This is a genomic window from Streptomyces sp. NPDC025651 (assembly GCF_055558735.1).
In genome coordinates, this window is record NZ_JBVHLZ010000001.1 from 241,840 (window position 1) to 291,195 (window position 49,356).

Genomic DNA, 49,356 nt, shown 5'->3' on the forward strand with positions numbered 1-49,356 from the left:
ACAACAAAAAAAACCGGCGTGGCGGCTGGGCCGGCCAACCCCCCCCCCCGCGACTGCGGTTCTTCGTTGGCTGAGCGCGCAGTTCCCCGCGCCCCTTACGGGGCGCTGCTTACGGTACGTGGACCCACTGCGCCTTGCTCGGCGTGCCCTGATCATCCGTCACGAACAGCATGTACCAGCCCGATTCGACCAGGCTGCGGTTCTTCGGGACCGTCACGCTCACCGAGTCCTTCGACTTCTTCAGGTCGAGGGCGATCGACGTCTGGTCGATGTCCGTCACATGCGTCGACGCACTCGGCTTGATCAGGCGGGCCGTCTTGATGGACGAGGCGTGCTTCGTCGGGAACGTCCCCGACTCGCCCCGCCGGATCGTCTTCGGTCCCTTGCCGAGGCTCGGCTGCGAGCCGTGGTACAGGTACGGCGGCGTGTAGATCTCGATGCGCTGCTCGAACTCGCCCGGCTTCGTGTTGGCCTTGTCGGCGTAGAGCGAGTCGGAGCCGAAGAACATCACGCGGCCGTCGGGCAGCAGGATCGAGCCGGAGTGGTAGTTGCGGCCCACCTCGGGGTCGGCCACCCGCCGCATCTCACCCGTCCTGGCGTCGTAGATCCGCGCCTGGTGGATGTTGGAGTCGCTGCGCCCGCGGTAGTCCTCGGAGCCGCCGGAGATCAGCACGGTGTCGTCGGGCAGCGTCGAGATCTGCGGGTAGCGCGTGCCCTTCTCCAGCTCGGGGCCGTCCACGAACTTCGGGGCGTCCGCCTTCAGGTCGACGATGCGGGTCTTCTTGCTGGACTCCTTGGACTCGCCGACACCGCCGCCGCCGACCACCATGTACTTCTGGTCCTGGGCGGGCGGCAGTTCGACCGTGCCGGAGGTCTCCATGAGCTTCTGGTCGCTCAGGCCCGGGATGCCCTGCCACTTGTTGGTCTTCAGGTCCCAGATACCGGGCTTGCGGCCGACGTCGTCGGGGCCGTACCCCGCGTTGGAACCGGAGTAGAAGAGCTTGCCGTCGGCCATCTGGAAGATCGCCGGGTAGGTCGGGAACTGCCGGATGCCCTTGGTGTACGTCCACTTCTTGGTCTTGGGGTCGTACACCTCGTTCTTGCCGGGGACCAGCTGGCCGATCTCGTCGAGGCCCGAGGTGGAGAGGATCTTGCCGTCGGTGAGCGTGGTCAGCGTGGGGTACCAGCGCGCCTCGTTCATCGGGTCGACCTTGATGTACCGCTCGGCGATCGGGTCGAACTCGAAGGTGTCCTTGATTCCCTGGAAGTCCTTCTTGTCCAGGGCGAGCTTCTGCGCCATGCCGTAGACGTTGCGGGTGTCGGAGCCCTTCAGGCCCTGGATGCGGTAGTTGTCCTGCGTGCCCGTCTCGTACTTGGCGCCGCTCCTGGCCGCCTCCACGTAGACCCGGCCGAGGCCGGGCTCGGTGCGCAGGAACTTGCCGGTCTGCTTGTCGAAGACCTTCTTCGCCTTCTCGACCAGGACGTTGTCCTGGGAGACGAACGTCTTGCCGTTCTTCTTGCCGGTGAACTTCGTCCCCGCCGGGATCGTCTTCGGCTCGTCCGGGTCCTCGTTGTGGACGATCATCAGGCCGCCGGCCTTGGTGATGTCGCCCTTCAGCTTCTCGTAGCGCTGCGTGCCGCCCGCGATCAGCAGGTTGCCGTTGCCCAGCTGGGTGTGGCCCGTGCAGAACAGGTCGGTGGGCGTCGGGATCTTCTTGATGGTGTTCTTGACCGGGTCCCACAGCCGGGTGTCGAACTTCTTCCTGTCGAAGTTCTTCTGGTTGTTGCCCGACCCCGCGACCAGCAGGACCTTGCCCGTGTGCAGGAGCGCCGCGTGGATGGTGTTCTGGCGGTACTCCTCGGGGAAGTCGATGACCTCCCAGTGGCCGTTGTCCGCCTTGTACTCCGGCTTGTTGATCTTGTAGTCGTGGTACTTCTCCGAGCCCACGCGCCAGAGCCACGGGCCGTTCATCCCTGCCAGCGCAAGGACGACCGCCGCGCCTATCGCGATGCGGCGGGCGCGGCGGCGGCTGGAACGGTCTTTCATTTCTTACGTCCCCCAAGGGAAATCTGCATGGTCTGGTCGGGCGCGGCCCAGCTGGGCTTCTGCTGCGGGGCGTGCGGGGCGTGCCCGCCCGGCGGGGCCGGCTGGGCCTGCGGCAGCGGTGCCGTGGCTTCGCGCTGCTGCGGGACCATCGTCTCCGCTCCCGGTGGCGGCGCGGAAGTACCGGATTGCGCCGCCGACTTGGCCTTCTTCCTGTCCTGGCGCATGCCCCAGCGCCACGCGAAGATCGGCGCCGCCGTGATCAGCAGGGCGAAGGTGGCCCAGGTGATCATCGCGGGGTGGGAGTGCCCGTACATGAAGGAGGCCGCCATCGAGGCGCCGAAGACCAGAATGAAGAACAGGTGGATCCGGAAGGTCCCGAACAGCGTGTCGGGGCTGGCCGAATCGCCCTTGGGGGTCACCACGAACTTGCTCTTGCGGCGCAGGGCGGCGTCCATCAGTGAGCGCGCGTAGACCGGCGCGGAGAGCGCCGACATCACCATGCCCGCCACACCGCCGGAGCCCTCGGGCTCGTGCGGGGAGACGTTGTGCCTGCGGTTCCAGATGTACAGGCCGATCTGCAGCGCCGAGGCGTTGCCGTACAGCATCAGCCAGATGGTCGGGTCGATGTTCACGCCGGACGCGCCAAGACCCAGGAACAGCGCGCAACTCAGCGCGGCCAGGATCCAGTTCATGGCGGACATCGGGTAGAAGATGACCATCATCGTGTAGTTGAAGAGCCGTCCTGGCGGCAGCGAGAAGGGCGCCTTCCAGAACTGCTTGAGGATCGTCTCGTACGTCCCCCGGGACCAGCGCAGCTGCTGCGTGAAGAAGTCCGTCCAGGCGTTGGGGCCTTCGCCCACCGCGAGTACGTCCGGCGTGTAGACCGACTTCCACTTCTTGCCGGTCTTCGGGTTGGTGGCGCGGTGGATCTCGAAGCCCGTCGCCATGTCCTCGGTGATCGAGTCGTACAGACCGCCGATCTGCTTCAGGGCCTTGATGCGTACGGCGTTGGAGGTGCCGACGAACATCGGGGCGCCGTAGGCGTTGCCGGCGCGCTGGATCAGGGCGTGGAAGAGGAACTGCTGCGACTCGGCGGCCTTGGTGACGAAGTTGTCGTAATTGCCGTAGACCTGCGGGCCGATGACGAAGCCGACGTTCTCGTCGCGGAAGAAGCCGAGCATCCGCTCCAGGTAGTTCGGCATCGGGACGTGGTCGGTGTCCACGGACGCGAAGTAGTCGTAATCGTCGCCGTGCGCGTCCAGCCAGGCGTTGTAGTTGCCGTGCTTGGTCTTGGCACGGTGCGGGCCCTTCGCCATGTTCCACTTGGCGACGCCCTTGCGGGAGAAGTGGTGCACGCCGAGCCGCCGGCAGACCTCCTTGACCTCCGGGTCGTCACCCTCGTCGAGGAGCCAGACGTGCATCAGACCGCGGTGACGGATCTTGACCGCGGCCTCCAGGGTCTTCGTCACCATCTCGATCGGCTCCTTGCCGGGCACGAACGAGGTGAGGAAGGCGACTCTGGTGCCGGTCTCGGGAACGACCGGTATCGGGTCGCGGGCGACGAGCGTCGCATGGGCGTTGGAGAGCACGTTCATGCAGCGGAAGAACTCGATCAGGCCGATCGAGACGAGCATGACGACGTCGAGCACCGGCAGCCATTCGTTGGCCACGTAGTCCCGCTCGGTCCAGTGCTCGGGCTGCAGGAGCCAGGCGAGCAGGACCAGGGAGAGCAGCGGGGCCGCGCCCAGCATCAGCGCGGCCCGGATGCGGTGCGGCTCCTGGGAGAGCAGCGAGCGGTACCGGACCTTGTACGGCTTGCTCGGGTCGGGCTGGGTCAGCGGCCCGGCGAGACGGCTGTAGTGCTCGTAGTCGTACCGAGGCAGCGTCTTCTTGATCCGCCGGAAACCACCCGTCCGGTGCGACGGCACCCGCAGCTGGGTCGTCTGTGACGGGTCGTTGTGCCGCGCGCCCGTCGGCGTCGACGTCATGAGTCATCCCCCCGCGCGCGGTCGGCCCGCGCGTTCGTTGGTCCTTCCGCCCGCTTGAGTCCCCCTGAAGACCGTCACGAGCGCATCAGTGGCAGGCCACCGTCCCCTTGGACATAGAACGACGACCTTCCGGTTGCATGATGCCCCCCTCGGCATCGCTTCATGAACGGGACCCCCATCCCTGCCCCGCCGCGGACCGGACGGGTCCCCAACTGCCCCGTATCGTCCGCCTCATGAGAGCCAATGGCTCCAGGACAGGGTTCTACGCCGCACAGCATGATCGCAAGAGCGATACAAGGTGTTTACCGGTCATACGAGCGATTTGAGGCAACCACTGAGGTGGGCGAGGTCAGACGCGTGCGGATGTTACCGAAGTGTTCCCTTATGGCCTGCTCCGCCCGGACCACGTCGCTCGACTTCACGGCGTCGAGGATCTCCCTGTGCTGGCGGCAGGTGATCTTCGGATCCCGTGGTACGTCCACCAGATCCGTGCGCACTCGGTGGAAGGCGTCCCAGAACGCCTCGAGAACCTCCCCCAGCAGCTGGTTGCCCAGGCAGCGGTAGAGCGTGGCGTGGAACGCCCGGTCGGTCTCGGCGCGCACCTCGCCGTCCGGGGCCGCCGCCTCCGCGTCCATCCGGTCGACCAGGGCGTCGAGTTCGGCGAGGTCGGCGGCCGGTATACGACCCGCGAGGCGCGCGATCAGGCCGGTCTCCACGGCCTCCCGCAGCTCCAGGAGCTGGAGCAGGCTGTCCTCGCCGCGGTAGTGCCCGGCGACGGTGCGGAAGGTGAGGCCCTCGATCATCGGCGCCATCGACATCGGGCCGACGTAGGTGCCGAAGCCGTGCCGGATCTCCACGATGCCCATGGCCTGGAGCGCCTTGAGGGCCTCGCGCACCGAGTTCCTGCTGACGCCGAGGCGCTCCATCAGCTCGGGCTCGGTCGGGAGGGTGGCCCCGGAGGGCAGCCGCTGGTCGATGATGAGCTTCTTGATCCGCTCCTGGATGTCGCGCGCCATGGCGCAACGGTAGCGGCAGGGTGGGTGCGGGCGGGCATGACGAAAGCCCCCCGCCGAAGCGGAGGGCTTTCGCTGTCTGTGCGCCGCCAGGGACTCGAACCCCGGACCCGCTGATTAAGAGTCAGCTGCTCTAACCAACTGAGCTAGCGGCGCCTGCTGACCTGGATAACTCTACCGGACGTCCGGGGGTGCTTCTGACCAGCCGGGGGTCGTGCGGTGGCCGGGGGTGCGTGACGGGGCGGCCCGGGGGCCCGGGAGCGGGCCCGCCCGACGGGGGCGATCCATCATTCGGACCGTCAACATGCGGTATCCCGGGACAGTTGAGAAACTGACGGACGTGCAGATGCGCGGACATTCTTTTCTGGGGTGTGAGGGGAATCGCATGGAGGACGCTCCGGTATTCGAGGAATTCGACCCCGAGAGCGACTGCGACTGCCCCGGCTGTATTCAACGGCGTCGCACGATGGCGCACGCGCTTCCGCTGCGGCTCGGGGGCCACCCGGCGGCGCACGGCGCGCGCCGCGCCCTGGTCCTCGCGGCGGCGGCCGGCACGGTGCTCGGCGGTCAGGCGCTGCCGGCCGTGGCATCCGTCGAGGTGGGGGGTCATCCGGCGGGGCCGGGTGCGGGTCCCGCCGGGGGTGAGCCGGGCACTCCGCAGGGTGGGGCGAGCCCGCTGCACGGCCCCTCAGGGAGCCCGGCGGCCGCGGCGTCCACGGCGGCGGCCCACCGGTCGACCACGCGGGCGGCGATCATCAACCGGGCCAAGAAGTGGGTCGCGGCGAAGGTGCCGTACAGCATGGAGAAGTACTGGTCCGACGGCTACCGGCAGGACTGTTCCGGCTTTGTCTCCATGGCGTGGAATCTGAGCGGCAACGAATGGACGGGGAGCCTCGACAAGTACGCGGTGCGTATTTCCCGGGATCAGTTGCAGCCCGGGGACATTCTTCTCTTCCACAATCCGGTGGATCCCACGGCGGGCTCGCACGTGACGATTTTCGGGGGATGGACGGACTACACGCGCACGCATTACATCGCGTACGAACAGGCCCGCCCGCACGCCAGGAAACAGGCCACGCCCTATGCGTACTGGTCCCATGGGGACCGCTATCTGGCCTATCGGTACAAGGGTGTGACGGGCGGCACTCCCGGGGGCTCCGCCTCGGGTCCGGGCTCCGCGACGACCAGGTATCCGGGGGCGGGCTCCTTCGGCGCCGGTGCGAACAACCGGTACGTGACGCAGCTCGGCAAGGCGCTGGTGGCGCGCGGCGGCAAGCGCTTCTACCGGTCGGGGCCCGGGCCGCGCTGGAGCGACGCGGACCGCGGGGCGACGCGGGCGTTCCAGCGGGCGCAGGGCTGGCGGGGCGAGGACGCGGACGGCCTGCCGGGGCCGACGACGTGGTCGTACCTGATGAAGGGGAAGGGACGGAACATCCCGGCGACGGGCGCGGGCGGCGGTCCGGCGGGCGGCCCTCCCGGCGGCAGCGCGGGCGCCCGCGCGTACCCGGGCCGCGGCGTCTTCCGCCCCGGCCAGTCGCACGCGGCGATCGAACAACTCGGCAGACAACTCCTGAAGAAGGGCTTCGGCAAGCACTACGCCCGGGGCCCGGGCCCGCGCTGGACCGAGAGCGACCGACGCAACGTGGAGGCGTTCCAGCGCGCCCAGGGCTGGCGAGGCGCGGCGGCCGACGGCTTTCCGGGGCCGGAGACGTGGCGGCGGTTGTTCCGGTGAGCGGGACGCGGGCGAGACCGGGGCACGGCTGCGGCTCGGTCACGAGTGAGACCGGGGCACGGTTGTGACCGGGGTACGAGTGGGGCTCGGGTACGGATGTGACTCGGGCGCGGTTGTGACCGGGGTACGAGTGGGGCTCGGGTACGGATGTGACTCGGGCGCGGTTGTGACCGGGGCACGAATGTGGCTCGGGTACGGATGCGGCACGGGCACGGTTGTGACCAGGGCACAGAAGCGGTCGGGGTGCGGAGGCGACTCGGGTGCGCAAGGGGCCCCCGCGCGGAGGGGCTCGGTCACGCGTGAGGTCCGGGCACGGAAACGACCGGGGCGCGTATGCGGTCCGGGCGCGGCGGCGGGGGGCCGGGTGCGAAGGCGGTTCGGGCGCGGCCGCGGTCCGGGGGCGGATGTGGCTCGGGGGTGGCCGGGGGGCGTGCGGTGGTGTGACTCAGGCAGGAATGAGATCGAGGCACTAATGACGCGGAGGCACGGATGAGCGCGACGGCAGCTTCACAGCCACAGTCACCGCGGTCCGACGGGGCGCCCGAGGCGGGGGGTGCGCGGACGGCGCGGGTGATCCAGAGCGAGGCCACCACCGAGATCCCCGTTCACCTTCTCTTCCGCGACGACCCGGACGACGCGACCGGGGTCCCGCTGGCGCCCGCCGTGGTGCGGCGCAGGCAGGGGACCGGGGAGCAGCCCCGGGCCGCCGCGGCCCGGCGGACCGAGGCGCAGCCCGCCGCAGGGGCCGCCGAGCCGGTGGCGCGGTCCGTGATCGAGGTCGACCCCTCCCTCGTGGAGCGCCGGGCGCGGGTGCTGCCCGGGCTCGCCGGGGTGCTCGGCGGGTGCGCGGGCGTCGCCGGGTGCGCGCTCTCGCTGTGGTGGGCGGGCGCGCTGCCCGAGTCCGCGGTGCGGGCGGCGGGACTGCCCGGGTACGGCGGCGTCGGGCTCGGCGCCGCGCAGTGGGCCTCGCTCGCCGGGTCGGGGACGCTCGGCCTCTTCGGGTTCGGCGGACTGGCCCGCGGCAGGGTCGGCCGCGCCTGGGTGCTCAGCCTCTTCGGCCGCTACCGGGGCACCGTCCGCCGCACCGGCCTGCTCTGGGTGAACCCGCTGCTGCTGCGCCGCCGCGTCGACGTACGGCTGCGGCACTGGCGGAGCGAGCCGATGCCCGCCGTGGACCGGTGCGGGGTCGCGCTGCGCGTCGTCGTCCTCGTCGTGTGGCGGGTGAGGGACACCGCGCGGGCGACGCTCGCGGTCGAGGACCACCAGGAGTACCTGCGCGAGTGCGTGGAGGCGACCACGGCCCGGGTGCTCTCGCGGCTGCCCGCCGACGCCTTCCACGACGACGCCCCCACCCTGCGCGACGCCGAGGCCGTCGGCACCGCGCTGACCCGGGCGCTCGCCGCCGACGCGGAGGCGGTCGGCGTCGAGGTCTTCTCGGCCCAGCCGACCCGCATCGAGTACGCCCCCGAGGTCGCCGCCGCGATGCAGCGCCGCCGGGTCGCGGCCCTCGACGCACGGCACCGCGACACCGTCCTGACCTCGGTGGTCGACTCCGTCGAGGACACGGTGACGCGGCTGACCACCCGGGGCCTCGTCGAGCTGGACGACTACGAGCGCAAGGCCTTGGTCAAGGACCTGACGGTGGCGTTCTATACGGGCCATGGAGAACACCGCTGAACCCGAACGCACGTCCGTTTTCCGGCTGGCCGCCGAGGCCTGGAAGCTGACGGCCCGCGCCCCGCGGGTCGTCCTCGGCATCGCGGGCCCGCCGGGCACCGGCAAGTCGACGCTGGCGCGGGCGCTCGTCGAGCGGATCGGCGAGGGGGCCGCGTATCTGCCGCTCGACGGATTCCACTTGTCCAACGCGCAGTTGACCCGCCTCGGACTCACCGACCGCAAGGGTTCGGAGCCGAGCTTCGACGTGGCCGGGTACGTCGCGCTGCTGCGCCGCGTCCTGGACGACCCGGCACGGGACATCTACGTACCCGATTACGACCGGACGCTGCACGAGCCGGTCGCGGCGCGGCATCTGGTCGCGCCCGCCGCCCGCCTGGTGGTGACCGAGGGGAACTACCTCGCCTGCGATCTGCCCGGCTGGCGCGCCGCGCACGCCCTGATGGCGGAGTGCTGGTACGTGGACTCACCAGGAGAGGTACGTCAACAGCGGCTGCTGGAACGGCAGTTGGCGGGCGGCAGGTCACCGCGGGAGGCCGCGGACTGGGTCGCGACGAACGACGGCCCCAACGGTGAACTCGTCGCGACGTCCCGTGGGCGATGCGGACGGATCCTCTCCACGATTGGTATGGACATGTTCAACTAACGGCAATAATCTGAACTTGGTCTAGACCGCAGTGCGCGCACGTCCCACGGAACTCCCCATGTTCAGCAGGAGCAGGAGCGGCACATGCGAAACAAGAAGATGTACGCGGCCCTGGTCGGCCTCGGCACGGCAGGCGCGTTCGCGCTCTCCGCGGGCGGCGCGAGCAGCCACGGCTACACCGATCTGCCGGCCAGCCGGCAGATCAACTGCGCCAAGGGCGTGGTGACCGGCTGCGGTTCCATCCAGTACGAACCGCAGAGCGTCGAGGGCCCCAAGGGCTTCCCCGCCGCGGGTCCGGCGGACGGCAAGATCTGTTCGGCGGGCATAGCCGGCTTCGACCAGCTCAACTCGCCGAAGACGCCAGGTGGCGGAGCCTGGCCGACGACGAAGGTGAGCGGCGGCCAGAACTACACGTTCCGCTGGCAGTTCACCGCGCGGCACCGCACCACGGACTTCAAGTACTACATCACCAAGCAGGGTTGGGACGAGAGCAAGCCGGTGACCAGGGCGGCCCTGGACACCACGCCGTTCCTCACCGTCCCCTACAACAGCCAGCAGCCGCCCGCCACGCTCTCGCACAGCGGCGCCATCCCCGGCGGTCGCAGCGGGCACCACGTGATCGTCGCGGTCTGGACGGTCGCGGACACGGCGAACGCGTTCTACGCCTGCTCGGACGTCCAGTTCTGACATCCGGTTCCGACATCCGGTTCCGACATCCGGCTTCGGTGTCCGGTTCTGACGTCCGGCCCTGATGTGCGGTTCTGAGACCCCGATCAGTTCTGAGCAATGCTTGAGGAACTTCCCCACACCCCACGGGTAGGTTCTGCGCACGCCGTGCACGACCTCACGGCGTGCGCAGAGCCGTGCCGCGGGTGGCCGGCGCCGAGCATCGGGGGATCCTCATGGAGTTCATGTTCTACGTCGTGCCCGGGTTCATCGCGGTCGTGGTGATCCTCATGGCGGTCAAGGTGATCAAGCGCTCCGCCGAGGTGAGCGGCGCATGGAGCAGCGGGCTCACGGCCGAGGCGCGCTGTCTGCGGACGTACACGACGACCGGCGGCCACGGCGACGGCCACGTGTCCACCACGCTGCACCACGTCTACGAGTTCACCACCCGAGAGGGCCGCTCCGTCCGCTTCGAGGAGGAGAACGGGCCCGCGACGACCGTCGAGGGCGACGTCGTCACCGTGCACTACACGGACCGGCGCCCCGAGGCGGCGACGGCCCACGCGCCGCGCCCCGTCGCGATGGCGGCGAGCACCGTCGGGCTGCTCTGCTTCTTCGGCGTGATGCTGGTCTTCTGCGTGTACTTCATGGTCTCGGCGAACGACTTCTTCGCGGACGACGTGTTCAGCGACATGCCGTGAGGCGAGCCCTTCGTGCTTCCACCGCCCCTCGTGCTTCCAGCACCCCTCGTGCCTCCACCACCCTCCACTTCTGACGAGTCGTCAATTATCGTGCGCGGCCATGAAGAGCACCGGGAGCACGGTCGCGGAACTCGTACAGGCGCGGTGGGGCGACCACCGCACCGGCCTGCGCTTCGCCGGAGGCGAGCTGAGCCACCACCAGGTGACGGCGGGCGCGGCGGCCAGGGCGGCGCTGCTCGCCGACCTGCTGCCCCGCGGCGGCGAGCCGCACATCGGCGTACTGCTCGACAACACCCCCGAGTATCCGCTGTGGTTGAGCGCGGCGGCCCTCGCGGGCGCGGCGGTCGCGGGCATCAATCCGACGCGGCGCGGCGCCGAACTCGCCCGCGACATCCTGCACACCGACTGCCGGGTCCTGGTGACCGAGCGGGCGCACCTGCCGCTGCTCGACGGCCTCGAACTCCCCTCCGTACGCGTCCTGGTGACCGACACGGCCGCGTACCGGGAGCTGCTCGCGCCCTACGCCGACGCGAAGCCGGAGATCGCGCGGCGGGCGGGGCCGGGGAGCCGGATGCTGCTCTACTTCACGTCCGGTTCGACGGGCGCGCCCAAGGCGGCGATCTGCAGCCAGGGCCGGCTGGCGGCGGCGGGCGCCTCGCTGGTCGGCCACTTCGGGGTCAAGGACTCGGACACCCACTACATCTGCATGCCGATGTTCCACGGCAACGCGGTGATCGCCGACTGGGCGCCGGCGCTGGCCGCGGGGGCGGGGGTGGCGCTGCGGGCCCGCTTCTCGGCGTCGTCGTTCCTTTCCGACGTACGGGAGTTCGGGGCCACGTACTTCACGTACGTCGGGCGGGCGGTGCAGTACGTCCTGGCGACGCCGGAGGGCGCCGACGACCGGGAGAACCCGCTGCGGGTCGGCTTCGGGACCGAGGCGGGGGCGGTGGACGCGGCGCGGTTCGAGGAGCGGTTCGGGGTGCGGCTCGTCGAGGGGTACGGGTCGTCCGAGGGCGGGGCGGCGATCCAGTGGACGCCGGGTACGCCCGCCGGGGCGATCGGGCGGGCCGCGCCCGGGGACGACCTCGCGGTGGTCGATCCCTCGACGCGGCGGGAGTGCGCGGCGGCGCGGTTCGCGGCGGACGGGCGACTGCTGAACGGGTCCGCGGCGATAGGGGAGTTGGTGAACCGGGGACCGAATCCCTTCGAGGGGTACTGGCGGAACGAGGAGGCGCAGGCGGAGCGGGTGCGGGACGGGTGGTACTGGACGGGGGATCTCTTCTACCGGGACAGCGACGGGTTCCTGTACTTCGCCGGGCGTACGGACGACCGGCTGCGGGTGGACAGCGAGAATCTGGCGGCCGCGGTGATCGAGGGGATTCTCGCGCGGTGGGAGGGGGCGGAGGCGGTTGCCGTGTACGCGGTGCCGGATCCGGTGGCGGGGGATCAGGTGATGGCGGCGGTCGCGCCGCCGCCGGGTTCCTCCTTCGACCCGGATTCCTTTGCCGGATTCCTGTTGGCACAGGGGGACTTGGGGACGAAGATGGCGCCTCGGTTCGTGCGGGTGGTGGAGCGGATGCCGGTGACGGCGACGAACAAGGTGGCGCGCGGCGAGCTGCGGCGGGCAGGGTTCCGCTGCGCGGAGCCGGTGTGGTGGCGGCCGCCGGGGGATACGGCGTACCGCCTCCTTACGCCGTCCGACGTGACGGAACTGGTGGCCCGGTACCGGGCGCAGGGGCGTGAGGCGTTGCTGGACGTCTGACGGCGGCAAGCCCCGGGGGACCGCGCCCGGCCGGGGCGTGAGGGATCCGTGCGGAGTGAACGCGAGTGCGCTACGGCGTCCGTGCGAACGATTACGATCCACGTTCATGAGCACGTCAGACCAGACCGAAGCCACGGGACTGCCGGACCCCGGCCCCACCCCCGCAGCCCGCGCCCGGCGTGCCCGCGTCGCCGCGGCCTCGTTGCTGATGGCCGCGGCGGCGGTGGTCCTCGCGCTGCGTCTGGCGAGCCGTTCCTCCGTCCTGGTCGTCGGGGTCTACGGGCTGCTGCTGATCCTCTGCGGCGGGGTGATCGAGCTGAGCCGCCGCGGCCGGACCAGGCTCGGCACCTGGCTCCTTGCCGCGGGACTCGCGGCGGCGCTGGTCATGGACGGGGTCGTCCTGTCCTAGGGGCGGCTGGGGCAGCCGCGGGTGCATCCGTCGGCGTGAACTCCCGTACCCCGTACCGCCGGTGGAGGCGCCGCATCGGCCCCGGCGCCCACCAGGCCCGGCGGCCGAGCAGCGCCATGGACGCCGGGACGAGGAACATCCGCACCGCGGTGGCGTCGATGAGGCCGGGCCGCGTTGCCGGTGACCTGGACCGGCTCGTCGCCGTGCAGGTCACGGATCCGCTCGACCAGGCCGGTCGCGGTCGGGCCGTCGACGGAGCCCTTCGGGGTGAGTTCGAGCAGGACCGTGCCGTCGGGGAGCCGCTCGCGCCCGGCGGCGGCGATGCCGGGCAGGGCGCGGATCCTGCGCTCGCAGCCGGCGGGGGCGCCGGGCCTGATGAGGACCTCGACCGGGACGGTGCCGGCCTTTGGCGGACAGTGCGCGCGCACGGTGTCGTAGAGCTGCCGTGCCTCGGTGTCGCGGGGCAGCTGCCGCGCGTCGCCGATGGCGATCCGCATCCCGAAGGCGGGCACGGCGAGCAGGACGAGCGCGGAGCCGACGAGGACGAGTACGGCGAGGGGGCGGGCGGCGGAGAACCGGGCGAGCCGGGCGAAGAACTCGCCCTCGCGCCCAGCAGGGACGGCAGGGACGGCAGGGACGGCAGGGGCAGCCCTGCGCGGCCGGGACCTGGCGGAGATCTTCCCGCCGAACCGGGCGAGCAGCGCGGGCAGCAGCGTCAGCGCCGCCGACATGTCGACGACCACCACGGCCCCGGCCGCGAGGCCCGCGCGGCGGACGGGACGGCGCCTCAGGACTCCAGGTACCGCAGCACCGCGAGCACCCGGCGGCTGTACCCGGTGGTGCGGGACAGGCCGAGCTTGTCGAAGATCGCGTTGAGGTTCTTCTCGACCGCGCTCAGGGAGATGTGCAGCTTCTGCCCGATGGCGGCGTTCGTGTGCCCCTCGGCCAGCGCCTCCAGGACGGTGCGCTCCCTGGGCGTGAGGCGCGTCAGCGGGTCGACGTGCGTGGTGCGGATCAGCAACTGCCGTACGACTTCGGGGTCGATGGCGGCGCCTCCGGCATGGACCCGCTCCAGCGCGTCGAGGAACTCCTCGACCTGCGCGACCCGGTCCTTGAGGAGGTAGCCGACCCGCTCGGCGCTCGACGTGAGCAGCTGCGCCGCGTAGTTGCGCTCGACGTACTGCGACAGGACGACCACCCCGATCTCGGGGCGTGCCTCGCGGATCCTCACCGCGGCGCGCAGGCCCTCGTCGGTGTGGTCCGGGGGCATCCGGATGTCGGTGACGACGACGTCCGGGGTGTGCGCCTCGACCTCGGCGAGCAGCGCGTCGGCGTCGCCCACGGCGGCGAGGACCTCGTGGCCCTCCTCGGCGAGCAGCCGGACAAGGCCCTCCCGCAGCAGGGTCGAGTCCTCGGCCAGGATTACGCGCACGGCAGCTCCGCGGTGATGGTGGTGGGTCCCCCGAGGGGGCTGTCGACCTGCAACGTGCCGTCGAGCGCGGCGACCCGGCTGCGCAGCCCGGTCAGCCCGCTGCCGGCGGGGTCGGCGCCGCCGACGCCGGTGTCGCGTACGAGGACGGAGAGCGAGCCCCCGTCCTTGCGCACCCGGACGAAGACCTCGTCGGCGGACGCGTGCTTGGCGGCGTTGTTCACGGCCTCGGAGACGACGAAGTAGGCGGCGGTCTCGACGGCGGAGGGCAGCGGGTCCGGCACGTCGTACTCCATGCGGACCGGCACCGCGCACCGCTCCGAGACCCCGCCGAGCGCCTCGCGCAGGCCCAGGCTGTCGAGGGCGGTGGGGTAGATGCGCCAGGCCACCTCGCGCAGTTCGGTCAGGACCTCCTGGGCCTCCTTGTGGGCCTGCTCCAGGAGGGCGTCGGCCCGCTCGGGGGTGCGGCCGCGGCGGGCCCTGCCCAGGAGCATGGCGAGCGCGACGAGGCGCTGCTGGACGCCGTCGTGCAGATCGCGCTCCACCCGGCGGCGCTCCACGTCCACGGCCTGGACCACCGCGGCGCGGCTGGTGGCCAGCTCGTCGATGCGCCGCTGCAGCAGCTCCCGCTCGGAGGGGCCGAAGCACTCGCGGGCGAGCCGGGCGTCCTGGTCGGTCAGGGCGCGAAGGCCCTGCACGGCGAGGAAGAGCAGGGTGCCGCCGAGGACGATCTGGCTGAGCAGGTCCACCCAGGTCATGGAGGTGTCGACGAGCGAGACGGCGAAGATCCCGGCGAGCACCGCGCCGAAGTCGACCAGGCCGACCACCACGGCGCACAGCAGTCCCGAGTACGTGCGGAGCGCGAGGTAGCGCAGGATCTGCTGGTCGGTCGCGCGGTGGTCGGGGAACGTGTCGTGGAAGAAGAGCGACCTGCGCCGCCGCTCCAGGGCGGTGAGCCTGCGCGCCCCCGAGGCGAGCAGCGCGTGGGCCCGGGAGCGGGTGCGCGGCCAGAGCAGGAAGGCGCCGAGCACCGCGCCGGCGACGACGAAGTAGATCAGCCCGAGCACGGCGGTGAGGCAGCCGACGAGCACACCGGCGACCCTGAGCACGAACGGGGCGGCCACGGGCTCCTTCACGTCGTCCGACATTAGCCGACCCCTAGTCGACGCGGCGGTGCCGGGCCCCGGCGCCGACCTCGGGCCGGTTGCGGGAGCGCACGCGGACCGCGACGTACGCCGCGATGCCCGCGAGGGCCAGGACCAGGACGACCTTGGAGAGCAGACCCACGTACGTCTCGACCGCGTCCCACTGGTCGCCGAGCCAGTAACCGGCCAGGACGAGCACGGAGTTCCAGACCAGGCTGCCCAGCGTGGTCAGGGCGAGGAAGACCGGCAGCCGCATGCGCTCCACGCCCGCGGGCACGGAGATCAGGCTGCGGAAGATCGGCACCATGCGGCCCAGGAGCACCGCCTTGGTGCCGTGCTCGGCGAACCACGCCTCGGTGCGCTCCAGGTCGGAGATCTTGACCAGCGGCAGCTTCGCCCACAGGGCGTGCATGCGCTCGCGCCCGAACAGGACGCCGATCCAGTAGAGGGCGGCCGCGCCGACCACCGAGCCGAGGGTGGTCCAGAAGAGCGCGGAGAACAGGCTGATCACGCCCTGGCCGGCGGCGAAGCCGGTGAGCGGCAGGATCACCTCGCTGGGCAGCGGCGGGAAGAGGTTCTCCAGGGCGATGGCGAGGCCCGCGCCGGGACCGCCCAGCGTGTCCACGAGGTCGGCGGCCCAGCCCGCGATGCCGTCGGCGGGCTCCTGGGGGAGGGCGAGAGTCATGAGGTCCATGGAAGCAACGCTAGAAAGCGCAGGTCAGGAGCGGTATGGGGGTTGCCGTCGAGCCGGGGTGCGGTTTTCCGCACCCCCGTGGGCGCGAGGACCGGGGGCAGGGCAAGACCCTGAAGTACCGCGAACTGGCGCCCTCCGACGTCGTCGTGGCGCATACCGGCCAGTCCGACTGATCGCTCTTCTTCGCGTACGAGATCTACGAGACTCTTTCTCCGTCACGAGTTGTACGTCACGAGGCTCCTTGAAAACTCCCGCCCCACGGTCAGGGGCGGGACACATCCGCTCGCAGCAGGGCCGGTCCAGAGACTCTCATCATCTGCGGAACAGCTGACCAACGGGGGCAGTAACCCATGCAGAGAATCCACTTCACCGCTGCCGACATAGCCAGAACCAGGCTGAGGACGACCGCGGGGCCGCTCGTCGAGACGGCCTTCGCCCACGGTCTGCTCGGACGGTGCGCGGGGCCGCCGTACGTGCGCTGGTACCGGCAGGTCGCCAAGCGTCTCGCCGTCCGGCCGCAGGGCAGATCAGGAGCGCTGGGCGCGGTGAGCGACCCCGCGGCGCTGCTGCGGCTGATCGAGCGCGACGAGGCCGCCGGGCTCTCGGAGGTCTGGCGCGAGGGCGTCGCCCCGTACTGGGACCGCATGGTGGCCTATCTGGAGGCCGAGAGCGAGGCGCGCTGCCGCGTGGTCATGGGCGGCGGCGTGGAGCTCCTGCTGTCCACCCTGCACCCGCGGATCACCTGGCGGTCGCACGTCCTCGAGATCCCCGGCGGCCCCGACGAGGACGTCCACCTCGACGGCCGCGGCCTCGCGCTCGTCCCCTCCGTCTTCCTCAACCACCGGCCCGCCCAGGTCATCGGGGCGAAGGGGCAGGGCGGCGAACTCGCCCTCGCCTTCGCCGCGCCGCCGGACGTCCAGCGGGCGGCGACCCTGTGGGACACGCCCGACGACACCGCGCAGTCGCTCGGGGCGCTGGTCGGCCAGACCAGGGCCGCCGCGCTGCGGGTGCTGCGGGCCACCTGCACGACCAGCGAACTGGCGGAGCGGCTCGGCATCTCGGCGGCCAGCGCGAGCCAGCACACCAAGGTGCTCCGCGAGACCGGGCTGATCACCACCCGGCGGATCCGCAACACCGTGCTGCACTCGGTGACCCCGCTGGGCATCGCCCTCCTCGACGGCCTGCCCGCGCAGCCCGCACCGGACCGGACGGGCGCCTTGGCCGCCGTTCCCCGGCAGGTCGTCCTGCGCGCCTCATGACCCTTCGTACGCAAGGGAGTCGACCGCCCTCGCAAGGGGACCGGCCTGGCAGGGGGACCGGCCTCGCAAGGGGACCGGCCTCCCCTCGCGGAACCTGAGGGACGCGTCCCCCGGCCAGGGCTGCCCACGGCCGGGGGGCGCTTTCGTGCGCGGGGCTCACCCGCGGATGCCCACCACCGCGCTCATCGGGCGCTGGGCTCCTTCGCCGGGGCCACCGCCCCGGGCCCGTCCGTGCGGGGCTTGCCGCGGTCGAGGAGCGTCAGGAGCGGTCCGGTCATGGCGGTGGTGGCGAGCGCCATCACGATCAGGGGCAGGACCATGGGCGCCGTGAGGATTCCGGAGCTGAGACCGGCCTGGAGGACGATCAGTTCGGTGAGTCCACGGGTGTTCATCAGGACGGCGATCGTGCGGGCCGTCTCGCGGGAGTGCCCGCCGCCGCGGGCCCCCAGATAGCTGCCGAGCCCCTTGCCCAGACACCCGAGCACGAGGGCCGAGCAGATCAGCAGCCACGAGGCGTCGGCGAACGACTTCGTGAGCACCGTGATGCCGGTGACCACGAAGAAGGCGGGGGCCAGGGCGCTGCCCGCCCGGGTGACGGTGTCCACCGCGCGCTCCCAGGGGGCGTCCTCGTCCTGCGGGATCGCGAGACCCACCAGGGCGGCGCCGAGGATCGCCGTCATCCCGAGGTGTTCCACGGCGAGGGCGACCGCGAGGGCCGTCGCGCCGAGGACCGTCGCCGCGGTCCTCGGCAGCCGCACGCAGGCGCCGCGTGCCGCACGGGTGCGCAGTGCGTACCGGACGGCAAGGGCGCACACCGCACCGAACGCGAGCGCCCGTACGGAGTGCAGCGAATCGGCGAGGCTCCCCTTGCCGAGGCTGATGGCGAGCGTGAGGAGCAGCCAGCCCACCGCGTCGATGAGGATCGCCACGGCCAGCGCCATCCGGCCCGCGGCCGACCGGGACATGCCCCGGTCCGCCAGGATCCGGGCCATCACGGGGACGGCGGTGATGGACATCGACACCGCGACCATCAGGACGAAGGCGGGCAGCGGGGCGTCGCCGCGCGCCGCGGTGTCGTCGGTGAGGAGCACGAGGGAGGCCAGGAGCACACCGGTCAGCAGCGGGGGCACCAGGGACCCCGCCGCCACCCACGCCATGGCGCGCCGCGGCGGCCTGCCCTGGTCGGTCCCCAGCTTGTGGGCCAGGCCGACCAGGAAGAGCACGAGACCGGCCTGGGAGACGAGCTTGAGCAGGTCGAACACGGAGTCGGGCAGGAGCGTCTCGAACGTGTCCCTGCCGACCAGGGCGATCACGGCGGGGCCGGACAGCAGCCCGAACACGATCTCTCCGATGACCTCGGGCTGACGCAGGGCGCGGGCGGCCTTCCGGCCCGCGAGGGCGAGCAGCAGGATGACGCCGAGTGCCACGGCGACATGGGCAAGGAGCGGCGCGAGATCCAGAACGTGGCTTCGCAGCGTGTCCATATTCGGTCCGCCGCCCGGTCAGCGGGTCCGGGCGAAGTGGGCGTACGCCCGGCTGAAGTCGGCTCTTCCGCCACCCACTATCTCGACTCTGTTCGGCACTGGTGACTCCTGTTCGGTAGCTCCACGAGTTCCGGCAAGTGGCTCCGGGCGCGTGGAGGGTCCCACGGTGGCGCCACCGACAAGTGAGCCTAGGTGCGGGGCCGATCACCGGAAAGATCATTAAGTTTTGGCCGAATGTCGCAGGTGGAGAGGGAAATTGACGGGGCGTCAGGTGTGTGGACCCTCGTCGGGCGGGCTCGGTGCCGGTGGCCGGTGGGCCCCATCCGGGCGGCGCGGGACCAGGATTGACGGTCCATTGCTCCATGTGTAATTTTTTACTTACACCCGTCGGGTGGGGGTGACTATCGCTAAGGAGCTGGGTTCAGTGAAGAGACAGCCACTTACCGTCAAGGTGGCGAGCTGGAGTGCGCTGCACCCGGGGCGGGCCATCGCCGGGTGGTTCGTGTTCGTCGCCCTGTGTCTCGCCCTCGGGGGCCTGGCCGGCACGGACAGCGCCGGCGACAGGGACTACTGGGTCGGTGAGGCCGGCCGCGCCGAGTCCATCGCCACGGACGGTGGCCTCCAGCACAAGTCCGCCGAGCGGATCATGGTCACCAGCACGTCCGACGCACCGCTCGGAGCGGAGGCCGAGAGCGCCGCCCGCGACGTCGCCGCCCGGATGAAGAAGCTCGACCCGGTCCTCCGCGTCGCCGACCCGGTGCGCTCGGAGGACGGCAGGATGCTGATGGTCGAGGTGACCCTGAAGGGCCCCCGTCTTGAGGCCCAGAAGCACATCGACCCGCTCCTGGAGACGACCGCCGAGGTCCAGAAGAAGTACGCGGACCTGCGCGTCGAGGAGACCGGTGACGCCTCGGTCGAGGTGGGCCTGGACGACCAGCGCGCCGAGGACCTCGCGACCACGGAGACCATCACCTTCCCGATCACCCTGATCACCCTGGCCCTCGTCTTCGGCTCAGTGGTCATGGTCGGCGTGCCGCTGCTGCTGGCGGTCTCCTCGATCGGTGCCTCCATCGGCCTGTCCCAGCTGGCCTCGCACCTGCTGCCGGACGCGGGCGTCGGCAACAACGTCATCCTGCTGATCGGCATGGCGGTCGGCGTCGATTACACGCTCTTCTACCTCAAGCGCGAGCGCGAGGAACGGGCCCGGGCGGGCGGCGGGATCGGCCCCGAAGCCCTGGTGGGGATCGCCGCGGCGACCTCGGGCCGCGCGATCGTGGTCTCCGGCCTCGCCGTGATCCTCTCCACCGCGACGCTCTTCCTCGCCACCGACGTCATCTTCTCCTCGCTGGCCGTCGGCACCATCGTGGTCGTCGCGGTCGCCGTCCTCAGCTCGGTCACCGTACTGCCCGCCCTGCTCGTCAAGATCGGCCGCCGCGCGGACCGCAGGGCCGCCCGCGCCGCCGGGCGCGGCAAGCGGGTCAAGCCCCGCAGGCCGGAGAGGAGCGGCCGGCTGTGGACCGCGCTCCTGAAGCCCGCCAGGAACCGCCCGGTCGCCACCCTCGTGGTGTCGGTGCTCGTCATGCTCGGCCTCGCGGCCCCGGTCCTCGGCATGGAACTGCGCGTCCTGAGCACGGCGACCCACTCCCGTTCCATCCCGGAGATGAAGGCCTACGACCGGCTCAACGAGGCCTTCCCCGACCTGCTCGCCGAGCACTGGGTCGCCGTGCGCGGCGACGCGGACGACAGGGAGCGGACGCGCGAGGCGCTGGCCGCCCTGGCCGACCGCGCCGGGGCCGACCCGCTGTTCTCCGAGAAGCGGCCCGAGGTGGAGAGCACCGACGACGGCCTGATCCACGTGATGACCCTGTCCGTGCCCCACAGGCTGAACTCACCGGAGGCGCGGGACTCGCTGAAGCACCTGCGTGACGACATGATCCCGGCGACGCTCGGGAAGGTGGCCGGCGCCGAGTTCGGGGTCGGCGGCCCCGTCGCCCAGGACGTCGACTACCTGCGCAACCAGAACGAGAAGATGCCCGTGGTCATCGGCTTCCTGCTGCTGCTGACCTTCCTCATGATGGTGCTCGTCTTCCGCTCCGTGGTCATCTCGGTCCTCGGCGTCCTGCTCAACCTGCTGTCCGTCGCCGCCTCGTTCGGCCTGGTGGTCGTCTTCTTCCAGTGGGGTCTCGGCTCGGCGCTGTTCGGCTTCGAGGAGAGTGCCACCAGCGGCATCGGATCGCGCGTACCGCTGTTCCTCTTCGTGATCCTCTTCGGCCTGTCGATGGACTACCAGGTCTTTGTCGTCAGCCGGATCCAGGAGGCGGCGATGAACGGGGTACCCACCCGCCAGGCGGTCATCGACGGGATCAGCAGGTCCGCCAAGGTGGTGACCAGCGCGGCGGTCGTGATGGTGACGGTCTTCGCGAGCTTCATGTTCCTGCACCTGGCCGAGATGAAGCAGATCGGCTTCAGCCTCGCGGTGGCGGTCCTGCTCGACGCCTTCGTCATCCGCGTGATGATCCTGCCGTCGGCCATGATCCTGCTCGGCGACGCCAGTTGGTGGCCGTCCCGCAGGGTGCGCAAGGCGCAGCAGGTCGCCGCCGCGCGGGCCGGCGGTGTGCCACCGCCCGCCGTCCCGTCATCCGCGACGACACTGCACCTGCACCGCTAGGCGGGCGTCCGGGCCGCACGGAGAAACCCCGGGGACGCGAGAAGCCCCTCGCTCGCGCGAGGGGCTTCTCACTGTCTGTGCGCCGCCAGGGACTCGAACCCCGGACCCGCTGATTAAGAGTCAGCTGCTCTAACCAACTGAGCTAGCGGCGCCTGCTGACGAGTAAATAGTACCTGGTCCGAGGGGGTGCATCTGACCACGCCCGGACACCTAGATCGCCAGGGACAGCAAAACCGGCGCCGCCCCGCGGTTCAACGTGTCCGCCGCCTCCCGCAGGCGATGCGCGTGCTCGACCGGCAGGGAAAGCGCGAGGCACCCGACCGCGGACCCCGCGGTGATGGGCACCGCGGCGCACACCGTGCCGACCGCGTACTCCTGGAGGTCGAGCACCGGCACCGTCGCGGGCTGCGCGGCGAGCCGGTTCAGGAGGACCCGTTCGTTCGTGATCGTCCGGGACGTGAGCCGCGCCATCTTGTGGCGGGAGAGGTGGTCCCGGCGGCCGTTCACGTCGAGCTGGGTCAGCAGGCTCTTGCCGACCGCGCTGGCGTGGGCCGAGGAGCGGAAGTCCACCCATTCGTTGACCGCGGGGGTGCGGGGGCCCGCCGCGACGTCGGTGATGCGGACCTCGCCGTCCAAGTAGCGGCTGATGTAGACCGCGGCGCCGATCGAGTCGCGCAGGCCGTCCAGGGTGCGCTGGAGCTTCTCGCGCAGGGCCTCGGCGTGCTGGTCGGCCGAGCCGAGACGGCTGAGGGACTCCCCGGTGACGTACGCGCCGGCGCCGTCGGCGAGCTGCTCCACGTACCCCTCGCGGCGCAGCATGCGCAGCAGGGGGGTCAGCTGGGTGGTGGGAAGCCGGGTCTCGCGGGCGAGCTCCGCCGCGGTCACTCCGGTGCCGTGCCGGGCGACGATCTCGAGCACCCGCAGGGCGCTCTGTACGGAGTGGTGCGGCGCGGTCGCCTCGTGCTTCAACGCCACGGCTTCCCCCTGCGTGGAACGGTTCCGGACAGTTGGGCTCTGTCCCACGATAACCGCCAAGTGGCGCGTTCGGAGCGGCTGTTGGGGAGATTGGCGGCGCGCTCCGGCCCGTCAGCAGGAACGCGCCACCCTGGCATATGCCCAGGTCATGCCCCGGACCGCGGACCTGCCCCGCGGCCCCGGGCGTGACGGCATCCGGTCACAGCACCGCGCTGAGGAACTCCCGCGTCCGCTCGTGCTCGGGCTCGGTGAAGATCTTCTCCGGCGTCCCGGACTCGATGACCCGGCCCGAGTCGAACATCAGCACCTGGTCCGAGATGTCGCGGGCGAAGTTCATCTCGTGGGTCACGCAGAGCATCGTGATGTCCGTGGTGTGCGCGATGTCGCGGAGCACGTCGAGGACGCCCGCGACCAGCTCCGGGTCGAGCGCGGACGTCACCTCGTCGAGGAGCAGGACCTGCGGCCGCATCGCGAGCGCCCGCGCGATGGCGACCCGCTGCTGCTGGCCGCCGGAGAGCTGCGTCGGGTAGGCGTCGCACTTGTCGCCGAGCCCGACCAGGTCGAGCAGTTCGCGCGCCCGCACCTCGGCCTCGTCCTTGGACAGGCCGAGGACGGTGACCGGCGCCTCCATGATGTTGCGCAGCACCTTCATGTTCGGGAAGAGGTTGAACTGCTGGAAGACCATCCCGATGTTCTTGCGGACCTCGCGGATGTGCTTCTCGCCCGCCGGCACGAGCCTGCCGTTCTTCTCCTCGTGGACGAGGTACTCGCCGCCCACCTTGATCGTGCCCTCGTCCGGCTTGAGCAGGGTCATCAGCAGGCGCAGGATCGTCGTCTTGCCGGAGCCCGAAGGGCCGATCAGCGTGACGTGCTTGCCCGACGCCACGGAGAAGTCGAGCTCGTCGAGGACCGTGTTGGACCCGAAGCGCTTGACGACCTTGTCGAAGCGGATCAGCTCGCTGCCGTCCACCGCCGGGTTCGGCTGGTCCTTGGAGAGGTTGGTGTCAGTGGACAAGACGGCGCTCCATGGCTCGGAGGAGGAGGGAGGACGGATAGGCGATGACGATGAAGGCGATGCCGACGACGGTCAGGGCCTCGGTGTACTGGAAGGTCTCGGCGGCCTGCAGACGGGCGCGCTGCAGCAGCTCCAGGACGCTGATGGCCGAGAGCAGCGGGGTGTCCTTCAGCATCGCGATGACGTAGTTGCCGAGGGCGGGCACCACGCGGCGGATCGCCTGCGGCAGGATCACCGCGGTCCAGGTGTGCCGGTAGGGCAGGCTCAGCGCGGTCGCCGCCTCCCACTGGCCGGCGGGCACGGCCTCGATGCCCGCGCGGTAGACCTGCGCGGTGTACGTCGAGTAGTGCAGGCCGATCGCGACGATGCCGGTGGTCAGCGCGGAGAACTGGATGCCCCAGTCCGGCAGCACGAAGAAGAGGAAGAACAGCTGGACCACGAGCGGGGTGTTGCGGATGAACTCGGTGACGATCCCCACCGGCCACCGGATGAAGCGGGTCGGCGCGCGGAACGCGAGCGCCCACACCAGGCCGAGCGAGAAGGAGATCAGCGATCCGAGCGCGAGGATCTGCAGGGTGGTGAGGACGCCCTCCCAGAAGTGCGGCATGAAGTCCGAGACGGCGCCCCAGTCCCACTTGTCGGTTTCGTTGTTCACGAGGAGACACCCCCGCCCAGCGGGCCGACCTTCTCGGTGCCGCGGCCGTTGCCGAGCCTGCGCATGATGCCGACGCCCTTCTCGGGCCGCTGCCCGATGCCCGCCTTGGCCTTGCGCTCGATGGCGCGCATGCCGCGGGTGAGTACGAACGCGATGACGAAGTAGATGACCAGGGTGATCGAGTAGATCTGCGCGCTCTCGGTGGTCGCGAGCCGCACCAGATAGGCGGCGAAGGACACGTCACCGATGCCGAGCAGCGAGACCAGGGCGGTCCCCTTGAGCAGCTCGATCAGCAGGTTCGAGAACGGCGGGATCATCTCGGGCACCGCCTGCGGCAGCAGGATCAGCCGCATCCGCTGCCACGGCGTGAAGCTCAGCGCGACCCCCGCCTCGCGCTGGGCGGGCGCCACCGCGTTCAGGGCGCCCCGCACGATCTCGGCGCCGTACGCGCCGTAGGAGAGTCCGAGTGCGAGCACGGCCGCCCACATCGGGACCAGCGCCCAGCCCACGAGCTGGGGCAGGACGAAGAAGATCCAGAACATCAGGACCAGCGACGAGGTGCCGCGGAAGACCTCGGTGTAGAACCCCGCGAGGAAGCGCACGAAGCGCGAGTGGTGGGTGCGGGCGATGCCGATGCCGAAGGCGACGGCGGTCGCGAGTGCCGCGCTGTAGAGCGTCAGCTGGATGGTGATCCAGATGCCGGGTATGACCCAGTGTTCCCACAGTCCCGCTGTCATTTGCACAGCTCCTCTGCGGTCAGCTTGGTCATCTCCGCCTTGGTGAAGCCGAACGGCTCGAGGATCCGGAAGAGCTCGCCGCTCTTCTTCATCTTGTGGATCTCCACGTTGAAGGCGTCCCGCATCTCGGTGTCGGTGGGCCGGAAGGTGAAGCCGCCGCCGTCGATCTGCTTCTCGCCGTCGATGACCGCGGCGAACGGCTTGGTGGCCTCCGCCTTCTTGCTCTTGCGGACCACGTCACGGCTGGTCAGCGCGGTGCCGGCGAAGACGTCGATGCGGCCGGACTCGACGGCGTTCATGCCCGCGACCGGGTCCTGGAGGATGGCGACCTCGCTGCGCTTGTAGCCCGCGGCGATGGCGTAGTCGATCTCCGCGTAGGCGGGCCCGGTGGCGATCCGCGCCTTCTGCCGGAAGGCGTCCTCGTAGTTGTGGATGTTCTTCGGGTTGCCCTTGGGGACGATGAACGAGTCCAGCATCTGGTACTCGGGGTCGGCGAAGATGACCGACTGGCACCGGTCCTTGTTGATGTACATCCCCGCCGAGACCACGTCGAACTGCTGCGTCGTCAGGCCGGGTATGAGCGAGCTGAAGTCGGTGGCGACGGGCTGCACCTTGTCGACGCCGAGACGCTTGAAGATCACCTTGGCGAGCTCCACCGCCTCGCCCGTGAACTTCCCGTTCTCGTCGATGTAGCCGTACGGCGCCTCGCCCGCGATGCCGAGCCGCACCGTGCCCTGCGACCTCAGGCGCGCCAGGGTGTCACCCGTGGGCACCTTGCTGCAGCCCGCGGCCCCCAGGGCGCCGACGGCACCGATCGCGGCGGCACCCGTCAGCAGGGATCGTCGACGTATCCCCGGGTGTCTGCCCGTGTGTCCTCTTCCGGACTTTCCCGTCCCGTTGCTCTCTGTGTCTTTCCTCAGTGGTGGAGCCATGGCCGCGCGGCTACCCGACTCGACACGAGATATGCCGGTGAATTCAAGCCCCTGATGCAATCGTTGTGCCCTTGACCCAGGGAGGAGCATGGGACACATGGCAGACCGATTCATCGAAGTCTCCCTCGCCAAGCGGGGAGTTCAGTGCACGGCAAAGCTGCTCGACGACCGGGCTCCGGTGACCTGTGCGGCGGTGTGGGAGGCGCTTCCGCTCGGCTCGGACGTCTATCACGCGAAGTATGCACGCAATGAGATCTACGCCCTCTTTCCGGCTTTCGCGGACCGCGAGCCGCCCCTGGAGAATCCGACAGTCACCCCCATCCCGGGAGATCTCTGTTATTTCTCCTTCTCCGGTACGGAATTGGGGACACAGGCGTACGGCTACGAACCCGCGGCCGACGTGAAGGCGGGCACCACCGTCGTCGACCTGGCCCTCTTCTACGAACGGAACAACCTGCTCCTCAACGGCGACGTGGGCTGGGTCCCCGGCATCGTCTGGGGCCAGATCGTCGAAGGCCTCGACCGCATGGCCGAGGCCTGCAACGACCTGTGGCGCGCGGGCGCACAGGGGGAGACGCTGAACTTCCGTCGCGCCTAGCGCGGTTCAGCCCACAGCGGGCGGCGCGACTCCCGCGCTGCCCGCCTCGTACAACGCGTGCGCGGCCCGCAGCACCACCGTGTCCGCGTGCCGCGCCCCCACGATCTGCACCCCCACCGGCAGCCCTTCCTCGTCCACCCCGCAGGGCACCGTCGCGGCGGGCTGCTGGGTCAGGTTGAAGGGGTACGTGAAGGGCGTCCACCCCGTCCACCGCCGGTGCCCCGCACCCTTCGGCACCTCGACGCCCGCCTCGAACGCGGTGATCGGCAGCGTCGGCGTGACCAGCAGGTCGTACGTCGAGTGGAAGCGCCCCATACGGCGCCCGAGGTCCATGCGTACGTCCACGGCCGCGAGGTAGTCGAGCGCGCTGTACCGCGCGCCCTGCCCGCAGATCTCCCGCAGTCCCGGGTCGAGCAACTCCCGCTGCGCGGGCGCGAAGTGCTGCACGACGCGCGCGGCCCCGCTGAACCACAGGGTGTGGAAGGCCTCCACCGGGTCGGAGAAGTCGGGGTCCGCCTCCTCGACGTACGCCCCCTGCGCGGCGAGGGACTCCACCGCCCGCCGCACGGCCGCCGCGACGCCGGGCCGCACCGCGACCTGCCCGCCCAGCGAGGGGGAGTAGGCCACGCGCAGCCCCCGCACGCCCCCGTCCAGGCCCGCCCGGAAACTCCCCGCCACGGCGCCCAGTTGGGACCAGTCACGGGGGTCGGGCCCCGTGATCACCTCCATCATCAGCGCCGCGTCCGCCGCGTCCCGCGTCATCGGCCCCACATGGGCGAGCGTGCCGAAGGGGCTCGACGGATACAGCGGCACCCGGCCGTACGTCGGCTTCAGGGCGAAGATCCCGCAGAACGCCGCGGGAATCCGCACCGAGCCGCCGCCGTCCGTGCCGAGCGACAGCGGGCCCGCGCCGACGGACACGGCCACCGCGCTGCCCCCGCTGGAGCCGCCCGAGGTGCGCGCGGTGTCGTACGGATTGCGGGTGACGCCGCTCTGCGGGCTGTCCGTGACGCCCTTCCAGCCGAACTCCGGGGTCGTCGTGCGGCCGACGAAGACCGCGCCGTGCTCCCGCAGCCGGGCGACCGAAGGGGCGTCCTCGTCCCAACTGCCCTGCGCGCGCACGGTCCTCGACCCCCGCAGCGTCGGCCCGCCGCGCAGCAGGAGCAGATCCTTCACGGACACCGGCACGCCGTCCACCAGGCCCTGCGGCTCACCGCGCCGCCACCGCTCCGCGCTCGCCGCGGCCTGCTCCAGGGCCGACTCCGCCTCGATCCGCACGAACGCGTTCACCGCGGCCCGGGTCTCCTCGGCCCGGCGGAGCACGGCACGGGTCGCGTCGACCGGACTGAATTCGCCCTTGCGGTAGCCGTCGACGAGTTGTACGGCGGTGAGATCCGTGAGCTCGGTCATGCACGCTCCTCAGGAGGCAGTCGGGGATGATCTCGGGGAGTGATCAATGCCCTGGGACATACCCACGTTTCTTGTCGACCACGTTCACCGGCTGCCGGCCGGACTCCCAGGCCTTGTACAACTCCAGGAACTGCGCGCCCAGTTCGTCCCGCCAGCCGACCGTGTCGCCGCTCATGTGCGGAGAAACGATCAGCCCCGGCGCCGTCCACAGCGGGCTCTCCCCGGGCAGCGGCTCGTGCTCGAAGACGTCGAGGGCCGCGCCCGCGATCCACCGCTTGGACAGGGCGGCCACCAGGTCGTCCTCGACGACGAGCGGGCCGCGCCCGATGTTGATGAAGTGCGCCGACGGCTGCATGACGCCGAAGCGCCGCGCGTCGAACATGCCGCGCGTCTCGTCCGTGAGCGGCGCCGCGCACACCACCCAGTCGGCGCGCGAGAGCAGCCGGTCGAGGTCCTCGGAGGCGTGCACCCCGGCGCGCGCGGTGCGGCCCACCAGCGCGGTGGTGATGCCGAGCGCCTTCAGCGTGCGGACGATCGCCCGCCCGATCGGCCCCGAGCCCACCACGCACGCGCGCGTGCCGGAGATCCGCCGTGTCTCGCGGTGGCGCCAGGAGCGCTCGCCCTGCAGCTCCAGGGTGCGCGGCAGATCCTTGGCCATGGCCAGGACGAGGGCGGCGACGTACTCCGCGATGGGCTGGTCGAAGACGCCGCGCGCATTGGTCACCAGCGTGTCGGACGCGGCGAGTTCGGGGCACATCAGATGGTCCACGCCCGCGCTCGCGGTGTGCACCCAGCGCGGCCTGCGGCCCTCACCCGGCCAGGCGCGGCGCACCGCGTCCGAGGTGAAGTCCCACACCAACAGCACGTCGGCGAGCGGCAGTTGCCCGGCGAGCGTGGTCTCGTCCGCGTGCAGGACGCGGGCGCGCCCGGTCAGGCTGCCGAGCCGGGGCGGTGGTGTGGGCGGCCCCGCGTCAAGGACGAGGACGGTCGTTTCGGGTGACGCTTCCGACTGCGCTTCGGACATCGTGGGGAAACCGTTTCGCAATGAGGTTCCGCTTCCCTGAAGAGGTACGGCTCGGCCGTCTGAGATGTGCGGATTGACCACGCTGGCACCCGAACCTACCTTCGTCAACAGAGGCTCTGCCGTTCCGGCATCCCGACAATCGCGTACTCTCCGTGCGACCGCTCGCACCCTCTGTGCGGCACGCCGCGCAGATCTCCCCGTCCCGACGTCCCGGCGCGTCGCCGGCATCGCTCGTCCCGGCCCCCGGCCGGTCCCTCACATCACCACGCACGAACTTGGGGCCTGCTCATGGACGTCTCCTTCCTCGGCGGACCGCACCCACAACGAGGTGTCGGTGTCGTCGCGCCCTTCGACTTCGCCCTCGACCGCGAACTGTGGCGGTGGATCCCGGACGAGGTCTCCCTGCACCTGACCCGTACTCCGTACGTGCCCGTCGAGGTGAGCCTGGACCTGGCCCGCCTGGTCAGCGAGCACGAGACGCTCGCCGAGGCGGTCCGCGCGCTGACCGCCGCCGAGCCCGAAGTCCTCGCGTACGCCTGTACGTCGGGCAGCTTCGTCGGCGGCACCGCCGGTGAGCGCGCGATGTGCGAGGCCATGACGCGCGAGGGCGCGGTCGCCTCGGTGACCACCTCGGGCGCGCTCCTGGAGGCGCTCGACGAACTGGGCGCCCGCCGCATCGCCCTCGTCACGCCCTACACCTGGTCGGTGACCCAGTCCCTGGAGGAGTACCTGGCCGAGTCCGGGGTCACCGTCGTGGGCCGCGCCTATCTGGGCCTGACCCGGCACATCTGGAAGGTCCCCTACCGGGACGTGGCGGACATGGCGCGCCGCGCCGTCCACGGCTCCGTCGACGCCCTGTTCATCAGCTGTACGAACCTGCCCACGTACGACGTCATCCCGCAGCTGGAGGCGGAGTTGCGCATGCCGGTGATCTCCGCGAACCAGGTGACGATGTGGTCCGCGCTGCGCCGGCTGGGTACCCGTGCGGTAGGGCCCTATCAGGCGCTGATCGATCCGGGGGCGCGGCCGGGCGCGAGCACGCTGGACCCGCCCGCGCCACCGCCCGCGCAGGGCCTGCCCGAAGGACCGCCCGCAGGGCCAACCGCAGAAGGAGGAGGCTGGACGTGACGGCACTCGGATTTCTCTACCCGGGGTACTCGGCCGAGGACGACTACCCCCGCATGGAGCAGATGCTCGGCAGCGACATCCGGCTGCAGGTCGTCCACACCGACATCGGCGAGGACGCGCACCGGGTCGACGCGCTCCTGGAGATGGGCTCGGCCGAGCGGCTGGCGGCAGGCGTCGAGGAGCTGCGGCTCTCCGGCGCGGAGGCCGTGGTGTGGGCGTGCACCAGCGCCAGCTTCGTCTTCGGCTGGGAGGGCGCCCACGAGCAGGTCCGGGGCCTGGCGCGGGCGGCGGGCCTGCCCGCGTCCTCGACCTCGTTCGCCTTCGCCCACGCCCTGCGCGAGGTGGGCGCGACCCGCGTCGCCGTCGCGGCGACGTACCCGCAGGACGTGGCGGGTCACTTCTCGGCCTTCCTGAAGGCGGCGGGCGCGGAGGTCGTGTCGGTCCGCGGGAGCGGCATCATCACGGCGGTGGAGGTCGGCACCTGGGGCCGCGACGAGGTCCACGCGCTGGCCCGCGAGGGCGACCACGCGGACGCCCAGGCGCTCCTCCTGCCGGACACGGCCCTGCACACGGCGGCGTACGTGCGGGAGCTGGAGGAGGCCGTCGGCAAGCCCGTCCTGACGGCGAACCAGGTCACGGTCTGGGAGGCCCTGCGCCTGGCCCAGCGCAGGGTCAACGCCCCGGCGCTGGGCTCCCTGTTCACGAAGGAACCGCTGGTCCAGGTCAAGGGCTGAGGATCAGTCTGACCACGGTTAACGTCTGGACCGACCCGGAGACGTAGTAGAGGACGATGGCGCCGTTGACCGTCGCCTCCCTGCGGTCCGGGTCGTCCCGGACGGGCGTCGACCCGTGGCCGTACGGATCGCGGCCCACGGTGCGCGCGAGGGCGGCCCGGAAGGTGTCGGCGTCGCCCATCTTGGCGAGGGTGTCGTCGGCGGGCGGCGCGTAGGTGACGCGGTGGGCCCTGCGGTGGCGAGGGCTCACGACGTGCCCCGCCTCTCGGCCTCGTCGGAGGCCAGGCGCGCGAGGCGGGCCTCCGCGTCCGGATCGGGCACGGCCTCCAGCATCCAGTGCCGCATCACGGCGTGGATCTCGTCGACCCCGGCTTCGTTGATGGCCCGGTCGAACTCCGCGCGCCGGTCCTCGGGCAGGGCGGCGCGGATGTCAGGGATGGTGTTGGGCACCTCGACCTCGACTCCGTCGACGAGGGTCTTCAGCGGATCAGCCATGGCAGGCACGGTAGTGGCACGCGTGGGCGGAGTGGTACGCGCGGGCGGCCCGACGTGCGGGGAATAAAACGGAGTGTGCCTCCTGTTGGCTCTCCCGTACCCAGGAGACGTACGTACGCAGCGCAGGAGGCACCCCCAGTGACAGTGGACACGACCGACGACGGCATCCGCGGCGAGCGGCACGGCACCGCGCCCGTCCCGCTGTCCGTGCTCGACCTGGTCACCGTCGGCGCGGGGCGCACCGCCACCGACGCCCTGCGCACCAGCGTCGAGATCGCCAAGCTCGCCGAGAGCCGCGGCTACCACCGCTACTGGGTGGCCGAGCACCACTCCATGCCGGGCGTCGCCTCGTCCTCGCCCGCCGTGATCCTGGCCCACCTCGCCGCCCACACGGACCGCATCCGGCTCGGCTCGGGCGGCGTCATGCTGCCCAACCACGCCCCGCTCGTCATCGCCGAACAGTTCGGCACTCTGGAGGCGATGGCCCCCGGCCGCGTCGACCTGGGCCTCGGCCGCGCGCCGGGCACCGACGGCGCCACCGCCGCGGCCCTGCGCCGCACGGACCGCCTCAACGAAGGGGCCGACGACTTCCCGCAGCAGCTCGCCGAGCTGACCCGTTTCCTGGACGACGACTTCCCCGACGGCCACCCCTACGGCCGCATCCACGCGGTCCCCGGGCCCGTCCAGGGGACCTCGCCCGGCGGCGTGCAGTCCACCCACCGCCCGCCGATCTGGCTGCTCGGCTCCTCCGGCTTCAGCGCCCGCCTCGCCGGCGTCCTCGGCCTGCCGTTCGCCTTCGCGCACCACTTCTCGGCGCAGAACACGATCCCGGCGCTCGACCTCTACCGCGAGTCCTTCAAGCCCTCCGCGGTCCTCGACGCCCCGTACGCCCTCATCGGCGTCTCGGCCCTCGCCACCGACGAGGAGGACGAGGCGCGCCGCCAGGTCAGGGCCGCGGCCCTGAACATGATCCGCCTGCGCACCGGCCGCCCCGGCCTCGTCCCCACCCCACAGGAGGCGGCGGCGCACCACTTCACGGAGGCGGAAAGGGACTTCGTCACCAGCTGGAACTCCAACGTCATCCACGGCACCGCCGACCAGGTCCGCACGGGCCTGGACGACCTGGCCAAGCGCACGGGCGCCGACGAGCTGATGATCACGGGCAACGCGCACAGCGGCGAAGTGCGCCTGCGCTCGTACGAGTTGATGGCGGACGCGTACGGTCTGCCGAAGCCGTAGAAGGCCCTGGCTGGAGAGGCCCCTGGCCGTAGAAGGCCGCCGCGAACCGGCGGTTCAGGCCCCACCCCCACGCAACAGCACGGAGATACGATCCGGCGGGACGGGGCGGGAGTACAGCCACCCCTGCCCCGTGTCGCACCCGATCTTCCGCAGCCGCGCGGCCTGGGACGCGGTCTCGACGCACTCCGCGGTCACCGTCAGCCCGAGCCGGTGCGCAAGCTGCACCATGGCCTCGACGATGATCTCGTCGGCGGGATTGACGTGCGCCTCGCCCTCCTCGTACTGGAAACCCCGTACGAAGGACCCGTCCAGCTTCAGCACGGACACCGGAAGCCGGCTCAGGTACGCCAGGTTCGAGTACCCCGTGCCGAAGTCGTCGATGGCGATCCGCACCCCCATGTCGCTGAGCGCCTGCAGGGCCTGCAGCGGCCGCCCCGCCGACCCCATGACGGCGGACTCGGTGAGCTCCAACTGGAGCAGCTCGGAGGGGAGTTCGGTCTCGGCGAGGATCTCCGCGACATCCGCGACGAGGTCGGAGTCCCACACCTGCCGCACCGCCACGTTGACGCTCACGAACACCGGCTCCCGCTCCGGGTGCGCCAGTTGCCAGCGCCGGGCCTGGCGGCAGGCGCTGCGCAGCACCCAGCGGCCGAGCTGCACGATCGACCCGTCCTCCTCGGCCAATCCGATGAACCGATTCGGCGTCAATAGTCCGAACTGCGGATGCCGCCACCGCACCAGCGCCTCCACGCCCCGTACGCCCCCGTCGTCGAGGCCCACCAGCGGCTGGTAGTCCAGGACGAACTCCTCGCGCTCGACGGCGGGCCGCAGCGAGCTGGAGAGCGCCTGGCGGGTCATGCGGTGGGCGTTGCGCTCGGGGTCGAAGAGGGTCCAGCGCGCCTTGCCGTCGGTCTTCGCCCAGTACAGCGTGGTGTCGGCGGCCTGCATGAGCCCCGTCGTGGTGGTGCCGGCGGCGCGCCGCTCGACGACGCCGATGGACGCCGACACGGAGAGCCGCTGCCCGGAGAGGTCGAACGGTTCCTGCAGGGCCTTCAGGGCCGTCTCGGCGAGATCCGCCAGCTGGTCCGTGCCGGTGGAGTCCTCGACGAGCAGCGCGAACTCGTCGCCGCCCAGGCGTGCGACCAGCGGCGCCGCCGCCCTGCCGTACCCGGCCTGGTCGGCGCAGCGCGTGAGCCGCTCCGCGACGGCGGCGAGCAGCCGGTCGCCGATGCGGTGGCCGAGGGTGTCGTTGACCGCCTTGAATCCGTCGAGGTCGAGATAGCAGAGCCCGATCCTGCCGGTGCTCGTGTCGTCGTACGCACCCGCCTCCAGCGCGGCGGCCAGGCGCTCGAAGAAGAGGTTGCGGTTGGGCAGCCGGGTCACCGGGTCGTGCATCTGTACGTGGCGCAGCCGGGCCTGCAGCTCGCGGCGCGCGCTGATGTCGGCGACGGCGAGCAGCACGGTCCTGCCGGAGCCCCGGACCGCGGGCTCCGGCGTCGGCATCGGCGAGACGGTGACCTGGACCCACAGGGAGTGCCCGTCGGGGTGCTTCAGGCGCCGGGTGCAGCGCAGCTTGGCCTGCCGGCCGCGGAGCACCTCGCGGTACGCGTGCCAGGTGCGGGCGTCGGAGGCCAGGTCGACCAGGTCCGCGGCGATGCGTCCGGTGAGCGCGTCGGGGGGCGCGCCGAGGAGGGCGGTCAGGGCGTCGTTGGCGTCGACGACGAACCCTTCGCCGTCGACGACGGCCAGGGGGAGAGGGGCGGCTCTGAAGGCGCCGCGGTAGTCGGCCCGCTCGGGGGTGGGCCGCTCCGGGGTGCGGCGGCCCGAGAAGGTGGGGCGGGCTCGGCCGGGCGATGTGACTGCCGTGGGGTGGGTGGGCCCTTCGGACGTTCCGTTCACCGCTTGCTCCTGCAGTGCAGTTTGTGCTCGGACAGGTCTCGTCGGGCGGCGGGCAGGTGGCTGGCGGTGGCATGGGGGCCGGGCCCGCGCAGGAAAGTGGACCGATCATAGAGGCAGGCCAGAGACGCGTTCCAGCCGCGCCACCGGGCCGGGTGGGGGCCACCGCCGACGGCAGATCGTTTCTGCTCGGCATTGAACTGGTTCCGTTGTGACCCGATCGCTTGTGACGATCGATGAGCGGTCGGGGTGTCGCCCCCTCGCCCGTCGGTCACTCGGAAGGGCCAGACAAACAGGGCGAAGTTCAACAAAACATCACAGGGTGGGTGGGGTGTCCCGCATTCCGCACCCGGAGGTCGACGTGCCGCGTCAGCTCCCCCCTTGGGGACTCACTCGTGGAGGGGAGAACTCCCGTCTGCGCACCACCGCGGCGCTCCTCACCTCACTGACCGCCCTGGCCGCCACTTCCCTGGTCGCGGGCCCCGCGATCGCCGAGTCCGCGGCGGGACCGTGCGCCCTGCGCCGCACCGCCGCGCACCACTCGGAGGGCCTCGACACCTGGAACACCGCCTACCCGCGGCCGACCAGGACCCTGAACGCGGTGATGGTCTTCCTCTCCTTTCCCGACTCCCCGCCGCTGACGACCCCCGAGGAGCTGACCGCCGACTACTTCCCGGCCACCAGCCAGTTCTTCGAGCGCGCCTCGTACGGCAGGTTCAAGCTGGCCCCGCACCCCCAGCGCACATGGGTGGAGATGCCGGAGGACTCCCTCTCGTACGCCATACAGCGCGACTGGAACGCGCAGCGGCGCAGCGCCTATCTGCGGGACGCGGTGGCCGCCGCCGATCCGCACGTGGACTTCTCGCGGTACGACATCGTCTACTTCGTCGCCGACCCGGACGCGCCGGGCGTCGACTCGGACGCCACGAAGGTCGTGAACTTCGACCGGCCGATGCGGGCCGACGGCACGGACATCCGGCGCATCGTCACGGTCTTCGAGCGCCACCCGCCGGACCGCAACGTCCTGGCCCACGAGACGGGCCACGTCTTCGACCTGCCCGACCTCTACCACCGGCCGACCGACGGCAAGGGCGACTGGGACACCTACGTCGGGGACTGGGACGTCATGGGCAGCCAGTTCGGCCTCGCCCCCGACCTCTTCGGCTGGCACAAGTGGAAGCTGGGCTGGCTGGAGCCGCGGCAGGTGCGGTGCGTGGGCGCGGGCACGGAGCGGCTGACCCTGGAGCCGCTGTCGGCGTCGCCCGCGCCCGGGGCGCTCGGCGGCACGAAGCTGGCGGTGGTCCGCACGGGCCGGGACTCGGCGATCGCCCTGGAGGCGCGGGGGTCCGCGGGCAACGACCACGCGACGTGCACGGAGGGCGTGCTCGTCTACGAGGTGCGGAACGAGACGGCGTCGGGCGGGGGCCCGATCGAGGTCGTCGACGCCCACCCGGAGTCCGAGTCCTGCTGGGGCGACTCGGTCTATCCGCAGCTGGCGGACGCTCCGGTGCGGGCGGGGGAGAGCTTCACGGTGCCCGGTACCGACGTACGCGTCGAGGTGGAGGGGCGGACGTCCTCGGGGGCGTGGACGGTGAAGGTCACGGCGGGCTGAGGCCGCTGCCGGGCATCAGCCGTCGGACATGCGAGAAGCCCCTCGCTTACGCGAGGGGCTTCTCACTGTCTGTGCGCCGCCAGGGACTCGAACCCCGGACCCGCTGATTAAGAGTCAGCTGCTCTAACCAACTGAGCTAGCGGCGCCTGCTGACGTCGTAGACCTTAGCACCCTGATCGCCGCCAGGAAAAATCGATATGCGCACCGCGGATCCCGCGGCGGCCCTGGCCGCCCGTACGCAGGCCCAGAGCATGACCTCGGGGCCCGGCAGCCAGGGGTGGCGGGTGTCGGGGGCGACGAGCCAGCGGGAGTCGAGCCGGTCGGCCGTGGTGGTGACGCCCGCGGCGCCCGCGGTGGGCGGCGGCACGGTGACGGCGTCGCCGGTGCCGTGGCAGAGCGCGGAGGGGACCGCGCGGCCCCACTCCTCCCACTCCAGGAGCGAGGGCAGGCGCTGGGCGGTGCCGGGGGCGGCGAAGAGCAGCATGCGGCCGCGGTGGACGGCGACGGGGCCCGAGCCGGGGCCCTCCTCCCATAAGCGGTCGAGCATCCGCCGGCCGAAGACGGCGGGCACGCTCACCACGTCGAAGGCGGAGCCGCAGGGCAGGACGGCGGGGGCCGTGGGGTGGGTGCGCCAGTGGGCCAGGGCGCTGCGCGGATACGTTTCCGCGGAGGCGAGCCAGGCGGCTCCTTCGGCGGTGACGTCGCAGGCGCCGCGGGCGGGCCCGGTGGGGGACGGGGCCGTGGAGGGCGCGGCAGGGGCGTGGAGGGGGGTGCTGCTGCTCATGGCGGTTACATCTACCGGTAGTGAGCGTTCCATTTCTGAGAGTTGCTAGAAATCGGGACAACAAGGGGTGGGGTGGGGTACCTTGCCCTCCTGGCATATGCCAGATGATCTTTCTGACCCCCCGTGCCGGTCCCTCGGTCCCCTCAGCCCTGCTTCTCCACGCTTCCGCGCAGCAGGTCACGCCCGAACTCGACCATCTTCTTGGCGTAGTCCTCGGTCCAGTCCGCGCGCTCCGCGATCAGCGCGGGCGTCAGGCGGTCGAAGCGGCGGGGGTCGGCGAGCTGGGCGGCCGCGATGGCCTGGAACTCGATGGACCGGTCCGTCGCGGCACGGAAGGCGTGCGTCAGCTCGGTCGCCCGTTCGAGGAGCTCCCGGGGGTCCTCGATCGACTCCAGATCGAAGAAGTGCTCGGGGTCGCCGGCGGCCTCCGCCGGTTCGAAGAGCAGGGGAGCGGGTCGCATGCGCCGCTCGGTCCGGGGCCGCGGCTCGGGCTCCGCCATGGTGTGTCCTCCTCGTACGGTGCGGGCCGTCCGTCCGGGGCCCGGCCGTCTCTCATTGTCCCTCGCCCTGCAAGTGGGCCTCGGGCCCCGTCAGGGGCGCGGGGAACTGCGCGAGCAACCACGAAGAAGCCGCAGACGCGTCTGCCGAGATCCCCGCAGACGCGTCTGCGGCTTTTCGAGGGCCGAGCGCGCAGTTCCCCGCGCCCCTGACGGGGCCATGCCGCCCGGTGTTCCGAGAGGCGCGCGAGAACCGCGTGGTTCGCCTCCCACCCATCCGGGCTGTTTCCATCGGCCGCCTCCGGCGGCGTGCCGGACTCCGTCCGGCGAACCGGGCGGCGCCACGCTGATCGCCTGCCGAGCGGGTGGCGGAGTGGCGGTCAGGGACGCCATACCACCCGGTGCTCGGACCAGTGATCCCACGTGGACATCATTGCCTCCCACCCGTCCGGGAACTTGACCGTGACGCCCAGTTGGACCGGCTCCGTCGACGGGTGGTCGTCGAGCAGAGCGGTGACTCCCGCTCGGCACACCACGATGCAGGCGTGGCGGTGGCGGGAGGCCAGGACGCAGAGGCGGCCCGTCTCCAGGTGGAAGGCCGTGGCGTCCGGGCGGCCCGAGAGCGGGTGCAGGACGACCGTCACGTCGTACTCACGGCCCTGGAGGCGGTTCGCCGTGTCCACCGTGACGTCCGTGACGCCCAGGTCCGCGAGGGCCGCGCGGACCGCCGCCGCCTGGTCGCGGTGGGCCGTGCCGACGGCGATGCGGTCGGCGGTGAGAGGGGCCGGGTCGGGGCTCCGCTCCGAGGTGGCCGCCCCGCCGCGGTCCAGGAGGCGGCGGACGACCTGGGCCAGCGCGCGGACCGCCTCCGGATCCGTGCGCGGCGTGTTCCGCGCGGGGAGTTCGAGCAGGCCCCAACCCGCCCGCGCCGCCTCGTCGATCACCCGGTCGGGCCCCGAACCGTCCGAAGGGACCGCGAAGTTCAGCGACCGGTCGCCGTGGTCCGTGCCGCTGCGGAAGGGCGTGTACGGATAGAAGGCGTCCGAGACGAGCGGCGCGGCCGACGCCGGAAGCCGCCACGACACCGGCAGGCGGTGCTGCGGCAGTTCGGGGTTGTGGGCCAGGAGCGTGGTCACCGCGGAGGCCGAGGGATCGTACGAAAGCCCGGCCCACTGCTCCGCGCCGACGATCGAGAACGGGTCCAACTGCCCCGGGTCGCCCACGAACAGCGCCCGCTCGAAGAGCCCCGCGACGGCCAGCAGCGCGTCCGAGCGCATCTGGTACGCCTCGTCGACGATGGCGTGCCCCCATGGCGCGTCGAGCTGGTCGGCCTTGACGTGTGCCCACTTCGCGGCCGTCGAGATGACCACGTCCAGGCCCGCGAGGTCCCCCGCCTTCGTCGACTTCCTCACGTTCGCCAGGTCGTCGAGCGCCTTGTCGTACGGGTCGGGATCGCTGCTGTGCAGACGGCCGACCGGCAGCTCGGGGTCCTTCTCGGCGAGGCGCAGGACCAGGTCGTCCACCTGCGCGTTCGTCTGTGCGATCACCATCAACGGGCGTCCCGCCGCGGCCAGTTCGCGGGCCGCGCGGACCACGAGCGTCGACTTCCCCGCGCCGGGCGGCGAGTCGACCACGACGCCGCGGTGCGTGCCGTGCAGCGTGTCGTGGAGGATCGCGTCGGTGGCGCGCGTGGCCTCGGCGCCGGGGTCGAAGGTGCCGCCCGCGGGCGGGGCGAGCTGCATCACAGGGTGTCCTCCGCGGTCACGGGGTCGGGGCTCTCCGTGGCGTCCGCGCTGTCGGCGGGTGGCCCGCCGTGCGTCCACGGGGTGTCCTCGGGATCCGGCAGCTTGGGGCCGCCGCGCTGCTCGTGCTCGAAGAGCGTCCAGCAGATCCGGTCGCCCTTGGCGGGGACGGACCCCGCGTCGGGCTCCTTGCCGCGGCCCATCTTGTCGGTGAGGCGCAGCACGACGACGCCCTCACCCTCGTACGCGACGAACTCCGCCGTCTGCGGCTTGCCCTGGAGGGCGCGGTACACCTTCGTGCGCTCGCCGAGGTGCGGCCGGTCGTCCGTGCGGACGGTGATCAGCGGGCGCGGCCTCGGGCTCCTGGCCTCGCTGTACGCCATGACGACCTCCGTCACCTCGCCGGCGAAGGCCTCGCCCGCGAGGCGGCGGCCCGCCATCACCAGGGGGTCGTCGAGGGCCTCCTGGGCGTCCAGGCGGGCCTGTTCGCGCTCGCGCGCGGCCAGCTTGTTCGCCGCGGTGATCGCGTCGTCGATGCGGGGCTGCGGGGGCTCGCCCGCCGTGACGCGGTCGCGGTGGCCGGTGAACGACCAGCGGTCGCGGGTCCAGCGGTCGGCGGCGTGCGCCGCCTCGGGGAGCGTGCACAGGGCGTCGAGGCCGCGCCACACCGCGTCCCAGGTGGGGCGGGTCCTGCTGTCGATCAGGGCGTGGATATCCCGCTCGGCGGCGGTCAGTCGGGCCAGCCGCTCGTCCGCCTCGACGCCGTCCTCGGCGGCGGCCAGGGCGGTGCGCGCGCGGTCGTAGCGCTCCATGGCCGGGGCCAGGAGGTCGTTGTCGAACGCCGGGTCCGTGGCGGGGCCCGCGGGCGGGCAGAGCAGCTGGCCGGTCTTGTCGCGGCCGAGCTCGGCACGGAGCGCGGCCGCGGCGCCCGAGGTGCCCTCCGGGGCCTCGATCCAGGCGAGCAGCGCGCCCAGGTGCTGGTCCTCCAGGCTGGACTGGCCGGTGGCCCAGTGCCGCGCGAGCAGCTCGGTCATGGCGGTGAGCAGGCAGGATCCGGGCACGCGGGCGCGCTCCCCGAAGTGCGTGAGCCAGCGGCCGAGCAGCGGGACGCGGGGCGGGGCGGGGTAGGGCGCCTCGGGGTCCTGCTCGGCGGTGCGGCGAAAGCGCATGGAGCGGCCGAGGAGCCGCACGAACTCGATGCCGGCGCGGCTGGGCACGATCAACTGCGGGGCGTCCGCGCACAGTTCGACCTCGACCTTGACGCGCTTGCCGGTCTCGGGATCCGTCTCATTGCGCTCGGCGGCCTCGACGTCGTCCGCGAACGAGTCGACGTAGGGCAGGACGACCTCGGCGAGCTGCGCGAGGAAGGTGAAGCGGAGGTCGCGGTCGCGGGGCTGCGGGACGACGAGGAGCCGGGGCGAGGTCCGCTCCGTCCCGACCAGCGCGCCGAGGGGCGCGCCCGCCTCGCCCGCGGTGGTCAGGGGGACGAGGACGAGGGGGCGCCGGGAGATGTGCCGGTGCCGGACCGTCGCGCGGGGCTGCGCACGTCCGGTCTCCGCGGCTTCCAGCCGGGCGAGGCCGTCGATCAGCGACATGTGCTCTGGCACCTCTCTGCCCGCGGACCGGCCGCGCGCCCCGGCGGCATCGGATGCGACGCGAGGCTCAGCATGCCGTGCCCCCGGGGACGCCCGCGCCCGCCAGCGCCTCGGCCCGCAGCCCCGTCGCCCTGCGCAGCGCCGCCACCGCCGGGTCCGCGGGGTCGCCCGCGGAGCCGTTCGCCGCCGCGAGGACCTCGCCGATCGTGGTCAGGCCGCCCAGCTCGCCGCGGATCGCGCGGCCCAGGGACGTCACCTCGCCCTGCTCGCGGGCGCGGTCCCGGCAGTGGAAGGCCAGCTCGCAGGCGGCCAGGCACTCGGGGGCGTACGTCGCGGGGACCGACTCGACCGCCGCGGTCAGCTCGGCCGCCGGGCGCCGCACGTCGAAGCTCGTGCCCTCGGGGAGCTGCGCCGCGATGTCCTCGACGCGGGTGAGGCGGGCCAACTGGCGCCGGGTCACCGACAGCTGCTTGCGGACGTCGATCGCGGACGCCGTGGGGAGGTTCGAGAAGTCCTTGGGGCAGACCAGCAGGACGTGGTGCCGGATGCGGGGCGCGGGGTCCATGCGCTCGGCCACCCGCTCCAGGGCCAGGGCGTACACCGCGGCCTGGCGGGCGGCCGCGCCCACCTTCGCCGCGTCCGCCGAACCGTCGATCATCGGGAAGGACTTGATCTCCACGACCGCCCAGCCGCCGTCCGGCTGGACCACCACCGCGTCCGGCTCCAGGAAGGCAGGGGTCCCCGCGACGTCCAGGGCCAGCATCGGGTGGTCGAGGAGCGTCCAGCCGCCGGACTCCGTGGCCTCGCGCAGCGCGAGCGCCGTGCGCGCCGCGCGGCCCTCGGGGCCCGCGGCCGACAGGTCGGGGACGGCGGACCCGCCCGGCACCGGCTCGGGGCCGCCGCCCAGGCGCGCATGCGTCAGGCGCAGCAGCTCCGCGCCGCCGTCCGCCTTGACCCGCGCCTCGAAGGCGTTGCCCCGCATGAACGCGAACTGGGACTGGCCGAAGCCGGACGGTGAGCCGAGCGACTGCGCGAGCGCGGTCTTGTCCACACCCGCGCCGTCGAGCAGCGCGCGCCGTCTGCACCCGGGGTTGGCCGCGAGCGCGGCGAGGGCGCGGGCGTCCAGGGGCCGCGCGGGAACGTCGGGGCCGCGCAGCTCAGCGAGCTGGTGCCGCAGCGCCGTCCCCCGCTTCGGCGGGGTGGGCGCCGGGCTCGGCGCCGGAGCCGGCACTCTGCTTGCGCTGTCGGGGAATTCGCTCACCCGCCGAAGTCTGGCACCCGGCACTGACAATTGAGGACTCTGTGGCGGAGGAGCCCTCGGCGGGCCGCTCGAAACGCGCCCGCAGCCGGGCCATGACCGGATCCGTGAGCCGCTGCACGGGCCGCACCAGGAGCAGCCCGACCCCCATCACGGCGGCGCCCGCGAGGGCGTCGAAGAAGTAGTGGTTGGCGGTGCCCATCACGACGAGCGTGGTGATCAGCGGGTAGGCGACCGCGGCCACCCGGGTCAGCGGCGAGCGCCCGTGCCGCCACAGCATCACGCCGCACCACAGCGCCCACCCCACGTGCAGGCTGGGCATCGCCGCGTACTGGTTGGTCATGCCGCCCAGGCCACGGGGCGCGCTCGCCTCGCCGCCCCACCAGCCGTAGCCGCTGAACTGCGCCATGGTGTCGACGAAGCCGTGGCTCGCGTCGAGCAGCCGCGGCGGACAGGTCGGCATCAGCGTGAAGCCGACCAGGCCGATCAGGGTGGAGATCATCAGCCACGCGCGCGCGGCGCGGTAGTGGACCGCCCGGCTGCGGAAGAGCCAGATCAGCACGGCGGGCGTGACGAGATAGTGCAGCGAGGCGTACCAGAAGTCGGCGGGGACGCCGATCCAGGCGTTGGCGGTGAAGAGACGGTTCAGCGGGCTCTCCGCGTCGAGCCGCAGGAACTGCTCGACCTCGAGGATGCCGACGCCGTGGTCGACGGCGGTGGACACGTCACCGCGGGCCAGGAGCCGGCCCCCCGAGTACGCGGCGTACACCAGCACGATGAGCGGCAGCTCCGTCCACCAGCGAAGCCGGTGCCCGGTTATGCCCCCGGTGCCCGGTGCGGCGGTCTTCGGCATCCGGTCGTTCCCCCATCATCTCTGTTCACGCGGCGTACGCCGCGGGCTCACTTTACGGCGTACGCGAAGGTCGTTCGGGGCGTCCCCCGGTGGTCTTAGACGCAGAGATCGGCAGCCGGGTTGCCAGGCCCGACGAGCACCTGATCGCAGGTGGGTGATGATGGAAAGGCGGGCGCGCAACCGCCCGCAAAAGCGGCAAAGGCCCCGTCGGGGCGCGTCGCCCGAGGTTCACGCGTACGACATTGGAGAGTTCCCCATGGCACCCCGCATCCTGCTGGCCCGGCACGGACAGACGGAATGGTCACTGTCCGGCAAGCACACCGGCAGGACGGACATCCCGCTCCTGGAGGAGGGCCGCCGCGGCGCCAAGCTCCTGGGCGAGCGCCTGCACCGGGCGCCCTACGACGGCCTCCCGGACGTCGAGGTGCGCACCAGCCCGCTCTCCCGCGCGCGGGAGACCTGCGAGATCGCCGGCTTCGGGGACCGCGCCACCACCTGGGACGCGCTCATGGAGTTCGACTACGGCGCGTACGACGGCATGACCCCTGCCGACATCCAGGCGATCCGCCCCGGCTGGTTCATCTGGCGGGACGGCGTCCCCAAGGGCGAGACGCTGGAGCAGGTCTCCGCGCGCGCGGACGAGGTGGTGCGGTGGGCCAGGAGCGCCGACCGCGACGTCCTGGTCTTCGCGCACGGCCACATCCTGCGCGTCATCGGCGCCCGGTGGCTGGGCCTCGGCATCGAGTTCGCCGCCCGCATCCGCCTCAACCCGACCTCCCTCTCGACCCTGGGCTGGGCCTACGGAGAGCCCGCCATCGAGTCGTGGAACGAGACGGGCCACCTGTCCTAGGCCCGGTCACACGGCCCGGCCGCACCGCCCGGTCACACGGCCCGCGGCAGCGCGGCGTGCCGCTCCAGGAAGCCGCTCACCTCGGCGACCCTGCGGTGCGGAAGCAGGACCCGCGCCGTCGTGGCGAGCATCGACTGGACGCGGGAGGACTGCACGTCGTCGAGGAGCGCGAGGACCCGCAGCCCCGCCGTCGCCGCCTCGTCCGGGCGCCCCGCGCGGGCCAGGTCGTCGGCGAGCTCGGCGGTGTAGAGCGCGATGTTCCTGGTGAACTGCGGGGTCTGCGAGGTGGCGGTGGCCGCCGCGTGCCGCGCGTGCCCCGCGGCCCGCGCCCACTCGCCGAGAGCCGACCAGCACTGCGCCTCCAGGCCCGCAAGCTCGGCCGGGCCGTAGAAGGTCATCCACTCCGGGTCGTCGTCGGCGGCACCGCGGTCGAAGAGGAGGTGCGCGCGGGTCAGCGACCGCTCGCAGCCCGAGCGGTCGCCGAGCCCCGCCCAGCCCCCGGCCTCCCGCAGCGCGATGAGCGAGAGCAGTCGGTGCGAGCCGAGGTGGTGGGCGGCGCGGGTCGCCGCCTGCGCCGCCCGCACCGCCTCCCGGGGACGCCCCGCGTCCCGCGCGAGGAAGGCGGTGTTGCAGAAGGCGTGCGCCTCCAGGGCGGTGTCCCCGCAGACCCGGGCCGTCGCGAGGGCCTCGGCGTAGTGCGAGCGGGCGTCGTCGAAGCGCCCGGAGTCGTGCGCCAGCCAGCCGACGGAGATGGCCAGCTCACCGGCGCCCGCGTGCAGCCGGTCCGAGGTCGTCTGCCGTGTGGTGGTTCCCGCGTCGAGCAGGGTGTAGGCGGTGCGCAGGGGAGCGGCGGCGCGCCGGTAGAGGCCGTCGGCGCCGTGCCGGTCGTCGAGCAGCCTGATCTTGCGTACGGCCGCCTCGACCGCGCCGACCTCGGCCTCGCCGACCCTGCGGCCGCGCAGGGCGGCCGCCTCTGCCTGGCCGCCCAGGGTGAGGCCGATGGGCCCCAGGGCGGCGGCCACGGTGGCCGTGGAGCCGGTCATGAATGCGCGACGCTGCACGTCGCTCTCCTCGTGAGTCTGGATCGCGTGCGGATCGCAGGCGCGGGGGTCGGACCCGGACGGATGGGACTCGTACAAGTGGGTCGGGGTCGGGGTCGGGGACTCGGCCAGGTGCTGCGGCCCGCACGTGGGGTCGGGCTGGGCGAGGAGTTCGTCGGACTCGGTGCGCGCCCCCCTTCCGCGCACCTGCGCGCGGGGAGCGAACCCCAGGTCCGTCAGCGTCCGGCCCGGGAACATGTGCAGGAACACACGCTCGTAGGCGTAGTTGGGGCAGCGGATCTCGCCCGCTTCCACGCGCCCGATGTAGCGCGCGTCGCAGCTGACCCGCTCGCCGATCTCACGGGCCGCCCGCCGGACCGCCGCCGCGAACTCGCCGGGCGAGCGCTGTCCGCGGAGCTCCCGGAAGGCAAGGTTCGGTCGGGGGGACTGAGTTGACGATGCCATCGAAGACGACGCCATGGCCGGACCCTCTCGTGCGGATCGTGCCGGACCGCGCACACGCTCGCGCACTGGAACGCCGCGCCCGCGCGCTGGGTCCCGCGGGGCTGTCCCTGTTCCGGCGGAGCACGAACGTACCGGCTCATCGGGGCCCGGCACGCGGAGTTTGGCTACAAACCGGATATCTCACCCGGGATCTGCCATGAACTGCCATCCTTTGCGGCGGCGCGCCGCAGTGCCTGTTGACGCCGATGCGCGTTGAACCATGAGGAGCGGGAGCCACGCGGCTCCCGCACTCGCGAGGAGGGGTCCCCTTGTTGGAGGTCGGCATGGAGAACAGCGACTCCCTGGCGGAGAGCGGCGCGCCCTCGGCATCACTGACGACGGCACGGCACTGGCCCACCCCGGACGGCAGCGCCCCGCCCCCCGGCGCCGCGCTCTGCGACGACGAGTGCTGCGACCTGGTCACGGTCCCGGCCAGACAGGGCCTCGAAGCCGTCGACATCCTGCGCCGCGGCGCGGGCGACACCATCGGCCCCGTGCTGCACGACGGGAGCTGCGACACCCTCGGCTTCCTGGTGCCGCCCGGCACCGCCGACGGCTGGGACCTGCCGGGCAGCGCCTGCACCCAGACCTTCGGGCGCGGCATGAGCGTCTACGCCACGCCCGCGCCGGGCCCCACCGTCCCCGAGCCGCCGGTCGCCGGCACCGGCTGGCTCCTGCCGCCCGGCGGCGAGACCGACCCTGTCACCGACCCCGCCGTCCTGCGGGCCGCGCTCGGCCAGGCGGCCCGCACCATCGAGGCCGCCGACAACTGCCGCTGAACGGTTCCCGCACCGCCGCCGGGCCGCTTCGTCCGCGTACGCCGATAATGGCCTGATGGCAAGGAACAAGCGGTCCCGGGAAGGCCGGGAGGCCGTCGTCGAGAAGGTGGACGGCGGGCTCGCCGAGCTGATGCCGGACCGGGACAGGCCGCGCGCCTGGACGCTGCTCGTGGACGGCGCCCCGCAGTCGCACGTCGACCTCGACGACCCCGCGTACCTCGACTTCGAGTACCAGCGCAGGATCGGGCACATCGCCGACCTCGTGGCGCCCCCGGGCAAACCGATACACGCCCTGCACCTCGGCGGCGGCGCCTTCACCCTCGCCCGCTACATAGCCGCGACCCGCCCCCGCTCCACCCAGCAGATCGTCGAGCGCGACACCGCGCTCGTCCAACTCGTACGCCGCGAACTGCCGTTGGACCCCCAGGCCCGGATGCGGGTGCGCGGCACCGACGCCCGCGAAGGCCTCGCGAAGGTCCCCGACGGCTGGGCCGACCTCGTCATCGCCGACGTGTTCAGCGGGGCCCGCACCCCCGCGCACCTCACCAGCACGGAATTCCTCACCGAGGTGCGCAGGGCCCTCAAGCCCGGCGGGTACTACGCCGCCAACCTCGCCGACGGCCCCCCGCTCGCGCATCTGCGCGGCCAGCTCGCCACCGCCGCCGCGCTCTTCCCCGAACTCGCGCTCGTCGCCGACCCGGCCGTGCTGCGCGGCAAGCGCTTCGGCAACGCCGTGCTGCTCGGCAGTGACCGTGCGCTGCCCCTGGCCGAGCTGACCCGGCGCTGCGCGGGCGACCCGCACCCAGGAAGGGTCGAACACGGCCGAGGGCTGAGGGACTTCAGCGGGGGAGCGGCGGCCGTCACGGACGCGAGCGCGGTCGCCTCGCCGGCGCCGCCGTCCTCGGTGTTCCGGTGAGCCCCCGGCCTTCTGCGCAGCGCCGCCTCAGTACTTGTTGATCTCCACCCGCGGCGCGGTGTCGTGCCAGGTGCAGAACACCGACAGCTTGGCCGCGCCCGCCGTGAACTCCACGCGGATCCATTTGTCCTGCTTCCACGTCTGCACCGACCAGCCCGCCGCGGGCACCGCCGTGACCAGCGTCGCGGAGTCCTTGCCCAGGTCGAAGACGACCCGGCCGCCGTCGGTGTTGTAGCTCTTCACCGTGCCGGTGCTCGCGCGCGTGGGCGGGGGCGTGGAAGGGGTGTCGGGGTGGGTCCTGGACGGTTTCGCCGGGGCCGGGGAGTTCGACGGCTTCCGCGACGCCGACGTCGACGGCTTGTCGTCCTTCGGGGACTCGGGGCGGTGCGTCGAGGAGGCCAGCGGCTTCGCGTGGTCCGAGTCACCGCCGTCGTCGCCCGCGAGGGGCAGGGCGCGCGGCGGGTCGTAGGCGGTGCCCGCCATCACGGTGTGGACGCCCCACCAGGACAGCGTGACCGCCGCGCCCGTGGCGAGCGACCACGCGATGGTGTGTACGAGTCCTCTGTGCATCGCGGGCCATACTGCACCACGCCACCCGGGGGGAGACACCCCCTGCCCCCTGCCCCGGGGCGGGCGTCCCAGGGAGGACCGCGTTCCTCCGTATGGCGTACGGTGCCGCCCATGGCAAGTGTGCTCGTCGTCGAGGACGACCAGTTCGTGCGCTCCGCCCTCATCCGGCACCTGACCGAGGCGTCGCACACCGTGCGCAGCGTCGGGACGGCTCTGGAGGCGCTGCGCGAGGTCGCCCATTTCCGCTTTGACGTGGTGATCCTGGACCTCGGTCTGCCCGACCTCGACGGGTCGGAGGCGCTGAAGATGCTGCGGGGCATCACGGACGTCCCCGTGATCATCGCCACCGCGCGGGACGACGAGGCGGAGATCGTCCGGCTCCTGAACGACGGCGCCGACGACTACCTCACCAAGCCGTTCTCCGTGGAGCACCTGTCGGCCCGCATGGCCGCCGTCCTGCGCCGCGCCCGCGTCCCGGCCGGCGAGGCCCCGCCGGACAACGTCATCCAGGTCGGCGGGCTCTCCATCGACCCGCTGCGCCGCCAGGCCGAGCTGGACGGGACGCGGCTCGACCTGACCCGGCGCGAGTTCGACCTCCTCGCCTTCCTCGCGGGGCGGCCCGGCGTCGTCGTGCCGCGCAAGGAGCTCCTCGCCGAGGTCTGGCAGCAGAGCTACGGCGACGACCAGACCATCGACGTACATCTGTCGTGGCTGCGGCGGAAGTTGGGCGAGACGGCCGCCCGCCCGCGCTACCTCCACACCCTGCGCGGGGTCGGCGTGAAGCTGGAGCCGCCGCTGCCGGAGCCACCGCTGTGAGATGGGCTCTCGTCAAGGTGTGCCTGGCCGTCACGACGATGGTCGTGGTGGCCTTCGCGGTGCCCCTCGGCCTCGTCGTCAAGGAGATGGCCAGGGACAGGGCCATCTCGAACGCGGAGCGGCACGGCGCGGGCATGGGCCCCACCCTCTCCATCACCACCGACCGCGAGGAACTCACCCGGGCCGTCGCCTCGTCCGAGGCCGGCGGCGACGGGCGGATGGCGGTGTACGTCCCCGCCGTCGGCGACGCAGCCGCCTTCGAGGTCGGCGACCCCAGAGCCGAGGCGCGGGCCGTGGAGGCCACCCGCAAGGAGGGCCGCGCCAGGACCACAGGGGTGCCCGGCGGCTTCGTGGTCCTGCAGCCGACCGCGCTCAGCTCCGGCACGGCGGTCGTGGAGATCTTCGTGCCCGAGGACGAGATCAGCAACGGCGTGACCACGGCGTGGGTGGTCCTCGCGGGCGTCGGCATCGCGCTCGTCATCGGCTCGGTGGCGGTCGCCGACCGGCTCGGCGTACGCATGGTCCAGCCCGCCAAGCGCCTGGCGGGCGCGGCGCACGACCTCGGCGAGGGGAAGCTGGGGGCGCGGGTGCCGGAGGAGGGGCCGACCGAACTGCGCCTGGCGGCCGTGGCGTTCAACTCGATGGCGGACCAGGTCGTCCAGCTCCTCGCCAACGAACGGGAACTGGCGGCGGACCTGTCCCACCGCCTGCGTACGCCGCTGACGGTGCTGCGGCTGAACGCGGCCTCGCTCGGCGACGGGCCCGCGGCGGAGCAGACCCGTACGGCGGTCGAGACGCTGGAGCGCGAGGTCGACACGATCATCCGCACCGCGCGGGACGCCAAGCCGCAGACGGCCATGACGGGGCCCGGGGCGGGCTGCGACGCGGCCGAGGTGATCCGGGAGCGGATGGCCTTCTGGTCGGCGCTCGCGGAGGACGAGGGGCGCGAGGTGCGGGTGGCGGGCGTCGACAGGCCCGTCCGCATCCCGGTGGCCAGACCCGAACTGGTCGCCGCGCTCGACGCGTTGCTCGGCAACGTCTTCCGGCACACGCGCGAGGGCACGGCGTTCTCCGTGGACGTGCACAGCGGTGAGGACGCGGTGATCGTCCTCGTCTCCGACGCGGGGGCGGGCATCGCGGATCCCGAGGCGGCGTTGGCGCGGGGCGCGGGATCCGGTGAGGACGGCTCGACGGGCCTCGGCCTGGACATCGTCCGCCGCCTCGCCGAGTCGACGGGCGGCGACGTCCGGGTGGGCAGCTCGGTGCTGGGCGGTGCGGAGGTCAGGGTCTGGATCCAACGGGCCGCTCGCCACGGGGCGGAGGGGGGTCGGGGGCACCGGGGCGCTCCCGTGGTGGGGCGAGTGCGGGCCCGTCGTGGCCGCTTG

46 protein-coding genes and 3 tRNA genes are annotated in these 49,356 nt (G+C 72.1%); 20 read left to right on the forward strand and 29 right to left on the reverse strand.

The features are described from left to right. Positions 1 to 109 precede the first annotated feature (109 nt). From glxA to ACZ4D5_RS01075, 4 genes are all read right to left on the reverse strand, one after another. Positions 110 to 2,047, reverse strand: a complete 1,938-nt coding sequence (gene glxA / locus ACZ4D5_RS01060; RefSeq protein ID WP_467770208.1) for a radical copper oxidase GlxA — start codon at positions 2,045 to 2,047, stop codon at positions 110 to 112. After that, entirely contained in the window at positions 2,044 to 4,035 is a 1,992-nt protein-coding gene (locus tag ACZ4D5_RS01065) for a glycosyltransferase family 2 protein (protein WP_467770209.1), read from the reverse strand. The genes glxA and ACZ4D5_RS01065 overlap by 4 nt, the downstream gene beginning before the upstream one ends. Positions 4,036 to 4,337: 302 nt before the next feature. Beyond that, a complete protein-coding gene (locus ACZ4D5_RS01070; RefSeq protein ID WP_467770210.1) occupies positions 4,338 to 5,051 on the reverse strand; it encodes a FadR/GntR family transcriptional regulator in 714 nt (237 codons plus the stop codon). A 79-nt stretch (positions 5,052 to 5,130) separates the two neighbouring features. Then, positions 5,131 to 5,204: transfer RNA gene (locus tag ACZ4D5_RS01075), tRNA-Lys, on the reverse strand. Positions 5,205 to 5,433: 229 nt separating this feature from the next. On the opposite strand from ACZ4D5_RS01075, the gene ACZ4D5_RS01080 reads away from it, so the two are divergent. The 7 genes from ACZ4D5_RS01080 (at position 5,434) to ACZ4D5_RS01110 (ending at position 12,638) form a co-directional block, all read left to right on the forward strand. After that, positions 5,434 to 6,780 carry a peptidoglycan-binding protein gene (locus ACZ4D5_RS01080; protein WP_467770211.1) on the forward strand — a complete coding sequence of 449 codons (1,347 nt, stop codon included), beginning with the start codon at positions 5,434 to 5,436 and terminating at the stop codon, positions 6,778 to 6,780. Positions 6,781 to 7,269: 489 nt separating this feature from the next. Continuing rightward, on the forward strand, positions 7,270 to 8,457 hold the full coding sequence (locus tag ACZ4D5_RS01085; protein WP_467770212.1) for an SPFH domain-containing protein: 1,188 nt from the start codon (positions 7,270 to 7,272) through the stop codon (positions 8,455 to 8,457). Then, complete coding sequence (locus tag ACZ4D5_RS01090; RefSeq protein WP_467770213.1) at positions 8,441 to 9,100, forward strand: nucleoside/nucleotide kinase family protein; 660 nt, start codon at positions 8,441 to 8,443, stop codon at positions 9,098 to 9,100. The genes ACZ4D5_RS01085 and ACZ4D5_RS01090 overlap by 17 nt, the downstream gene beginning before the upstream one ends. Before the next feature lie 84 nt (positions 9,101 to 9,184). Next, positions 9,185 to 9,787 carry a lytic polysaccharide monooxygenase auxiliary activity family 9 protein gene (locus tag ACZ4D5_RS01095; RefSeq protein WP_467770214.1) on the forward strand — a complete coding sequence of 201 codons (603 nt, stop codon included), beginning with the start codon at positions 9,185 to 9,187 and terminating at the stop codon, positions 9,785 to 9,787. A 164-nt stretch (positions 9,788 to 9,951) separates the two neighbouring features. Continuing rightward, positions 9,952 to 10,467, forward strand: a complete 516-nt coding sequence (locus ACZ4D5_RS01100; RefSeq protein ID WP_467770215.1) for a DUF3592 domain-containing protein — start codon at positions 9,952 to 9,954, stop codon at positions 10,465 to 10,467. A gap of 100 nt (positions 10,468 to 10,567) precedes the next feature. Beyond that, positions 10,568 to 12,229, forward strand: coding sequence for an AMP-binding protein (locus ACZ4D5_RS01105; RefSeq protein ID WP_467770216.1), 1,662 nt, complete (start codon positions 10,568 to 10,570; stop codon positions 12,227 to 12,229). Positions 12,230 to 12,335: 106 nt separating this feature from the next. Then, the gene (locus tag ACZ4D5_RS01110; RefSeq protein WP_467770217.1) at positions 12,336 to 12,638 is read left to right on the forward strand and encodes a hypothetical protein; all 303 of its coding nucleotides are present in this window, start codon (positions 12,336 to 12,338) and stop codon (positions 12,636 to 12,638) included. Here the strand turns inward: ACZ4D5_RS01110 and ACZ4D5_RS01115 are convergent. The 4 genes from ACZ4D5_RS01115 to ACZ4D5_RS01130 are packed head-to-tail and all read right to left on the reverse strand — an operon-like array spanning position 12,635 to position 15,906. Then, positions 12,635 to 13,369 (reverse strand): hypothetical protein, encoded by a 735-nt coding sequence (locus ACZ4D5_RS01115; protein WP_467770218.1) that lies wholly within the window; start codon positions 13,367 to 13,369, stop codon positions 12,635 to 12,637. The two genes, ACZ4D5_RS01110 and ACZ4D5_RS01115, sit on opposite strands and share 4 nt — an antisense overlap. Positions 13,370 to 13,425: 56 nt before the next feature. Further along, positions 13,426 to 14,070 carry a response regulator transcription factor gene (locus ACZ4D5_RS01120; protein ID WP_467770219.1) on the reverse strand — a complete coding sequence of 215 codons (645 nt, stop codon included), beginning with the start codon at positions 14,068 to 14,070 and terminating at the stop codon, positions 13,426 to 13,428. Then, a complete protein-coding gene (locus ACZ4D5_RS01125) occupies positions 14,061 to 15,215 on the reverse strand; it encodes a histidine kinase (protein WP_467770220.1) in 1,155 nt (384 codons plus the stop codon). Before ACZ4D5_RS01125 ends, ACZ4D5_RS01120 begins: the two co-directional genes overlap by 10 nt. 10 nt (positions 15,216 to 15,225) lie before the next feature. Next, positions 15,226 to 15,906, reverse strand: a complete 681-nt coding sequence (locus ACZ4D5_RS01130) for a DedA family protein (RefSeq protein ID WP_467770221.1) — start codon at positions 15,904 to 15,906, stop codon at positions 15,226 to 15,228. Positions 15,907 to 15,941: 35 nt separating this feature from the next. On the opposite strand from ACZ4D5_RS01130, the gene ACZ4D5_RS01135 reads away from it, so the two are divergent. Then, entirely contained in the window at positions 15,942 to 16,079 is a 138-nt protein-coding gene (locus tag ACZ4D5_RS01135; protein WP_467770222.1) for a hypothetical protein, read from the forward strand. Between the two features lie 177 nt (positions 16,080 to 16,256). Next, positions 16,257 to 17,165 (forward strand): ArsR/SmtB family transcription factor, encoded by a 909-nt coding sequence (locus ACZ4D5_RS01140; protein ID WP_467770223.1) that lies wholly within the window; start codon positions 16,257 to 16,259, stop codon positions 17,163 to 17,165. A gap of 182 nt (positions 17,166 to 17,347) precedes the next feature. Here the strand turns inward: ACZ4D5_RS01140 and ACZ4D5_RS01145 are convergent, their stop codons facing one another. Continuing rightward, a complete protein-coding gene (locus ACZ4D5_RS01145) occupies positions 17,348 to 18,649 on the reverse strand; it encodes a cation:proton antiporter (RefSeq protein ID WP_467770224.1) in 1,302 nt (433 codons plus the stop codon). A gap of 424 nt (positions 18,650 to 19,073) precedes the next feature. On the opposite strand from ACZ4D5_RS01145, the gene ACZ4D5_RS01150 reads away from it, so the two are divergent. Continuing rightward, positions 19,074 to 21,317, forward strand: coding sequence for an MMPL family transporter (locus ACZ4D5_RS01150; RefSeq protein WP_467770225.1), 2,244 nt, complete (start codon positions 19,074 to 19,076; stop codon positions 21,315 to 21,317). A gap of 78 nt (positions 21,318 to 21,395) precedes the next feature. Here ACZ4D5_RS01150 and ACZ4D5_RS01155 read toward each other — a convergent pair. From ACZ4D5_RS01155 to ehuB, 6 genes are all read right to left on the reverse strand, one after another. Beyond that, positions 21,396 to 21,469, reverse strand: a tRNA-Lys gene (locus ACZ4D5_RS01155). Positions 21,470 to 21,527: 58 nt separating this feature from the next. Further along, the gene (locus ACZ4D5_RS01160) at positions 21,528 to 22,292 is read right to left on the reverse strand and encodes an IclR family transcriptional regulator (protein ID WP_467770226.1); all 765 of its coding nucleotides are present in this window, start codon (positions 22,290 to 22,292) and stop codon (positions 21,528 to 21,530) included. A 199-nt stretch (positions 22,293 to 22,491) separates the two neighbouring features. Further along, on the reverse strand, positions 22,492 to 23,307 hold the full coding sequence (gene ehuA, locus ACZ4D5_RS01165; RefSeq protein WP_467770227.1) for an ectoine/hydroxyectoine ABC transporter ATP-binding protein EhuA: 816 nt from the start codon (positions 23,305 to 23,307) through the stop codon (positions 22,492 to 22,494). Next, positions 23,297 to 23,914 carry an ectoine/hydroxyectoine ABC transporter permease subunit EhuD gene (gene ehuD, locus ACZ4D5_RS01170; protein WP_467771460.1) on the reverse strand — a complete coding sequence of 206 codons (618 nt, stop codon included), beginning with the start codon at positions 23,912 to 23,914 and terminating at the stop codon, positions 23,297 to 23,299. Before ehuD ends, ehuA begins: the two co-directional genes overlap by 11 nt. Positions 23,915 to 23,958: 44 nt before the next feature. After that, a complete protein-coding gene (ehuC, locus tag ACZ4D5_RS01175; RefSeq protein ID WP_467770228.1) occupies positions 23,959 to 24,699 on the reverse strand; it encodes an ectoine/hydroxyectoine ABC transporter permease subunit EhuC in 741 nt (246 codons plus the stop codon). Next, positions 24,696 to 25,631 carry an ectoine/hydroxyectoine ABC transporter substrate-binding protein EhuB gene (ehuB, locus tag ACZ4D5_RS01180; RefSeq protein ID WP_467770229.1) on the reverse strand — a complete coding sequence of 312 codons (936 nt, stop codon included), beginning with the start codon at positions 25,629 to 25,631 and terminating at the stop codon, positions 24,696 to 24,698. The genes ehuC and ehuB overlap by 4 nt, the downstream gene beginning before the upstream one ends. Positions 25,632 to 25,728: 97 nt before the next feature. Between ehuB and ACZ4D5_RS01185 the strand changes: the two genes are divergently transcribed. After that, positions 25,729 to 26,229, forward strand: coding sequence for a DUF3830 family protein (locus ACZ4D5_RS01185; RefSeq protein WP_467770230.1), 501 nt, complete (start codon positions 25,729 to 25,731; stop codon positions 26,227 to 26,229). Positions 26,230 to 26,235: 6 nt separating this feature from the next. On the opposite strand, the gene ACZ4D5_RS01190 is transcribed toward ACZ4D5_RS01185, so the two are convergent. Continuing rightward, positions 26,236 to 27,639: an amidase gene (locus ACZ4D5_RS01190; protein WP_467770231.1), complete on the reverse strand. Its 1,404-nt coding sequence runs from the start codon at positions 27,637 to 27,639 to the stop codon at positions 26,236 to 26,238. Between the two features lie 43 nt (positions 27,640 to 27,682). After that, positions 27,683 to 28,663: a D-2-hydroxyacid dehydrogenase gene (locus ACZ4D5_RS01195; RefSeq protein WP_467770232.1), complete on the reverse strand. Its 981-nt coding sequence runs from the start codon at positions 28,661 to 28,663 to the stop codon at positions 27,683 to 27,685. Positions 28,664 to 28,951: 288 nt separating this feature from the next. On the opposite strand from ACZ4D5_RS01195, the gene ACZ4D5_RS01200 reads away from it, so the two are divergent. Then, entirely contained in the window at positions 28,952 to 29,791 is an 840-nt protein-coding gene (locus ACZ4D5_RS01200; protein WP_467770233.1) for a maleate cis-trans isomerase family protein, read from the forward strand. Continuing rightward, a complete protein-coding gene (locus ACZ4D5_RS01205; protein WP_467770234.1) occupies positions 29,788 to 30,525 on the forward strand; it encodes a maleate cis-trans isomerase family protein in 738 nt (245 codons plus the stop codon). Before ACZ4D5_RS01200 ends, ACZ4D5_RS01205 begins: the two co-directional genes overlap by 4 nt. Here the strand turns inward: ACZ4D5_RS01205 and ACZ4D5_RS01210 are convergent. Continuing rightward, entirely contained in the window at positions 30,515 to 30,706 is a 192-nt protein-coding gene (locus tag ACZ4D5_RS01210; RefSeq protein WP_467770235.1) for a hypothetical protein, read from the reverse strand. The two genes, ACZ4D5_RS01205 and ACZ4D5_RS01210, sit on opposite strands and share 11 nt — an antisense overlap. 65 nt (positions 30,707 to 30,771) lie before the next feature. Then, entirely contained in the window at positions 30,772 to 31,020 is a 249-nt protein-coding gene (locus ACZ4D5_RS01215) for a hypothetical protein (protein WP_467770236.1), read from the reverse strand. A 144-nt stretch (positions 31,021 to 31,164) separates the two neighbouring features. On the opposite strand from ACZ4D5_RS01215, the gene ACZ4D5_RS01220 reads away from it, so the two are divergent. Next, positions 31,165 to 32,259, forward strand: coding sequence for an LLM class flavin-dependent oxidoreductase (locus ACZ4D5_RS01220; protein ID WP_467771461.1), 1,095 nt, complete (start codon positions 31,165 to 31,167; stop codon positions 32,257 to 32,259). Positions 32,260 to 32,313: 54 nt separating this feature from the next. Here ACZ4D5_RS01220 and ACZ4D5_RS01225 read toward each other — a convergent pair whose 3' ends face one another. Then, a complete protein-coding gene (locus tag ACZ4D5_RS01225; RefSeq protein WP_467770237.1) occupies positions 32,314 to 34,158 on the reverse strand; it encodes a putative bifunctional diguanylate cyclase/phosphodiesterase in 1,845 nt (614 codons plus the stop codon). Positions 34,159 to 34,486: 328 nt separating this feature from the next. Here ACZ4D5_RS01225 and ACZ4D5_RS01230 point away from each other — a divergent pair, with 328 nt between their 5' ends. After that, positions 34,487 to 35,767, forward strand: a complete 1,281-nt coding sequence (locus ACZ4D5_RS01230) for a M6 family metalloprotease domain-containing protein (RefSeq protein ID WP_467770238.1) — start codon at positions 34,487 to 34,489, stop codon at positions 35,765 to 35,767. 72 nt (positions 35,768 to 35,839) lie between these two features. Here ACZ4D5_RS01230 and ACZ4D5_RS01235 read toward each other — a convergent pair. The 7 genes from ACZ4D5_RS01235 to ACZ4D5_RS01265 all read right to left on the reverse strand — a co-directional run bounded on the left by ACZ4D5_RS01235 (position 35,840) and on the right by ACZ4D5_RS01265 (position 42,496). Beyond that, positions 35,840 to 35,913 (reverse strand) — tRNA-Lys (locus tag ACZ4D5_RS01235). Further along, positions 35,904 to 36,551 (reverse strand): bifunctional DNA primase/polymerase, encoded by a 648-nt coding sequence (locus ACZ4D5_RS01240; RefSeq protein WP_467770239.1) that lies wholly within the window; start codon positions 36,549 to 36,551, stop codon positions 35,904 to 35,906. Before ACZ4D5_RS01240 ends, ACZ4D5_RS01235 begins: the two co-directional genes overlap by 10 nt. A 143-nt stretch (positions 36,552 to 36,694) precedes the next feature. Beyond that, positions 36,695 to 37,051, reverse strand: coding sequence for a hypothetical protein (locus ACZ4D5_RS01245; protein WP_467770240.1), 357 nt, complete (start codon positions 37,049 to 37,051; stop codon positions 36,695 to 36,697). 377 nt (positions 37,052 to 37,428) lie between these two features. Next, the gene (locus ACZ4D5_RS01250) at positions 37,429 to 38,790 is read right to left on the reverse strand and encodes an AAA domain-containing protein (protein WP_467770241.1); all 1,362 of its coding nucleotides are present in this window, start codon (positions 38,788 to 38,790) and stop codon (positions 37,429 to 37,431) included. Beyond that, on the reverse strand, positions 38,790 to 40,385 hold the full coding sequence (locus ACZ4D5_RS01255) for a hypothetical protein (RefSeq protein WP_467770242.1): 1,596 nt from the start codon (positions 40,383 to 40,385) through the stop codon (positions 38,790 to 38,792). Before ACZ4D5_RS01255 ends, ACZ4D5_RS01250 begins: the two co-directional genes overlap by 1 nt. 67 nt (positions 40,386 to 40,452) lie before the next feature. Then, positions 40,453 to 41,646: a hypothetical protein gene (locus tag ACZ4D5_RS01260; protein ID WP_467770243.1), complete on the reverse strand. Its 1,194-nt coding sequence runs from the start codon at positions 41,644 to 41,646 to the stop codon at positions 40,453 to 40,455. Beyond that, positions 41,543 to 42,496 (reverse strand): phosphatase PAP2 family protein, encoded by a 954-nt coding sequence (locus ACZ4D5_RS01265; RefSeq protein WP_467770244.1) that lies wholly within the window; start codon positions 42,494 to 42,496, stop codon positions 41,543 to 41,545. Before ACZ4D5_RS01265 ends, ACZ4D5_RS01260 begins: the two co-directional genes overlap by 104 nt. 256 nt (positions 42,497 to 42,752) lie before the next feature. On the opposite strand from ACZ4D5_RS01265, the gene ACZ4D5_RS01270 reads away from it, so the two are divergent. Then, entirely contained in the window at positions 42,753 to 43,346 is a 594-nt protein-coding gene (locus ACZ4D5_RS01270) for a histidine phosphatase family protein (RefSeq protein ID WP_467770245.1), read from the forward strand. A gap of 32 nt (positions 43,347 to 43,378) precedes the next feature. Here ACZ4D5_RS01270 and ACZ4D5_RS01275 read toward each other — a convergent pair whose 3' ends face one another. Beyond that, on the reverse strand, positions 43,379 to 44,866 hold the full coding sequence (locus ACZ4D5_RS01275) for a tetratricopeptide repeat protein (RefSeq protein WP_467770246.1): 1,488 nt from the start codon (positions 44,864 to 44,866) through the stop codon (positions 43,379 to 43,381). Between the two features lie 308 nt (positions 44,867 to 45,174). Between ACZ4D5_RS01275 and ACZ4D5_RS01280 the strand changes: the two genes are divergently transcribed. Beyond that, positions 45,175 to 45,669 carry a hypothetical protein gene (locus ACZ4D5_RS01280; protein WP_467770247.1) on the forward strand — a complete coding sequence of 165 codons (495 nt, stop codon included), beginning with the start codon at positions 45,175 to 45,177 and terminating at the stop codon, positions 45,667 to 45,669. A 55-nt stretch (positions 45,670 to 45,724) separates the two neighbouring features. After that, entirely contained in the window at positions 45,725 to 46,585 is an 861-nt protein-coding gene (locus ACZ4D5_RS01285; protein ID WP_467770248.1) for a spermidine synthase, read from the forward strand. 27 nt (positions 46,586 to 46,612) lie between these two features. On the opposite strand, the gene ACZ4D5_RS01290 is transcribed toward ACZ4D5_RS01285, so the two are convergent. Then, positions 46,613 to 47,155, reverse strand: coding sequence for a hypothetical protein (locus tag ACZ4D5_RS01290; RefSeq protein ID WP_467770249.1), 543 nt, complete (start codon positions 47,153 to 47,155; stop codon positions 46,613 to 46,615). A gap of 111 nt (positions 47,156 to 47,266) precedes the next feature. Here ACZ4D5_RS01290 and ACZ4D5_RS01295 point away from each other — a divergent pair, with 111 nt between their 5' ends. Together ACZ4D5_RS01295 and ACZ4D5_RS01300 are read left to right on the forward strand one after the other, a co-directional pair. Further along, the gene (locus ACZ4D5_RS01295) at positions 47,267 to 47,971 is read left to right on the forward strand and encodes a response regulator transcription factor (RefSeq protein ID WP_467770250.1); all 705 of its coding nucleotides are present in this window, start codon (positions 47,267 to 47,269) and stop codon (positions 47,969 to 47,971) included. Beyond that, positions 47,968 to 49,356, forward strand: a 1,389-nt coding sequence (locus ACZ4D5_RS01300; protein ID WP_467770251.1) for a sensor histidine kinase, incomplete at its 3' end; no start/stop codon positions are given. The genes ACZ4D5_RS01295 and ACZ4D5_RS01300, both read left to right, overlap by 4 nt.

Excerpts from the sequence above, each read along its gene's own strand:
- ACZ4D5_RS01265 (WP_467770244.1), bottom strand. The coding sequence starts at position 42,496 with ATGCCGAAGACCGCCGCACCGGGCACCGGGGGCATAACCGGGCACCGG.
- ACZ4D5_RS01275 (WP_467770246.1), bottom strand. The coding sequence starts at position 44,866 with ATGGCGTCGTCTTCGATGGCATCGTCAACTCAGTCCCCCCGACCGAAC.
- ACZ4D5_RS01200 (WP_467770233.1), top strand. The coding sequence starts at position 28,952 with ATGGACGTCTCCTTCCTCGGCGGACCGCACCCACAACGAGGTGTCGGT.
- ACZ4D5_RS01285 (WP_467770248.1), top strand. The coding sequence starts at position 45,725 with ATGGCAAGGAACAAGCGGTCCCGGGAAGGCCGGGAGGCCGTCGTCGAG.
- ACZ4D5_RS01280 (WP_467770247.1), top strand. The coding sequence starts at position 45,175 with ATGGAGAACAGCGACTCCCTGGCGGAGAGCGGCGCGCCCTCGGCATCA.
- ACZ4D5_RS01145 (WP_467770224.1), bottom strand. The coding sequence starts at position 18,649 with ATGGACACGCTGCGAAGCCACGTTCTGGATCTCGCGCCGCTCCTTGCC.
- ACZ4D5_RS01070 (WP_467770210.1), bottom strand. The coding sequence starts at position 5,051 with ATGGCGCGCGACATCCAGGAGCGGATCAAGAAGCTCATCATCGACCAG.
- ACZ4D5_RS01185 (WP_467770230.1), top strand. The coding sequence starts at position 25,729 with ATGGCAGACCGATTCATCGAAGTCTCCCTCGCCAAGCGGGGAGTTCAG.
- ACZ4D5_RS01215 (WP_467770236.1), bottom strand. The coding sequence starts at position 31,020 with ATGGCTGATCCGCTGAAGACCCTCGTCGACGGAGTCGAGGTCGAGGTG.
- ACZ4D5_RS01115 (WP_467770218.1), bottom strand. The coding sequence starts at position 13,369 with ATGTCGGCGGCGCTGACGCTGCTGCCCGCGCTGCTCGCCCGGTTCGGC.
- ACZ4D5_RS01255 (WP_467770242.1), bottom strand. The coding sequence starts at position 40,385 with ATGTCGCTGATCGACGGCCTCGCCCGGCTGGAAGCCGCGGAGACCGGA.
- ACZ4D5_RS01085 (WP_467770212.1), top strand. The coding sequence starts at position 7,270 with ATGAGCGCGACGGCAGCTTCACAGCCACAGTCACCGCGGTCCGACGGG.
- ehuB (WP_467770229.1), bottom strand. The coding sequence starts at position 25,631 with ATGGCTCCACCACTGAGGAAAGACACAGAGAGCAACGGGACGGGAAAG.
- ACZ4D5_RS01270 (WP_467770245.1), top strand. The coding sequence starts at position 42,753 with ATGGCACCCCGCATCCTGCTGGCCCGGCACGGACAGACGGAATGGTCA.
- ACZ4D5_RS01210 (WP_467770235.1), bottom strand. The coding sequence starts at position 30,706 with ATGGGCGACGCCGACACCTTCCGGGCCGCCCTCGCGCGCACCGTGGGC.
- ACZ4D5_RS01105 (WP_467770216.1), top strand. The coding sequence starts at position 10,568 with ATGAAGAGCACCGGGAGCACGGTCGCGGAACTCGTACAGGCGCGGTGG.
- glxA (WP_467770208.1), bottom strand. The coding sequence starts at position 2,047 with ATGAAAGACCGTTCCAGCCGCCGCCGCGCCCGCCGCATCGCGATAGGC.
- ACZ4D5_RS01250 (WP_467770241.1), bottom strand. The coding sequence starts at position 38,790 with ATGCAGCTCGCCCCGCCCGCGGGCGGCACCTTCGACCCCGGCGCCGAG.
- ACZ4D5_RS01240 (WP_467770239.1), bottom strand. The coding sequence starts at position 36,551 with ATGAGCAGCAGCACCCCCCTCCACGCCCCTGCCGCGCCCTCCACGGCC.
- ACZ4D5_RS01245 (WP_467770240.1), bottom strand. The coding sequence starts at position 37,051 with ATGGCGGAGCCCGAGCCGCGGCCCCGGACCGAGCGGCGCATGCGACCC.
- ACZ4D5_RS01110 (WP_467770217.1), top strand. The coding sequence starts at position 12,336 with ATGAGCACGTCAGACCAGACCGAAGCCACGGGACTGCCGGACCCCGGC.
- ACZ4D5_RS01290 (WP_467770249.1), bottom strand. The coding sequence starts at position 47,155 with ATGCACAGAGGACTCGTACACACCATCGCGTGGTCGCTCGCCACGGGC.
- ACZ4D5_RS01130 (WP_467770221.1), bottom strand. The coding sequence starts at position 15,906 with ATGGACCTCATGACTCTCGCCCTCCCCCAGGAGCCCGCCGACGGCATC.
- ehuC (WP_467770228.1), bottom strand. The coding sequence starts at position 24,699 with ATGACAGCGGGACTGTGGGAACACTGGGTCATACCCGGCATCTGGATC.
- ACZ4D5_RS01125 (WP_467770220.1), bottom strand. The coding sequence starts at position 15,215 with ATGTCGGACGACGTGAAGGAGCCCGTGGCCGCCCCGTTCGTGCTCAGG.
- ACZ4D5_RS01295 (WP_467770250.1), top strand. The coding sequence starts at position 47,267 with ATGGCAAGTGTGCTCGTCGTCGAGGACGACCAGTTCGTGCGCTCCGCC.
- ACZ4D5_RS01190 (WP_467770231.1), bottom strand. The coding sequence starts at position 27,639 with ATGACCGAGCTCACGGATCTCACCGCCGTACAACTCGTCGACGGCTAC.
- ACZ4D5_RS01195 (WP_467770232.1), bottom strand. The coding sequence starts at position 28,663 with ATGTCCGAAGCGCAGTCGGAAGCGTCACCCGAAACGACCGTCCTCGTC.
- ACZ4D5_RS01135 (WP_467770222.1), top strand. The coding sequence starts at position 15,942 with ATGGGGGTTGCCGTCGAGCCGGGGTGCGGTTTTCCGCACCCCCGTGGG.
- ACZ4D5_RS01140 (WP_467770223.1), top strand. The coding sequence starts at position 16,257 with ATGCAGAGAATCCACTTCACCGCTGCCGACATAGCCAGAACCAGGCTG.
- ACZ4D5_RS01080 (WP_467770211.1), top strand. The coding sequence starts at position 5,434 with ATGGAGGACGCTCCGGTATTCGAGGAATTCGACCCCGAGAGCGACTGC.
- ACZ4D5_RS01095 (WP_467770214.1), top strand. The coding sequence starts at position 9,185 with ATGCGAAACAAGAAGATGTACGCGGCCCTGGTCGGCCTCGGCACGGCA.
- ACZ4D5_RS01090 (WP_467770213.1), top strand. The coding sequence starts at position 8,441 with ATGGAGAACACCGCTGAACCCGAACGCACGTCCGTTTTCCGGCTGGCC.
- ehuD (WP_467771460.1), bottom strand. The coding sequence starts at position 23,914 with ATGCCGCACTTCTGGGAGGGCGTCCTCACCACCCTGCAGATCCTCGCG.
- ACZ4D5_RS01065 (WP_467770209.1), bottom strand. The coding sequence starts at position 4,035 with ATGACGTCGACGCCGACGGGCGCGCGGCACAACGACCCGTCACAGACG.